This is a genomic window from Campylobacter sp. RM12654 (assembly GCF_020137585.1).
Classification (GTDB): domain Bacteria; phylum Campylobacterota; class Campylobacteria; order Campylobacterales; family Campylobacteraceae; genus Campylobacter_E.
The window spans coordinates 1-57,671 of the sequence record NZ_JACGAR010000001.1; the positions used below are offsets into that span (position 1 = coordinate 1).

Here is a 57,671-nt window from a genome sequence, read left to right on the forward strand (position 1 = left end):
TTCCACCATCTTGATTATCTAATTCAGGTTGTTTTCCACCATCTTGATTATCTAATTCAGGTTGTTTTTCACTATCTTGATTACTAGCTTTACTATCTTGACCATTTTCAGCAGTTGGAGTTCCGATTGAGTTTGAAGGTGATGAATTTGTACCTTGTAAGTTTGTTTCCTTTGAATTTACTAATTGTGTGTTTTGATTTGAAGTTTGTAGCTCATCAGCAATTAAGCCTTGAGAGAAAATTAATGCACTAGCTGCAAGAGATAACTTTAAAATACCCCCCCCCAGCAACAGGTTTGTTACGTTTTTTCATTGTGTCTCCTTTGAATAAATTTGCACGAGAACTATATATTTAATTTATTAAATAAAACTTAAACATATACAAATTATGATTTTTTAAATTATATTTTATTCATAAAATTTTTCTTAAAATCCCTAGTTACAATACTTTCTTAATATTTCAAAATATTAATAAAAATTAATTTATATATTAAAAGCTAAAGAAAATAAAAATTAACTTTATCTAAAAAGACAATAACACAAAAATACATATTTTAAATTCTAAATTAATTATAAAACACACAATTTATAAATATTTTTATACTAAATAATTTATTTAAAATATATTTTTAATTATATTTAACACGAAAAATTGTGCTAAATATAATTTATTTTGTATTATTTTTTCATCTCTATTGCGCGTTTTAGCATTTGATCGGCTGTTGTGATACTCTTAGCGTTTGCTTCATAAGCCTTTTGAAAAATAATCACTTGAGTAAGCTCCGTGCCTAAATCCACATTGCTTTGCTCTAAATAATTTGATTTGATTTTATATGAGTTTATTACATTACCATTTGCGTCGGTAAAAAATATAGGATTTCCACTATCAGGAGTAGTGCTGAACTCATTTTCTCCATTTTTATGTAAGCCTTGCTCATTTACGAAATTAAACACTGCAAACTTAGCTACAGCTTGAGATTTACCATTGGTAAAATTAGCTAATATATTGCCCCTTTCATCAATAGCGTAATCTTTTAAAACTCCTGCTGGATAGCCGTTTGCTTCTACATAACGCTCTATTTTTGCATTATCAATACAAGTTAATCCATCATATCCACCCTTACCATCAACTCTTGGGCTTCCTAGATTTAGATTTATTCCATCTATTTGATTTAATTCATTTGTATTTAATGAACCATCGGTATTAAAAATAATATTCCCACTAGCTTCACTAATAGTATTTCCTTGAGTATCTTTTAAAATAGCAGTAGCTTTAAAATTAAGCTTATCAATAGCTTGTATTTGCAAATCAATTTTTCTAATATTTCCATTCGCATCATAAGTTGCTATATCAAATTTATTATTAGCACCTACATTAATAGTCTTTACTTGCCTTGCACTAAAGCTATTTACATTCCCGCTAATTGTCTTTTCTAAATTCCCAAACTCATCAGCAAATGCTTCTATAGTATCGCTTCCATCTCCCCTATCAACTTCTAATAAAATTCTAGCATTAGGCTCAAGATTACTTGCTTTAAAAGTGCTTTTATTATTATCAATTTCTAATTCAATATTATCAAGATTTATATACTTATCTTCTTCGTGAAAAGCATTGCTAAGATTTGCTTTAATATTTACATTTGTAGTTGCTACTGCATTCATAAAAAGTGTTCTTGGCAATGTTATAGGAGTTTGTGCGTTTGGTGCGTTTAGTTTAATATCTAAATCATTATTAGATATTGTAAAACCAGCATTTGAACTAACTTTTCCAAACATTTCTTTAATATTTTCACTCATAGCACTCGCATTAAATCCAGCATTCATAGTCCCTAGCACAAATCTTCCAAAACTATCAACCAAATTAAAATCGCTATCAATATTAAAAGCCCCATTTCTAGTATAATAAGTATTACCATCGTAATCTTTTATGCCATAAAATCCCTTGCCTTCAAGTGCTACATCAAAGGTATTTTGACTAGAAACTAAAGCTCCTTGTTTTTGAGAAAAAGTTGAGCTTAAACCACTTGCAGCAAGTCCAACTTGATTTGCCCCAAAATTATTTAAGCCACCAACATCATTGCCTGTTTGATAAAATATGTCTTTAAATTCAGGCATAGCAGCCTTGTAGCCAACGGTGTTTATGTTTGAAATGTTATTAGCTAATAAATCCATTCCAAAACTATGAGTTTTTACTCCACTAACCCCGTTATAAAATGAACGCATCATAGTTTTTCATCCTGAAATTGTGCTATATCATCAAAGCTGATTTTAATACCAGAAGCGTTTAAATAAGCCTTACCATCTTCAAAAGTAACCCCATCAACCTTAAAATAACCACTAGGAATTTGAACTATATTTCCGTGTTCATCTTCATATTGAGCTACGAATTTAAAATCACCCTTCTCTCTAATAGTTCCATCTTCATATCTAGTATCCCAAATAAAATTATTATTACCTTTTTGAATAATGTCTTTATCAACTTTAATTGCGTCAATTTGCTCTTTATTTGAGTTAAATACACCTATTACTACATCATTTGGAGCACCATTTGGAAAGTATAAGTTAAACGGCAAATCAACGGCCTTACCATCGTGAGTAAAGGTATCTTTTTTAAGCACAGCCATTTTACCAACTGCATTAATCATACCAATTCCTACACTATTGCTAAGTAATTCCATTCTCTTAGCTAATTCATCCATAGTTTTATTAGTTTTTTCTTGAGTTTCAAGAGCTGCTAGTTGGCTTGTTTGAGTTAGCATTTTATCACTATCCATTGGACTTGTTGGGTCTTGATGCTTTAATTCTTCAAGCAATAATCTCATAAAAGCTTCTTGAGAAATCTTAGAATTTGGATTAGTCCCATCGGCTTCTTTTAAGGCTTTTGCATCTGCTTCTTGCTTTTTTACATCACTTGTATGAATGGTATTATCAAGGCTAAAGCCCTCTGATTTTTGCTTATCAGAAAGCGTATTAGCATTTTGTGCAGCGATACTTGTATTAACACTCATAGCAGTATTATTCATAGGTGAAATTGCCATTTTCTATCCTTGTTTAAAAATATTTTTACTTATATAGCAAAGTGTGTTCCATATTTAAATATTTTTTGGCAAAATGCGAAAAAAGGAGCAAAAATGTTAGGAAAAATCATAAAAGAGCACGAAGAAGAATTATTCTCATTATACAAATTAAACTCATCAAGCAATCACGATTTAGCAAGACTTATAAATAATGATTTAAAAGAACTTGGCTTAGAGATAAATGATATGAATTTCAATTCATATTTATTAAGAATTATTGAGCTAAATACTACAAATTATGAAAATACTTGCAAAAAAAATAATATAAACTTAGCAAAAGCAAAAGATTTAGCATATAAAAGAGTAAAAGAATTTTACGAGCAAAGACATATAAAAATCATTGAAAAATTAAGCCCTTGTTTAGATAAATTTTATGTAGATTTATTAAATCTAGTGCATAAAATCGGTCTTGTTTTTAATAGTATTCAGCCTAAATGGGATAAGGCAATTGAAAAAAATAATGAATTTTTTAAAAGTTTAGAAAATCCTTATGAGTTTATAAAAAATAATAGGCTTTATTATCTTGATGAAAATGATGAAATAGCTACTAGGATTTATGCAATAGCAATTAATTTGGATACTAAACCAGAGCTTTTACCATATTCTTTATATTTTGAAGAAGAATTTAAAAAGATTGATGAATACTTTAATGAGTTTTTTAAATTAAATCATAAAAATGAAGCATATATAAAATATCTTAAAGCCTTGCAAAATGCTTTAATGAGTAAAGAGCTTAGCCTAAAGCCTTGGCAAAATGCTGAAATAGCTTGGATGGGGGCAAAAGACTTCATTCAAGTTGGGCATTTTTTAGAATATTACGAAGACGCATTTACTCATTCAGTAGCACTTGAGTGGGATATTAGAATTGATGATAATTATGATTTTAATAGTGAAAGTTTTGTTAATAAGATGAAAAATAGCTTAAATAAAGCTTATAAAAACGCTAATATAACTAATCAAAACGCATTAAATCTAAGCTTAGCTAATTTAGACAAAATTGAGCTTCATATTAGCAAACCTATACTTTATTATGGAGCAGAATTAAATGGCTTATTTTCAGCTCAAGTTGTGCCAAATGATGAATTTGTATCGGCAAATTATGGCAAAAAAATATTTGCATTTTTAGATTTTGTCTATAAAAAAACAAAATCAAAACCAAGAACAATGCTAAATCAAAAAGTATTTGATAAAGCCTTTAACGACTACAATAAAAGCGTATTAAATGATGAGTTTTTATGGAAAAAGATTTATGAGATTAGCACCATTGGACACGAAGCAGGACATATTTTCTTTATAGGTAGCGATACAGAAAGCTTAATGAATACTAATGGGGTATTTAAAAATATTGAAGAATTTAAAGCAAGTGCTGGTGGGATATATGATTTTTGCAATCATTTTGATGAAAAATACAAAAAGGCCTTATTAGCAAATATAACAAGTAGAGCAGTATCTTTAATGGCTTATAAAAGCACTAAAGAAATAGAGCCTTATTATTGTGAAGGTTTGATATTTTTAGCGATATTGTTTAAAAGCAAGGTTTTAAGCTTTTCAAATGATACTTTATTAAGCGTTGATTTAGAAAAATTTGAAGATTTTCAAAAGGAATTTTTAAATGTATATAACGAACTTGCAAAAACTTATCTTAAAAAAGAAAATGCAAATAATTTTTTAAAAGATTATGCAGTGTTAAAGGATTTAGAATACATTAGCACAAATAAAGATTTAGTAAAACTTGGCGATGAATATAGAAAATTATATGATGAATTTGCCAATGTTTTAATCAAGGAGAACGAATGAGTAATACCCTAATAATAGTAGAATCACCAAGCAAAGCTAAAACAATTTCAAGATTTGTAGGTAGTGAATATAGCGTAATTGCATCTAAAGGTCATATTAGGGATTTGCCTAAAAATAAATTAGGAATTGATATAGAAGACGGACATTTTAAACCTAATTATGAAATCAGTAAAACTCACTCAAGCATAGTAAAAGAATTAAAAAGCCTTAGCAAAGGTGCTAAAGTCTTACTAGCAACCGATGAAGATAGAGAAGGAGAAGCAATTGCATATCATCTAGCAAATATCTTAGGCGGAGATGTTTTAGGCTATGATAGAATAGTTTTTCACGAAATCACAAAAGACGCTATTTTAAACGCTATTAAACACCCAAGAAAAATAGATTTAAATAGCGTAAATGCTCAACAAGCTAGGCGTATGCTAGATAGAATTGTGGGTTTTAAATTAAGTGGCTTATTATCAAGCAAGGTAGCAAGCAAGCTTAGTGCTGGTAGGGTTCAAAGTGCGGCTTTAAGATTAATTATCTTAAAAGAGCGAGAAATAAGAAATTTCGTAAGCATTGAGTATTATGAACTTGATACTAAGTTTAAAACAGATTTAGAAGTAGAATTAATAGAATTTGATAACAAGAAATTATCAAAAACAAGCATTACTGAAAAAGCCTTAGCCGAAGAAATCCTAAAACATATTAAAAGCTCGGATTTTATCGTAGATGAAATCAGTATAAAAGAGCGTAAAGATAGTCCAAAGCCACCTTTTATGACTTCTACTTTACAACAAGCTGCTAGTTCTAAATTAGGTTTTTCTCCTAAAAAAACTATGATGTTAGCACAGACTTTATATGAAGGCGTTCAAACTCACGCAGGATTTATGGGTGCAATTACTTATATGAGAACTGATAGCTTAAACTTAAGCGAAGAAGCAATAAAATCAGCAAGAGAACAAATCGCAAAAGACTATGGCAAAGAATATTTACCGACTAAAGCAAGAGTTTATGAGACTAAAAGCAAAGGCGCTCAAGAAGCTCACGAAGCTATTCGTGTAACTAATGTTAGCTTTACTCCTGAAATTGCTAAAGAGTATTTAAAGGCTGATGAATATAAATTGTATAAATTAATTTATGATAGATTTTTAATGACCCAAATGGCTGATGCGAAGATAGAAAACAATACAATTTATATCACAAGTAATAAGGCGAAGTTTAAACTAAGTGGAAGAAGAGTGCTATTTGATGGGCATTTAAGATTGAATGATGATGCTAGTGGAGATAAGATTTTACCTGCTTTAAATAAAGGCGATAAAATGACTTTACAAAGCTCAAAAATAAAGACCTTACACACAGAACCACCTGCAAGATACAACGAAGCAAGTCTTATTAAGCAACTTGAAGAATTAGGCATAGGTCGTCCTAGCACTTACGCACCTACAACAAGCCTTTTAATTGATAGAGATTATGTGAAGTTAGAGAAAAAACAACTAATCCCTACAGAAAAAGGCGAAAAAATCATAGAATTTTTAGAAGAACATTTTATGCAAATAGTAGATGCGAAATTTACTAGCAATATGGAAGAGCGTTTAGATGAGATTGCAACTCATGGGCGTGATTTAGATGAGGTTTTAAATGAATTTTATGAGCCATTCATTGCTAAAATCAACGATGGAAAAACAAGTATTCAAAGTCAAAAACAAGTAGAAAAACTAGGAGAAAATTGCCCTGATTGTGGTAAAGAATTGCTAATTCGTGAAGGCAAATTCGGTAAATTCGTAGCTTGTAGTGGTTATCCAAAATGCAAATATTCAAGGAATTTAAACGATACAAAAACCGAAAACAAAGAAGAAAAACCTAAAAAAGAATTAGTAAAACTAGATGTCCCTTGCCCTAAATGTGGTAGCGATTTGGTGCAAAGATTTTCTAAAAGGGGTGCATTTTATGGGTGCAGTTCTTATCCTAAATGTAATTTCATTAGCTCATACCCACTAGCTAAAGAAAAATGCGCTAATTGTGGCGGAATAATGATTATAAAAGAACTTAAAAAAGGCACATTTATAGAGTGCTTAGATTGTAAAACAAAAATAGAAAAATAATAAAAGAATTTGTAATTAATCCTAATTACAAATTCTATTTTAATTTACTTAAAAGCTCCATTGCTAGAATGTGCTTGCATATAGCGTAATATTCTATCCTTTTGCTCGTCAGTAATTTTTGCATTCATTTGCATTGCTCCTAAATAAGCGTCCCATTCATCAATTGCGTGTTCGCTTGGAGCGTGTGCTGCGTGACAACTCGTGCAAGAATCATAATAAAACACCTCAACACCTTCAAAAGCAGCGTCTTTATCAGTAGTTAAAGAGCTTGATTTTACCCAAAAGCTCATTTCAGGCTTAGCGTCTTTACTCTCTAAATAGACAAATTCCGCATTTTTATTAAATGCTAATTTATCTCCTACAACTTCTCCACTAATGCTAACCTTAGCTAAATCTCCCTTAGTTTCAATTAGCTTAACCATAGTTCCTTCATAAATCGTTCCGATTTGCTTTTGATTTTCATCTAGCATTGTCGCTTTTTCATCTAAGATAAATCTAATATCTTTAGCAAATTCTTGCTTTTTTGTCTCAACTTTTGCAGGAGTTGGTAAAAATATTTGCTGATAATCAGGCTTGTATGCAAAAGCACTTAAAGTAATTAATGATAATCCTATAATTTTTCTCATTTTACGCTCCTATAATTGTTGGTGGTGTTGTGTTTTTATATGGTTTAACAGCTTCATTTTTATCAAGTTTTCTAATCGCTACTAAGCAAGTATTTACGCTTGTTGCTTGTGCCATTTGAGAAGTTGGGCGAGATGAAGTAAGCACATTTACATGACCTTGATTACATCTTGCATTATCTTTATCATCTTCAGGGTCATACCAAGCACCCTCTTGAATAGCTACAACGCCACTTCTAATATCATCACTTACAAATGCACCAGCTAATAATCTACCACGATTATTATATACTTCTACCACTTCGCCGTGCTTAATACCAAGCTTTTTAGCATCTTCAGTATTAATTACTACAGGCTCACGACCTTGGATTTTGTAAAGCTCTCTTACCCAAGTATTATCAAGTTGAGAATGAATTCTATATCTTGGGTGTGGGCTTAATAAATGGAATGGATATTTTTTGCTTAATTCTTGATTTCCTAAATATTCAGCTGGTTCAAACCAAGTTATATGACCTTTAAAATCAGGTAAATTATAATCAGCAAATTTTTGTGAATAGATTTGGAATTTTCCACTTTCTGTTGCTAATTTATTATTCACTGGGTCTTTTCTAAAATCAGCGTGGCGAACAAATTCATAAGCTTCTTTTGGAATTTCAAAATGAAGTGAGCCTTTCTCCCAAAACTCATCAAATTCCATTTCATTTATACAATCACTCTTCTCATAAAAACTTCTTATCCATTCTAAATGGTCTTTCTTGCCACCGCTAAACTTAGCTAATTCTCTTTCGCCAAATCTTTTTGCTAATTCATAGAAAACATCGTAATCATTGCGGCTTTCATACACAGGCTCGATTACTTTTTTCATAGCATATACCCAATCTTGCGAATATGAACCACCAAAACTTATATCATCACGCTCAAGTGTTGTTGTAGCTGGGATTACTATATCAGCCATTTTTGCCATCGGCGTCCACCAAGGCTCATGAACAACTATTGTTTCAAGTTGTCTTAAAGCATGAATTAATTCATTAGTATTTGGATGATGACCTAAAACACTAGCACCTGCTACATAAAACATTTTAATCTCTGGATATGTAAAGGTTTTGCCTTTAAAATTAATAGTTTTATTTGGATTTAGGATAGCTTCGCTTACACGACTTGCAGGGATATTTATATTTACGCTATTTTTTCCTTGTGGTAATCCAACAGGAAGTAACGCTCCACTAAACGCTCCACCAGCCGAGCAATAATGCATAGAAAAGCCAAATCCACCACCAGGAAGTCCAACTTGACCAATCATACAAGCTAAAGTTATGATAGCCCAGTCAGCTTGTTCGCCGTGATGCGCTCTTTGATTTGCCCAGTTACCTGCTAAAAATGTTCTTTTACTAACGAATAAATCGCATAATTCTTTAATCTTAGTCGCATCAATTCCACAAATCTTAGCCGCCCATTCAGGAGTTTTTTCTACTCCATCAGTTTTACCTAGTAAATATGGTAAAAATTTATCAAATCCATCTGTGTATTTAGCTATAAATTCTTTATCGTATTTTCCACTTGTATATAAATAATGGCACATTCCAAGTATCATTGCAACATCGGTATTTGGGACGATTTTTATCCATTCAGCCTTTGTAATTTCTGCTGCTTTTGTATATTGTGGGTCAATGTTAATAAACTTTATATTACTAGCTGCGTATTTTTTAAGCCAACCATCATTCTCACGATTAGCTACCTTAAAATCTATTTGATTATCCTTGTAAATATCACAACCCCACATTACATAAACTTCGCAGTTTTTAATCATTTGCTCGTAATTTGTTTGCAAACTATAAACTTCTAAATCCCCTGCTATAGCGGTATTTACTTTACCCGCTGCTCCGTTACTATACTCTCCATCAGTGCCTATTGCTCCACCTAAAACGGTGTTAAAAAATCTACCTGCAACTGCGTTACAATTATGAAGTAAGCCAACATGACCCCATCCACCATAACTTGCGTTAAAGATATTTTCAGGTTTTGTAGCTTTAAGCTTTTTGTATAATAAATCAAGCACTACATCCCAACTAACACGAACGAAAGGCTCACGACCCCTTAAATCAGGGCGATTTTTACCTTCTAAAAAACTTTTTCTAACACTTGGATATTTTACCCTTGTATCTGAATATGTTCTATCTATGATAGCTTTAGTGATTACGCTTGGGTTTTTATCACTTTCGTGTGGGATAATATTGATTATTTTTCCTTCGCTATTTACTTCGGCTGTAAATGCACCAAAATGTGTAGCGTGTGGGATTTGCTTGATATCATAAAAGTTTGTATCAGCACTCAAAGGACAAGTAATCGCACTAGCTGTAATTGCTGAACCTTTAAGGAATGTTCTTCTTGAAATTGCCATAATTTCTCCTTTTTAAAATATAAAAGAACATTTTATATAGTAAGTATTATCATAAAGTTATAAGGTATTTTTAGTCTTCTTTGAATAATTAGAATTTGAAAATGAAATTCTTAAGAAAAATTATAAAATATATATTTTTATATTTACTAATAAAAATTAATTTATATTTAAGATTTTAAATATTTAATAATAAATATTAAATTTTTATAAATTAATATTTTATCTACTACAACAATATATAAAGCATTATAAATACAACTAAATTACTATTAGAAAACTTGTAATATTTAAGTATTTTATTGCGAAAAATTTAGCAAAAATTGTTGCAAAATTATCATTTTTTAAGCTTTGTTTTTTCAATTTATAAATATAATACCTTGATTTATATCAATTTTTTAGCATTAATAAAAATCAAGCAACTTTTTAAGGATTTCATATGAATAAGACCATAAGAATGTCATTACTAGCATTTACGATAATTAGTTCAGTTCAAGCAGCGACTGTTGATGGTAGTAAAGTTTTAACTATTGTCAATACTAATGATACATATACAAATTTAGGTCAAACAGATGTTTCAAGTATCAAATTTACTAACGGAGCAAGTGCTGAAAATACTAGTTTTACTATGAGTGGTGGTGGAGATTTTCACCCTTTAGATAGTTTTAATGGGACTTTTTTAAATTTCATAATTAATAGCCAAGGTGGTCAATATGCTAGTGGTAGAGAGCAAAGAAGCACCTTATGGATGGATAAAAAAAGCTCTATGACAATTAAGAATGATTTAACTGTTAATGGAGATTTAAATGACTCAGCAAATATGACAGATGATGAGCTTAAAAGCAAAGATGGAATTTATATAGAAAATGCTAATGCTTCATTGTTAGTAGAAGGTGATTTGATAGGCAATAAAACCTACTTAGTAAATGATAAAAATTCTAAATTTACTGTAAAAGGTAATACAAAACTAGAAAACACATTTTTACAAAATAAATCAGGTACAATGACATTAAATACCTTAGAAGGTAATGGCTCTTCTAATTCTAAGCTAGAAAATAAAGCCGGTAATCTAAACGCTGAAACTATTTCATCTACAACTATTAATAGCAAAGGCGGAACTCTAACTTCTAAAAATATCAATAACAACTCCATCATCAATAGCGAAACTGGTGGAACTATTAATGTTACAAATGAAATTAATGGCTCAACGATCAATGGAAATGGTGGGACTTTAACTGCGGGAAGTATTACCAATAATTCTACAATAACAAGCACAAGTGGAACTATTAATGTTACAAATGAAATTAATAATTCAGTAGTAAATGGCAAAGGTGGAACTATCACTGCTAATAATATAAAAAATAATTCAACTATAAATAGCGAAACTAATGGGACTATTAAAGTTACAAATGAAATTAATGGCTCAACAATCAATGGTAATGGTGGGAATTTAACTGCGGGAAATATCACAAATAAATCTACAATTAATAGTAAAGGTGTAAATATAACTGCTGATAATATTACTGCTAATTCAATTATAAATAGTGAAAGTGGTGGGAATTTAAGTGTTACAAATAATATTGACAATTCAACTATTAAAAATAATGGTGGGACTATTGATGTTAAAAATGATGTAATAGGTTCTACAATTGATGGAACTAGCGGGACTTTAAAGGTAACAAACAATATAGATAGCTCAACTATCAATAGTGATGGTGCTACAATCCAAGTTAAAAATGTTACAAATAACTCAATTATTAATAGTAATACAGATGGTAATTTAACTATATCAGGCGATGTTATAGGCTCAACTATTAATAGTAATAATGGCGGAAAATTAAGCGTTAATAATGTTAAAGATAACTCAACCATAAATAGCAAAGGTGGGACTTTAACTGCAAATGAAGTTAGTAATTCAACTATTACAAGTGATAGCGGGACTTTAAATATTAATGGCAATACAAGTGGTAATACTATTACTCATAATGGTGGGAGTGTAATATTAGGCGACGCAACTAATGCAACTACCGGCACTAATAATACGATTAATATCAATTCAGCTGGCTTTAATATAAATTCTAATTTATCAAATGGCACGATAAATACAAAAGGTAGTGGTGTTGCTAATTTCACAAAAGACAATACAACCGTAACAGGCACTAAAATCATAGGAGATAATCCTTCAAGCATTAATGTAATGATTGGTAAAGATAAAACTCTCACATTAAAAAATGCTAATGCTACCAATTCTTATTTTGCACAGACTAAAGGTAGTGCCACTGGTGGTCTTACAATAAGTGGTGGTAATTATGAGAATGTTGTTTTAGGACAAGGTGGTGGAGCAGCAACCATACAAAAACTTGAGATTAAAGACAATGCAACAACTAAAGGCGAATCAATAAATGCAAATAGTCTTACAATAAATAATAGTTCTGTAAGCACTACCGGAAATATTAGCACCAATACAAATGTTAAAATTGATGGTTCAAATGTTGATTTTAAACACATAGTTGTGGGTAAGCCAAATTCAACAATTGACATTACTAATTCAAATATTACTTCAAACAACACTACAGATGGTGGTATTTGGTCTACTCAAAGTGGAAATAAAATAAATGTAACTAATTCTAAGCTAGATTTAGTAACCTTAAAAAGTGGTAGTGATATAACAATTAAGGATAATAAAACAGATAAAGCCTTGATGTCAAAAACAAAAGTAATATCAACTCAAGGCAGTGTAACTTTAGATAATACAGATAGTAATGCAGAGATTACAGCAAACCAAAATGTAAATATCAACAAAAACTCAAATATCCAATCGGGTAAAATCATAGCTGAAAGCGGAAGCATTACGCTAGATAATTCAAACACAAGCGAAAACGCTACTTTAGAAAGTAAGTTTAATAATGTTACTTATAAAGGCAAGTCTAATATACAAGGCAATACCATAGCAGGAGCTGATATTATCATTGAAAATGGTGCAAATGTAAGCAAAGGAACTCACACAGCTACTAATATTAAATTAAATCAAAACGGAAATATAAGTGGCTCATCAGAGCTAAACGCTACAAATCAAGCTGATATTAGTGGCAATGTAAGTGGCGGTAAAATCACTGCAAATAACACTATAAACATTAATTCTGGTGGTAATGTAAGTAGCGGAGAATTAAATGCAAATGATATATATGTTAAATCAGGTAGCAATGTAAATGGTGGAGTATTTACTAGCACAAATTCTATTAATATTGGAGAATTAGGTAAAGACAAAACTAATGTTAGTGGTGGAGAATTTACAAGTAATTATTTTAAATCTACTAATGCAAGTGTTAGTGGTGCAAATATCAATACAGACGGAGCTTATTTTCAAAACTCAACTTATAATGGAAATAGTTTCAAATCAACTGGCGATGTAATTATAGATAACAACAGCGAAATTAATTCAGCTCTTGATATAGGTGGCAATGCAACAATATCTTATGGAAGTAAGCTTAATGCAGATATTACAAATGTTAAAGACATTACTATTAGCGACAAAGATACAATAATCAATGCCAATATAAATGCAAGTGGATTTGTAGATATGTCAAATGATGCTACCTTAAATGCAGATAAAACAATCAAAGCAAATAGTGCAAGAATAGGAAGTGGAAATATAAAAGGTATTTTAGATATAGATGATAGTGTGGATTTATTAAATGCAAATGTAGAAAAAACTGCAAAAATTACAGCTAATAATAAAATCCAAGCATATTGGGGGACTATAAACGGAGAATTAGAATCTAAAAATAGTGATATACTCTTAGGATATGGAGCTAAGTCAGATGAAAATGCTAAGTTTATAACAAATAGTGGAAGTGTTATTTTAAGTAATAAAATGTTAGATAGCAAATACCCTGCACCTGGCACTCAAGATACCAATATAAAAGGGACAATTAATGCTAATAAATTGCTTGTAAAAGATGGTGCTACATTAAATGCTAATTCTACAATAACTACTACAGCAGAATTTGAAAGCAAAGCTATTTTAGGAGAAAGTGGTGTTGTAAATGCTAATAGCGTTACTTTAAACGATAGTAGCACTAAAGCAAACTCACAAATTAATGCTAATGATATAAAAGTAAATAATGGCTCAACTATACAAGGTGGCTTAAAAGCTAAAGATATAACGATTGATAATTCAAAAACAGAAAATGCTACCATAAATGCTAATACAATAACCTTACAAAACAAAAGCGTAATCAACGAAGGCACAAAGCTTAGCACAAATACTAATGGTGGTAAAATCATAATAGATGGAAAAGATACAAAAGTATTAGCGTCAATTGAAGATACTGATAATTTAGAAGTAAGAAATCAAGCTACACTTAGTGGTAATGTAAATATCAAAAGCACTACTACTATAAAAGACGCTATTTTATCGGGAAATCTAACTTCTAATGAAGTTAATTTCATTAATTCTAAATTAGACAATTCAAAAGAAACTACAATCAAAGCTAATAAAACATTATTACAATTAGCTCAAGATATGCTTTTAGAAAAATTAAACATTCAAAATAAAGATGCTAATAAAAATAATGATGTTAGAATTGATGGGAATTTAAAAATTGCTAATTCTAAGATTAGTAATTCTAATATAAATGCAGCAAGTATAGATGATACATTAAATCTTAAAAATGTAGATTTAGCTAGTGCAAATATAGGTAATGATACTAGCAAACGCTTAAATGATTTAACTTTAGATGATGTTAAATTTACTGGAGATACTATCAGTGCTAAAAATACTAATATCTTAAATACAAAAGATACTAAAGGAATTAATGCTAATTTAATTAAAGCTGATGAGAAATTAAGCATTACAAATTCTAAAAATATAAAAACAAATACTCTAAATGCAAAAAATACTGATATAAGTTCATCTAGCGTAACTTTAACAAATGGTAATTCTAGTGATTTTTCAGCTACTAAACAATCAGTTGTAAATGTTTTAGGAGAATTATTTACAAATAAAGCCTTAATAGATTGTTCTACTACTAATAATGGTTTAATTAAAGGAACTAATTTAGTTACCGTGCAAAATGGCTCTATTGTTAATTCAAATATTAATAGTAGCGGTAGAGTAGATATAATAGGTGGTGGCTCTTGTGCTAATAACACAACTACTACAATTAATAAAGCAATAGAAACTAATGAATTAGTAGCTAGAAGAGGTGCATTGATTAATGCAGATAGTAATTTTAACAATGCCACAATTGATAATGCTACTATAAAAGGAGATTTAACTAGCAAAAATCCTAGTGGAACGCTACTAATTGCAAATGGGGCTGAAGTTTCTAGCGGAAATATTGATGTAGCAGGTAATATAATCTTAAGCAATGACGCTCAAAATCTAGGAGAGCATAATGGAATTAGTCCAGAACCACCTGCTGCTAATAAGAAAACTACCATTAACTCTACTATAAAAAATGCTAATGATATTACTTTAGGAAAAGATACAACGATAAATGCAGATATTAATAAAGCTAATAATATTACAGCTACAAATGCTACATTGAACTCAAGTAATGTAAATGCTAATAATCTTAATGCTAATAATTCTCAAATAGGTAAAGATGATAAGAGTTCTAATATTATCTTGCAAGGAATGGCAAATATAGCAAATAGCGTAATTGATGCGACAATTAATGCTATAAAAGATATTGTTGTAACTTCAGATGATAAGAATAATCCAAGCAAGATTAATTCTAAACTAACTTCAAAAGAAAATATCACAGTCAAAGGAAGCGAGCCTACACAAGTTAATGCTGATTTAAAAGCAGATAAAAATATCAATGTAACTAATGCAACTATAAAAAATAATACGAATTTAAATGCAAATAATGATATTAATTTAAACAACACTAAATCAAATAATATTAAAGCTACTTCAAATTCTGGGAATATTACTATTAGTGGTGGGGAGTTTAAAGGAAAAGACGCAATAATCACTGCAAATAATGGAAAAACCACATTAACTAATAATGCTAAAGTTTGCTCTAGCATTGATACTAAGGATTTGGATTTAAATAACAAAGCTAGTATTTGTAGCGATGATACAACTCCTGTTACAATCACTAGCACAGGCTTAAGCAATATTGATGGTAAAAATGGTGTTAATATAGGCAAAGATGTTACATTTAATGCAAATAATTTGGATATTAAAAATATTGATGATAAGTCTAAATTAGACGCTAAATTAAATGCTAATGGGGAATTTAAAGTAAGTAATTCAACTTTAAAAAATGATATAAGCGTTAAAGGAAATAAAGCTTGTTTTAAACCAGATAGCACGACAACTCTTAAAGGAAAAGTAGAAGTAGATTGCCTAGATTCTAATCAAACTACATTTGATGGCGAAGTTATAGCTAAGAATGTAAAAGATAATGGCTCACAATTTAACAATAAAACTACAATAGATGGTGGGACAAATAATTTAAATAATTCAACATTTAATGATGATTTAACACTAAAAGGCGAAGGCAATACTAAATTAAGCAATGCTTCTATGAAAGATTTAGTAAATGAAGCTATTAAAGTGGTATTAGATAATATTAAATCATTTAATAATATTACAAATCAAAAAGGCGGAGATTTAAGCATTAATAATACTGATAAAATCGCTGGAACAAGTATTAAAAATAATGGAAATAAATCTAAATTAGACTTTAATAATATAGGCGAATTAGCAACCAAAATTACAAATGATGATGGCGGTATTTTAAGTCTTACAAATGTTAAAAATGTAAGCGAAGATATTACAAATAATTCAGAATTGAATGTAAATAATTCTATTATTAATGCTGCTATTAAATATGACAATAATAAGTGCGGGACTTTAAACACTAGCAATGGAATTTATAATAACAATGTAGAACAATGCAATATAAATGCGAACTTAAATAATACCTTTAATAAAGATATTTTAGTGCATAATCATTCAGAGATTTCAGGTAATTTCACTGCAAACACATTTAAAACAAATACGCTAAATGCTGATAATGCCTTTATAGAAATTACAGGAACTAAACCTATATCAAGCATTGATGATTTGGCTACAAATACTTATGATAAGACAAGCGATTTAAAAAATAGCACTTATACAATCAAAAATTCAACAATAAGAGCTACTAATACAAATAGCAATGGCATAGGTGGAATTAGAGCTGATAATTTAATAGTGGATAATTCACACATTCAAGCACAAGTTGTAACTAATACTCTAAATGCTAATAATTCTAAGTTTTATATTTATGGTGGTGGAATTGATACTAGTTTAGAAGATAAATTCAGTGGTCCTATCATAGTAAATAAAGAAGCTTTAGGAGAAAATAATGAAATCGTTTTATACAATACGAACTTAAGTAAGTTAATAAATACAAGAGTTCCTATTGCTATTGTAAATGGTAAAAAAGAAGATAATGAAAAAGATAAAGCTTACTTTAAAGTAACTTATAAAACCGTTTTAGCTACTTATAATACTAAGGTTTTAAGCTTTGATGAAATAGGTAAAGATGGAGTATGGAGTTTAGGTTTAACAGATAAAGACCCAATAATTAATAAAGATAGCATTAGGTCTAATTTAGAAATAGATAAAGAAGCTTTAAAAGGTTTTGGTAAGGTTAGTGCTGATGATAAGGATTTATTGACTTTAGAATATCTTGACCCAGCTGTTACAAGTGCGATTAAAAACATAATGTATACACCATATTATGTTGCTAGATATTATATTGATGATAATGACTTAAGATTTAATTACTTAAGAAATGATGATAAAAATAAAGGTTTTTGGATAAATTCTGATTATGGTTATTTTGAAACAGATTCAAATAATTTAAAAGGTAGCAGAGTTAATGTCGGAGTAGATAATAAAGTATCTTTAAAAAATCTTGATGTAGCTTATGGTATAAAAGCTTCTAAAGCAAAACTAAAAGCTAATAAAGCATTAAGCACTGATGTTGGAATAACTGGCATTGGACTTTATGCTAGCACGAATTTTAATTCGGGATTTTTCGTTGATTATGACTTAGATTTACTAACTTTAAAGGGTAATTATAAGAGTGATTTAGCGATGATAAATACTACAAGATATGATAATTTATGGCAAGCAAAAGTTAAAGTAGGACAAAGATTTGGCTCTGATTATTATGTAGAACCTAATGTTAAATTAATAGCTACTCGCTATCCAAAAGTAAATATTGATGGAGCAGTATTAGGAATTCAAACAGAACAAGCAGCTCAATATACTGCAAAAGCAGGTATTAAAGCTGGTGCTAAAATCAATGATAAAGTAGGTTTAAATACTGAATTTGCTTATATTAAAGACTTAAACGAAAGTCCAAGTAATAGTGCTAATGATGGTATGACTTATTATTTTGAAAGGGTTCAAGATAGAGGATTTGAAATCAAATTCGGAGCTGATTATAAACCTAGTGCTAATACTAACATTAATTTAGATTTTGCTAAGAGCATTACAAATCACTTTAATAATAACTACAATATAAACTTAGGATTTTCTTATAATTTCTAATCTAAAATCAAGCAAGGCTTTTTTAAGTCTTGTTTGATTTATCTTCAATCAACAATGCTTTTAATATTTTTAACTTATAAAAATTTTTATCTTTTCTAAATTCTATAAATAAAAAAGGATTTTTAAAAGATTAGCAAGACTTTTAATTGTATTTGATTTATCTTCAATCAATAATATTTTTAATATTTTTAACTTATAAAGATTTTTAACTTGTATTTTAATGTTTTATTTGAGTATTTTAAGTTTGCTTATAAAGATTTTTATCTTTTCTAAATTCTATAAATAAAAAAGAATTTTTAAAAGATTAGCAAGACTTTTAAGCCTTGCTAATAAGATTTATACATTAAATCTAAAGTGCATTATATCGCCGTCAATTACTTCGTAATCTTTACCTTCTAAGCGTAATTTACCTGCTTCTTTAGCTTTTGCTTCGCCACCACAATTTACGAAATCATCATAGCTAATTACTTCAGCCTTGATAAAGCCTTTTTCAAAATCATTATGAATTACACTTGCAGCCTTAGGAGCTTTATAACCTTTATGAATAGTCCAAGACCTAACTTCTTTAACCCCGCAAGTAAAATAAGAAATCAAATTAAGCTTAGCAAAACTTGTCCTAATAATAGCTGCTAAACCGCTTTCATTTACGCCTAATTCTTTTAAAAACTCATTAGCTTCAGCTTCGTCCATTCCAACCAAATCTTCTTCAAGCTTAGCACATAACTTTAAAACGCTATGATTTGATTTGGCTGCATATTCACGCACCTTTTTTACATAATCATTATCATCTAATAATTCATCTTCGCTTACATTAACGCCATAAATTACTTCTTTAGCACTAAGTAATCTTAATTCTTTATTTAAAGTTATAAAAGCTTCGCTATCACGATTTGCATATTCACTAGCTAATCTGCCATCTTCTAGGTGTTTTAATAAATCCTGTGCTAATTCAAGGCATTCTTTAGCACCTTTAAGATTTGCTCTTGCTTCTTTGCTAAGTCTATCAAGCTTTTTATTAAGTTGTTCAATATCAGCTAAGATTAATTCAAGATTTATGATTTCTATATCTCTTAACGGGTCAACCCCACCTTCAACATGAGTGATATTCTCATCATCAAAACATCTTACTATATGTAAAATCAAATCAGTTTCACGAATATTTGCTAAGAATTTATTCCCTAAACCTTCGCCTTTGCTAGCACCCTTTACAAGACCTGCAATATCTACAAATTCTATCATTGAGTGCATTATTCTTTCAGGATTTACTATATTTGCTAAGACTTTTAATCTCTCATCAGGCACTTCAACGATAGCTTTATTTGGCTCAATAGTGCAAAATGGATAATTTGCTGCTTGAGCGTTTGCTGCCTTTGTTAAAGCATTAAAAGTCGTGCTTTTACCAACATTAGGAAGTCCAACAATACCTACGCTAAGGCTCATTTTGCACTCCTTGCCATTCTAAGTAAGTTTATAATATTCATTCTAACTCCAGCTGCACTTGCTCCATAAGCATTCTCGCCCCATACTTTTTCTACATAAGCAGGTCCAGCAATGTCTAAATGCAACCATTTGTCTTTATATTCTTTTCTAATAAACTCGCCTAAGAACATTCCTGCACTAATAGCTCCACCATATCTTGAGCTACCTGTATTGCTAACATCAGCTATTTTACTTTTGATAAGCTCTTTAATGTGTGGATTAAAGTGTAAAACGCAAGTATATTCGCCACTTCTTTTTGAATTGTTATAAAACTCGTTTTGCAAGTCTTCATTATATCCCATAATACCACTTGTATATTCGCTAAGCCCAACCACACAAGCACCTGTTAAAGTAGCTAAATCTATTAATAAATCAGGCTTTAAATCTTGAGCAAAACTCAAGCAATCTGCTAAAACCAATCTTCCTTCAGCATCAGTATTTCTTACTTCTATACTTACACCTTCTCTTGAAATCAATACATCATCAGGCATATATGATTTTTCGCTTATGCAGTTTTGTGCTGCACCTATAATTCCGTGTATTTCATAAGGTAGTTTTAACATACTAGCTGCTTTTAAAATACCTAAAACAGCAGCCGCACCACTCTTATCAGCTTTCATAGTTAGCATATAATCAGCCGGTTTAAGACTTAGCCCACCTGTATCATATACAAGTCCTTTTCCTACATAAACTATTTTTTTAATAGCGTTTTGTGGTTTGTAAGCTAAGTGGATTAATTTTGCAGGATAACTACTTGCACGATTTACTGCTAAAAATGCGTTCATTCCTTCTTTTTGCAAATAATCATCGCTATAAACATTGCATTCTAAATCAAATTCTTTAGCTAATTTTAAAGCGTCTTTTTCAAAACTAAGTTGATTATAAGTGCTTGGAATTTCATTTACTATATTTTTTACATCTTCACAAGCATTTGCTAATACTTTACCTAGTTCAACGCCTTGTTGAATATCATCGTTTTGTTGTGTTTCAAGGCTTATTAATTCTATTTTAGAATTCTTAGGCTCTTTATGATATTTGTTAAACTCATATAAAGATGAAATAACAGCATAAATATGAGCATAAGCACTATAAAACTCACAACCAAGATTAATAAATTCAAGGCTAATGCTTTTTATATTTAAGCTCTTAATGCTCTTAATCGCACTACCTAAACTAGCTATAAAACTAGCATAAGTTAATTCATCGTTTAAGCCAACATAAAGCGTTCTTTTAGCTAGGTTGCAAATCGCTCCAACTCCTTTATAATCATTTATTTCAAAAAATTCTTTATCATCAAATCTACTTAAATCTTTGTTTTGTATCAAACAAACTTTAAAATCAGTATTTTTTTCATTAAATACTACTTTCATTTTTTTTACCTTTCTTACTTAATAATTTATTTTCTAAACTTTTAAAAGCATATAAAATTAAGCATAAAAATCCTACAACTAAAATTCCTGCCAAATACCAATGGTCTTTCGCCCAATTAATAATCTCCCATATATGCTCGCCAAAAATATACACTATAAAAATAGTAATAGCAGCCCATACTTGAGCTGAAATAAAATTAATTATTGCAAATTTCTTTGCACTATAATTAGTAAGCCCTATACTCATAGGAATAACGGTTCTAAAACCATACATATAGCGTTGAATAAATATTATAGGCCAGCCGTATTTTTGAAGTAAAATCTGTGCTACTGCAAATTTTCGCCTTTGTGTTTTTAGCTTTTTTCTAATATAGCTTTTTGAGTATCTTCCTATATAAAAATATATCTGATCGCCCAAAAATCCCCCACAACCTGCTATAAATGTGATAAGTCCTATATGAATATGTTCTCCGTGAGCTGCAAGTCCTGCTAGTATTAATGCAGTTTCGCCTTCTAACGTGCACCATAAAAATATAATAATACTAGCAATTACGATTTTATCTCTAAATAAGGAAGTTAAAACCCCCTCAGGGTCAGCAAAAAAGGAATTTATAAAATTAATTATCATATCCATTGCTAATCCTTTAAAATGCAATAAATATCATCACAATGCTCTTTTAAAGCTTTATATCCACCGATATTTATATCTATTAAAAAACAACTCTTAATCTCTTTAGCACCTGCTAATTTTAATAATTTCATACAAGCAATGCTAGTGCCACCCGTTGCTAATAAATCATCCATAAAAAGAACTTTTACATCTTTTTTTCCTAAAAATGCGTCCTTTTTCATCTCTATTTTATCTTTGCCGTATTCTAAATCATATTCAATACTTAATAGCTCTCCTGGGAGTTTGTTTTTCTTTCTAATTGGAACAAAAGGGATATTTAAAATAGCTCCTAATGCAGCTGCAAAAATAAAGCCACGACTTTCAGCTCCTACTAAAAAATCAAATTCTTCATCTTTATATTTATCTTTTAAGTGATTTATTAAAACTTGCCAACCTTCTTTATCTGCTAAAAGCGTGGTAATATCTGCAAATACAATTCCTTCTTTTGGGTAGTTTGGGTATCTTTTTATCTTCTCATTTAATAATTTTTCTATATTCATATTAATCCTTATAATAAGCTTTCAATTTTTGCTTCTAATTCTTTGATTTTTGTATTTAATTTATTATTTTCTAAGCGATATTGAGAATTTCTTGTCCTAAGGCTTGTTAATTCACTTTTTACCTTATCTAATTCTTCATTTAATACATCTATATTTCCTAAAGAGCGTTGAAGTTGTGTTTGTAGCTTTCTCATAACTACTTCTGTATCATCAAAATTAGTTTTTAAAAACTCTTTTGAGGCTCTTTCTTTATTAAGCAATGATTTATAATAATAAGTCATCACTAAAAAATAAATACATATACAAACTAAAGCAGTAATAACCATCCATATAAATAACATTTATTGCCCTAATTTTTTTACTCTATTTTCGTGTCTTCCGCCAAGAAATGGGGTATTTATAAAGGTTATTATTAAATTTTTTGCAAGTTCAAAATCAACAAATCTAGCGCCTAAAGATATAACATTAGCGTCATTATGTTCTCTTGCTAATCTTGCATAATCTTCGCAATGACAAAGTGCTGCACGAATATGCTTATGACGATTTGCCGCTATGCTAATTCCTATACCACTTCCGCAAATAATAACACCTATTGCATTTGTATCGTTTTTAAGCTCATTTGCTAATTTATTAGCATAATCAGGATAATCCACACTATCATCACTATCACAACCAAGATTTATACATTCGTATTCTTTACTAAAGTATTCAATCAAACTAAACTTTAACTTAGTTGCTGCGTGGTCGTTTGCAAAATAAATTCTCATATTTTTCCTTAATATAAAATAATTTTAGTTTAATATTTAAGAGTTAATTAATAATACGCTCTTGCTTCTCGTTTTAAATCTCTTTCTTTGATTGCTTGACGCTTGTCGTGAAGATTTTTTCCTTTTGCTAAAGCTAGAGTTCCTTTCAAAATCCCACGCTTAAAATAACAATTTAGTATTACTAAAGTAAATCCATCTGTGCTGATTTTACCTATTAATTTATCAATTTCTGCACGATGAAGCAATAATTTCCTAGCTCTTCTATCTTCGTGAGTGAAGTATTTATTCGCCGTATTCATATGACCTATGTGGCTATCAAGTAGCCAAGCTTCACCTTTGATTATCCTTACAAAAGAATCTTTTAAATTGATTTTGCCGTGTCTTACAGCTACAACTTCGCTACCTAATAAGGCAAAACCACATTCATAAGTATCAATTATGCTATATTCAAATCTTGCTTTTTTATTCTCTGCAACGCTTTTCATTATTATCCTTAAAATGAGTATATAAGACCGATTTTAGCGTAATTTTGATTAGCAATTAAACTTAAACGATAATTTTTATAATCAAAATAAGTATTAAGATTTATATGTTTTTTATCAGCACTAATTTTTATACCAAAATTATCAAAATCCTTTAAAAAACCTATGTTTAAGCCGTAATTATTAGCCCCTATAAAAAAACCTTCATAATAATACCCTAAGAAAAAATTAGCAAATACCCTAGCCTTTTTATATCTAATTCCTAATTCAAATTCATAGCTAATCTTTTCATATTCGCTAATTTTTATAGGGCTTATATAATTTTTATTAAAGTTTAATATATTTAAACTATGAGATAATTTATCATTTAGACTAAGAATACTTATCTCAAAATCAAGGCTATTTTTTTTATCATATTCATAAAACAATCCTACTTTATGAAAGTTCTTTTTATAATCAGTATTAAGCGATACAAAACGAATTGGAATTAGGCTTGATTTAAGATTAACACCATAGTTTTTGGCATACATACTTAAAGCCGATGAGCAATTTTTATGCAAAAATGTATAAGTATCATAAATCTCATCTTCGTAAAATAAAGCTGATAGATTGGCTTCTTGGCTATCATCTAAATTAAGCGGATAGCATTTTACTTGTCTTTCATCATCTTCATAAAACTTAATTAATTTATCCTTAGGCAAAATTTGCATAATGCCTTCTACTCCAAAAAGTGCTGATAAATTATCTTTAATATTTAAATTACTATTTAGATTAAAACTAACCGCTTTATTGTTATAAGCTAAAAATATATGCCCAAACATAGTATCAAGTCGCTTGTAGCTATCACTTACATAACAAACACTAATATCACTTGCTCTTAAAAAAATACTAATAATTAATAAAAATACAAATTTCATCTTATTATTTTACTTTTTTTGTTAGCATAAAAGGTAAAAAAAGGAGAAAAAATGGAAATAATTGAACTATTCAAAAATGTCAAATATCCTAATTTTCAAAAGGATATTGTAAGTTTTGGTTTTGTAAAAAGGTGCGAATTAGCAGGAGATATTATCCTAATGGATATTGAAATTCCAGCTGCAAGTGTAGAAATAGCAAATGCTATTAGAAATGAATGTGAAGCAATAGCTAGAAATAATCATTATAAACTTGAGCTTAAAATCATTCAACCAAAATTAGAAGAGCCAGAAGTAAAAAGACCAAAAATCAAAAATCTAGCTCCACAAATTAAGCATTTTGTGATGATTAGTAGTGGAAAAGGTGGAGTTGGCAAAAGCACAACTACTCTAAATCTAGCATTATCACTTGCAAAACTTGGTAAAAAAGTAGGAGTGCTAGATGCTGATATATATGGTCCTAATATGCCAAGAATGCTTGGTGCTGAAAACGAAAAACCTGTAGTAGTAGGCAATAAAATCCGTCCTGTTAAAGCTTATGGAATTGAGTTTATGAGTATGGGAATTTTAATTGAAGAAGGACAAGGATTAATGTGGAGAGGCTCTATGGTTATGAAAGCGATTGAGCAGCTTTTATGCGATGTGTTATGGAGTGAGCTTGATGTATTATTACTTGATATGCCTCCAGGAACAGGTGATGCACAAATTACTCTAGCTCAAAGCGTGCCTGTTAGTGCGGGAGTTTGCGTTAGCACCCCACAAGCAGTAAGTCTTGATGATAGTAAAAGAGCTTTAGATATGTTTAATAAATTAAATATACCTGTAGCTGGTGTAATTGAGAATATGAGTGGTTTTATTTGTCCTAATTGCGATGTTGAGCATGAGATTTTTGGTAAAGGTGGAGCGCTTAATTTAGCTCATGAATATGATTGCTCTGTTTTAGCTTGTATTCCTATTGATTTATCAATTAGAACGGGTGGAGATAGTGGTAAGCCTATTTCTATGTGTGAGCCAAATTCAATAGTAGCAAAAAGATATGAAGAAGCTGCATTTAAATTAATTGAGTTTTTAAACACTACTAAAGCTGATAATTCTAGTATTCAACCAACGACAAACACTCCAGCTTGTCATTAATAAAAAGAAGGGTTTTTAAACCCTTCTTAAAATTACTTAGCATTTGTAAATTCTAAACTGAACTTACCACCATGTAAATCACTTGTATTATTAAGATTAATTACTTCTTTAATGTATTGCTTTTTAGCATTATCAGGTGTTAGTGTGATAGTTACTTCGCCTGTTTTTGGATTTTTAGAAAAGCTTGAGCCATATTCAGCATTAAATGATAATTCATTAATAATAGCACCAGCGTCTTTATAATATAAAGAACTCTTTAAAGGTATTTTTGTTCTTTCGTTTTTCTTATTTAAATAATAAAGCTCTAAATCTGTTGTAGGATTTAAAGTAATTTTGTCAGTATTTGTTACTTTATTATCTTTATAAGTAACATTAGTAAAGATAAATGAGTATTCATTAGCTAAATTAGTGCTAGCTCCATCTAAAGAAACTTTTGATGATTTTAATAATGAAAACTCAGCAACACTTGGCTTAGCTAAACTTGCATTAGTATCTATTGTTTTATTATCTGGAGTTTTTTTGTATTTAGTGTAAGCTAATTCTAAATCTACAGATATTTTATCTTTTGGTGCAGCAAATCCAGCTATAACAGCATTAATGTTATTTGTCTTTGTATCATTATATAAATCTTCTAATTTTTTATCAAAATCTTTATTTAACTTATCTTTTGTAATGATAACTCTATCTACTAGAATTTGATTTGCACCATTAATTGTGGTATTAAAGCTTTTATCCGTATAATTTTCATCAATATTTACTAAATATCTATCTTTAGCTTGTTTATCAGTATTATCAAAATTTAATTCATACTCAAGATTATGGTCTTTGCTAAATTTATGATATACATAATTTAAGCTATTTGTATCCTTAGCACCTAAATTATTAAATACATAATAAATCTTTAAGCTATTATTATCGCCTACTTCACTCTTAAAGAATGTTTTTTCATCTGTAAAGGCATTGTTTATTATAGGAGTTCTTAAAACATATTCCTTAGTGCTAGCAAAATTAATACTTATAGCACTTTTACTATCAATTAAACAACCTACTTTTCCATATTCATCTACTTTATTATTGACAGCATTTGCATTACATAAACCTTTAATACTATCTGGTTTTGTGAATTTACCTTCATATAATTTAAGTTTTGCATCAGTTGATAATGGGAAATTTACAACTGCGTCATTGATTTTATAGGTATTATTATTGTCTTTTACAAACGCAACTTCATTGCTATCAGATATAGTATTTTTATTAGTTGCATTTAAACTAAAATCATAATTTTTACCTTGACTATCTTCTACACTTAAAGTAGTTTTTGTTAAAGCAAATTCTTCATTTGTTACTATTAGCTTATCATCAGCATCTTTTAATCCTGCATTAAATACTGCTACTTTTCCACCCGCAAGAGCATTTTCTCCAGCTGTAAATGTAGTGCTTGTAGTGTATTCAACTAAAGCAGGTCTTAAACTAAAATCATTAGTGCAATTTCTAGCTTTAACAGGCACTTCAATTAGGCTTTTAGCGTCTTTATTGTTATTATTTTTATTGATTTCTTCTTGAACTTGAGATTTAGAATATATTGTATAGCATACTTTATATCTACCTACTTTTAAATCATCAATTCTAACAACGCCATTATAAAACGGATAAGCACCACTAAATCCTGTTTGAGTAAATATTGGATTACCTACTAAATAATCATTTTCGTGACTAATATTAACTTTACTTGTTCCATTATCATAATAAGTAAGGTCAGCTGATTTAATTATTTTATTAGTATTTGCATCTATTACATCAAAAGTTACAAAATTATCAATATTATTTAATTTATTTGATGATTTTGCACTTTGAATACCTAAATAAACAGGTTTTCCAGCTATTCTAGTATTTGCAGTCGTAGGATTAAAACCTGTGCTAGTGCTGTTTAATACAGGCATTTTATCAGGGTCTTGTTTATTCCAAATAGAACCAAAATCTACATTACTAGCATTAAAATTAATATCACTAATAATTACATAGAACTTACCTGATGATTTAGCATTAATAATAGTATTTGAATTGGTTTCAAAAAATGGTCTATCATCAGCATAAAAACCTCTATCAAGTGTAAGTTCTAATAGTATTGATTCACCAGATTTATACTTAATTGCATCTAATAACCCTTCATCAACTCTTAATGCCATAACATCAGTTGTGTATTCACTTGAAAAATAGCCATTCTTTTCACTATCTTCGCTAATTACTCTAAAGCCACCATCAGTTTTGCTTAATTTATAAGTTTTGTATTTAAAATCTTTAAATTTAAATTTCATATTAGAGCAGTTTTTACCACTACTTATATCGCATTCTTGTTTATTTTCAAAGCCTAATCTATTAAAGTCTAAATCAACGCCTTCGTATGTAAATGATAATTGAGCATTATTATTTACTCCGTATTTAAGCTCTGTTACAACATAAAATTCTTTATCATTAAAGCTACTTGGTAAATTTTCAACTTTTGCTTTTCTAGGAACTAAATTTTTATCAATTTCAGTAGTTTTAGCTCCATCAGCGTCAGGATAAAAATGTAAATAATATCTAGCACCAATTTTGCCATTTGAAGAATTGCCGTATTGTTTTTCGTCTTTACCTCTAAAACTAGTAGGTCTAGTATTTAAAGTAAAACTATGTTTTTCACCAGATACAGAACTTGTATATACCCCACTTTTTCTATCTATTGAGTAATTAGCAATTGCATATTCTTCATCAATTTTTTTTATATAATTTTGTAAAAATATATTGTTAGGACTATTCCATAAAAATTTATTAGCATCCATTGCCATAAATTTTTGATAATTATTAGAATTGCGACTTGCATAATATTGTAAATTAACAAAATAACACTTACCTATTTTATTTACACTACCAAACTTGCCACCATAATAAGTCTTATCACTCATTCCTGAGTTGAAAAATTCAAAAGCACTACTTGCATTATTAAATTCGTTTGGACCATAAGTAGCTAAATTCTTTACAGTTAAAGCTTCTCCAAATTTTATATCCTTTTTATTTCTATAATAGACATCGTATTTATAATTTGCCCAAATATTTCTGTCTTTTTCATATTCTTTTATAACTCTATCATCTTGATTAAATTGACTATCTGGCTTTGTACTTTCTGAAACACCATAATAAATTATTTTACCATTTTCATTTTTTACTCCACCCCATTCTCCAGCATAAGCTGTAGTAAAGTGATCTCCGTATTGTGACAATCTAACATTAAGCCCTAAATCTTTTAGGTAATTAAAAAATCTAACATATCTAGTATGATCATTTAAATCTTCCCATTTATAAGACTTCTCACAACCTTTATTATTTTTAAATTTCTCCTTATTGTAAGGATCTACTTCATTACACCAAGAACCTCTACCAGATAAATCACCGATTAAAGATTCTCCTACTAAAAAATTCCAAGCAACATACATATCTCTTCTTTTGGTATCATTTGAATATCTCATTTTATTATTTTGAATACCTATATAATTATTTGCAAAAGCTGTAAAATCTTTAGAAAGATTATTTAAATTTAAATTATCACTTATATAAAAACTAAACGGATTATATTCGTTTTGATTTTTAGCGATTACTAATAATCTACCAGTAGTATTTACTCCAAAATCTTTATATGATTCTTGATAATTTCCTAAACTATATTGATATATAGTAGTATCATAATCATAACGTGGATTTACATTGCTTGAACTCGCATATAAATTTACATTATTTTTTGTAATATTGATGTATTTTACAAAACTATCAGCACTAGGCTTAATTCCATTACCTAAATTTGAATTATCACTTTCTATACACCATACATTATCTCTAAAATTAGCATTATCTGCATTAGGATTTCCACTGCCATCTCTATATTTATATACTTGCATTAATTGGGTGCAATCATTATAATTTGCCAAATCACTAGTTCCTCTACCATGAAAACAACCAATTACAGCATTATCTCTTCCGTATAATTGATAATAATCAGTAATTAATTCTATTTTAGAATTTCTAGCTCCTGCAGAGTTATCTAAATTGCCAAAATATAGCCCTTTAATAGCTTCACTTGTACTTACTTCACTTCCGTGCAATACACTTATCGCACATAGGGATAGAAATATCGTTTTTTTCATATTTTCTCCTAAAATAAAAAAAGTATATTTATTTTACATAAAACTTATCAATTAATGCTATAAATTATAAAAATATTTCAATTTAAGGAAAAATAATGTTTAAAGACTATTTATGCTTAGGTGTGATAGGAAATGTCCCTAATCATTTAAATCAAGCTAACGAAGCTAAAGATTTTACTGAATTACACACAAGTGATTTTGCACCTAAAGGTGTGTTTCCATTCTACTCTAAAGATAGTGATAAAGAATATTTAAAGAGATTTTGTATTAGTGAAAATGAGCTTATTTTAGATGGAGATTTTGTTCAAATTGAGCCTGAATTATGTGTAATTTTTAAAGCTTTTTATGAAAATGATAAACTAAGTGATTTAAAACCACAATTTTATGCAGCGTTTAATGACGCTAGTAAAAGAGTAAATGAAAATAAAATATCTTCTAAAAAGAACTTCTCAACTGCTAGTAAAGGTATTGGGAATTTAGTTCCTTTAAATAATCTTGATGAATTAAATGATTATAAAATCCACTGCTATTTAAAAAGAGATAATGAGATAATAAAATACGCAAACGAAGATTATATAAAAAATTATTTTTATTATTCAAATACATTAATCACTTGGCTAATTGATACTATAAATAATCAAATAGACATAGCAACCCTTGAAGATATAAGACCTTTAATAGCTAGTAAGCCTGCAAATTTATTGATATGTTTAGGTGCTTTATCTTATACTCCTTTTGGAGAAAAACACTATTTAAAAAATAATGATGAAATCTTTGTAGCTATTTCTAAAAATGATGAATTTATAAATGTTAAAGATGGCTCTTGTCTTCATCAAATAGTAAAAAGCAATAATTCTAGTAAATAATTTACTAGAATTTATCTTCTAACTTATCGTAACTTTCTTTTAATTGCAACATTATTAAACATTTTTCAAGGTCTTTAAAATGCATTGTATCATCTAAGAGCAAAAAGCATTTTTTTAATAATTCTTTATGTTCTTCATAATCATCGCTTACTAATTTTGTAGCTATACTAAAAGCATTTATTAAACTATTTTTAGTGTTAATTTCTAATAAAATATAAGCAAAATCAATATATCTTAAATCATTATAAGAAATCTTATTTGAGCTTTTTAGGCAAAAAATCTCTTCGTTTATTATGCTAAATCCTTCAATATTTACTATACTAATTTGCTTTTCTTTGCACTCATTACAAATTATTTCAAATATCTTTTGCTTTTGCATTAAATATTCTTTAAATATTCTTTAATTCTAGCCTTGCACTCATTTGCTAAGCTTTTTGGCTCAAGAATTTTAATATGTGGAATCCACTTAAAAACCAGCCTAATAATCTCATCTTCATAGCTTGTTTCTGTTTCTATTATGATTTTATCTAAATGGCTTGAGATTATTCTTTGATTTTTTAATATTGCTCTTTTTAAAAAATATTCTTTAGCAACACAATCTAATTCTAAAATAACATTTGTAATATTATTTGATATAAAACTACTTGAATTATTGTTAATCAGCTCTTGTGTGCTTTCATTTGGGATAAATTCTTCTTGTGTGATTAATAAATTTTTGATTTTATATAAAGTAAAGCTTTTAAGTTCAGCTTCTTCACAAGCTAATAAATACCAAATATCTTGATGATTTACTAATTTATAAGGCATTAGAATTCTTTCTTTTGCATTATAAGTTATTTTAATTTTTACCTTATTTAAAATCGCATTAGTTAAGCTCTCATAAACACTACTAATATCATCAATTTCGTTATTTTTAATATTAGTAATTGGTAGTTCTTTTTGAGTAAAAAGATTGTTTAAAAACTCATCGCTAAGCCTTGTTGGAAGCATAGTAATATCAAATATTTTTATAAGTTTTCTAATCTCTTCGTGATTGCTTTTGATATAAGCTTTATCTAAACTATAATCCCCATTTCTTCTAGCAATTATTGGTAATTTTGATAATCTTTCATTAATATCACGCTGAATAGTCTTAGCATTTACTCCAAATTCTTCAGCTAAATCGTGCTTATTTAATATCTCTTCATTATAAAGTCTTACTAATATTTGAGCTATTCTATATGATGGTTTTTGCATTTTCATCCTCGTTGTTTCTTAATTGCCCGCACGCTGCACTAATATCAAGCCCTTTGCTTTGTCTAATGGTAGCGTTTTGTCCGTGTGCTTGTAAATAATCTCTAAAAGCAATTACTTTTTCTTCACTTGGGCGTTTATAGATACTGCCTTCGTGTGGGTTAAAATAAATTAAATTTATCTTAGCTTTTATTCCATGTAGTAATTTTACTAAAGCCTTTGCGTGGCTTAAATCATCATTAATCCCACCTAAACATAAATATTCAAATAGCACTCTTTTTCTAGCATCTATTGGGAAATTCCTTACCGCATTTAAAACACTTTCAATATTATAAGCCTTATTAATAGGCATTAATTCATCTCTTAAAGTATCATTTACAGCGTGAAGCGAAATTGCAAGTAATACACCTAAATTCATCTTGCCTAATTCTTCAATTTGCTTTGCAAGACCACTTGTTGAGATTGTTTGACGGCGTGGTGATATTGCTAGAGTATCATTATGAGAAAAGATTTTAATAGCCTTGCTAACTGCTTTTAAATTATCAAGTGGCTCTCCCATACCCATAAAAACTATATTAATACCTTGCTCATAAGGAATTTTTGCGTATTTTTTGATAAATAATACTTGAGCTACTATTTCAGCTGTGCTAAGATTTCTAATAAGCCCACTTTTACCCGTTAAACAAAAGGCACAACCACTTTTGCAACCTACTTGGCTACTTATACAAATAGTGTATTTTGCACTTTTTTTCACACCATTTTCTATTCTTTCTTTTTTCATAGGTAGCAAAACGCTTTCTATTGTGTGATTATCGTGCAAGGAAAATAAGAATTTAATACTCCCATCAATGCTTGTTTGAGCTATTTTTAAGCTAAGTGGCATAATGTTAAATTCATTTTTTAATTGCTCTCTTAGAGCTTTTGATAAACTTGTAGCTTCGCTAAAATCATTTATATATTTTTGATATACAAATTTTGCTAATTCATTATTTAGATATTTTGGACTAAGGTTATATTCTTCTGGTAAAAAATCTAATAATTCTTTCATAAAAGTCCTTTGTTTTCTAAGTAATTTTCTAGTATTTCATTAGCTTTTGCTATGTTTTTTATATATTCTTCGTGTGCGAATTCATCACAATAATTAGTCGCTACTAAAATTGCACTAGCTGGAATTTTATAATAATTAGCAGTCGCAAAAAAACTAAAACACTCCATATTTTCGCCTAATATCCCGTATTTTTCATTCATTTTCTTAGCGTATTCGTAATTTTTACAAATATAATTAGAAGAATTTAAATTAGAAACTTCATTAGTTTTCATAGGGGTATAAACTAAATCATCTAACATAGCTAATTCAATATTTACAGCACTTTTAAACTCATTTACGCTAAAAAGCTCAATTTCTTTAGTATAAAGCCCCATTGAACCTATAAAAATCAATCTTTTTGGCTGCTTTTTAAGTATTAATTCGCTAAGTTTTATAGAACAATTACTACCTAATCCAATAGGCTCTGCGTAATCATAAATCTCACTTATTCCTGCACTAACTATCATTTATTGCCTTTAATTTTATTTATAATACTTTTTGCATCAAGCCCTAAGCTTTGCATAACTTCATTTGTATTTCCGTGAGTTATAAACTCATCTTCGTATTCATAAGATATTAATTTAATGTCTAAATCATATTCTTTTAAAAAGCTAGAAATTATAGAATTTAATCCGCCTATTTTTGCACTTTCGCTAAAAATATGCCATTCTTTTGAACTCTTAGCAAGATTTAATAAAAACTCTTTATCAAGTGGTTTAGCAAATACTAAATCAATTACATTTGCACTGATTTCTTCACTAACCGCTAAAGCTTTTGCAACGCCTTCTCCAAAACCTAAAAAGCTTATATTAGAATTTACATTTTTAATAAAATGAGTTTTTAAACTTGGCTCATAGCTCTCATCTAAAGCAAAACTTCCCCTAGGATAGCGAATAGCAATTAGCCCAACTTTACTTGTAGCGTATTCAAGCAATAATTTAAAACTTTTAGCATTCGTTGGAGCACAAATTTTAAAATTAGGTATGCAAGATATATATGAAATATCAAAAGCTCCTTGATGAGTTTTGCCATCATTTCCTACAATCCCTGCACGATCAAGTGCAAAAACCATATTAAGATTAAGTATTGCACAATCGTGAATTAAACTATCATAAGCTCTTTGCAAAAAAGTTGAATAAATAGCTACAACAGGCATAAAACCACATTTACTCATAGCTGCCATTGAAGTTACTGCGTGAGCTTCTGCTATTCCTACATCATAAAATCTATTAGGATATTTTGCTATTAATTTATCAATTCCAGTGCCACTTGGCATAGCTGCACTAAGACCTACTATTTTTTCATTTTTACTTGCTAGTTCATCTAAAATATCACTAAAAATTGCCGTTGCACTAGGTTTTTTTGAACTACTTAAACTCTTACCTGTTTTTATATCAAAAGCTCCAACTCCGTGCCAACTACCCTCATCATTTAAAGAATACTCATAACCATAGCCTTTGATTGTTTGAATATGCAATAATACAGGCTTTTTAAGACTTTTTGCTAGATTTAATGCAGTTATTAAATCAGCAATATTATGCCCATCAATTGGGCCAATATATTCAAGCCCTAATTCTTCAAAAAACATTCCAGCAGGAGTGATTAATTTAAATCCATCTTCAAATCTTTTTGCAGTATATCTAGCACCTTCAGGCAAGTATTCAAGCATTGCTTCAACGCCTTTTTTAAATTTTTGATAAATTGGACTTGATAAACTTTTTGATAAAAATCTTGAAACCGCACCAATAGGCTTACTAATACTCATTTTATTATCATTTAAGATAATAATACTTGGATATTTTCTATCTCCTAATTCATTTAAAGCCTCATAAGCTAATCCACAGCCCATCGCCCCATCACCAATAATAGCAATTGGAATTGCATCTTTTTTATTAAGACTAAAAGCCTTTGCAACCCCCGTTGCAAGAGATATTGAAGTAGATGAATGCCCTGCTATAAAAAAATCATACTCGCTCTCATTTGGCTCGGTATAACCACTAATTCCATTAAATTGTCTTAGATTTTCTAAATTCCTATTTGTTAATATTTTATGTGCGTAGCATTGATGAGATACATCAAAAATTAAAGGATTTTCCTTTATATCAAATAAATGATGAAGAACAACGCTTAGTTCAACCACGCCTAAATTAGACGATAAATGACCGCCGTTTTTGCTAACTTGCTCAATGATTGTAGCTCTTATATCACTACATAATTCTTTTAATTCGTTTTCATTAAGGCTTTTGATATTTTCAATTTTACGCTTCATCTAATATCATACTCCTTGCTTGTGCTAATCTTTCTTTTAAGTTAATTTGAGTATTTAATGTATCTGAATTAATAATCAAACAACCCTTATTAATAGCATCATCAGCTAAGATTTCAATCCTATTTGAACTTAATTCTTTATTTAAATAATCAAAATCCTTAGGATTTACGCTGATTTTAATCTTAATACTTTTATCAATTCCTTGCATTATCGTATTTGCATAAGCTAGAGCAATTTTTGCTGAACTTGTTTCTAGCTCTTTATTTACTACTTCTTTAGCTATTAAATAAGCAGCTTCGTTTAAATCGCTTTTTGTTTTTTCACAAAAATCACTTAATTCTTGGCATTTATTTTCAAGCTTTTTAATACTATTTGATACATTTATACTAAGCTCGTTTATTTTATCTTCATTTTGAGATTTACCTGCGTTTAAACCTTCTTCATAAGCGTTTTTTTTAGCTATTTCAATCTCATTTAAAAGTCTTTTTTCAAATTCTTCTTCTTGTTTTTCAAGTTTCATTTGAAGTTTTACTACATTATCGCTTAAAGTTTCCATTTTTTTAAGCATTTCTTCATTGATTGGATTTGGTGGCGGTGGTGGTGGCGGAGTAATTTCTTTAATTATTACAGGCTCTTCTTTTATTTCTTGTGGAGTTTCAATAACTTCACTAAGCTGCTCTTCACTTGTATCGGTATCAAACGAGCTTAGAATTTTAAATTTATAATTTTGAATATGATGCTCTTTGGCTTTATTATCAATAATAGTTTTCATCATTCTATCATCTCATCACTTTCGCCTAATTGTATTACTCCACTTTCATTAAGCTTTTGAACAACTTCAACGATTTTTCTTTGTGCTTCTTCTACATCTTTTACCCTAACAGCACCTAAAAATCCCATTTCTTCATTAAAACTCTCTGCTGCTCTTTGGCTCATATTAGATAAAAACATACCTTTTAAATCTTCCGTGCTTCCTTTTAAAGCTATCATTAAATCTTTTTTATCAGCAACTTTTAATATCTCTCTAATTGCTGTTGTGCCTAATTTAGTAATATCATCAAAAGTAAACATCATATCTTTAATAGTAGTTGCAAGTTTTTCATCAGTTTGCTCTAAATATGCAATAGTTGATTTGCTTGATTTTTGACCTAGACGATTAAGCACTTCAGCAACTGCTCTAGTCCCTCCAACTTCAACTTTATAAGATGTAAGAGATTGTAATTTACTCTCTAAAACGGTTGAAACTCTTTTAATAATACTTGGGCTAATATCACCTAAAGTAGCAATTCTATGGATTACTTCACTTCTTAAATTATCTTCAAAAAACTCTAAAGTCTCAGCTGCTCTAGTAGGCTCCATATGTGCAATAATTAAAGCTATTGTTTGTGGATATTCATTTACGATAAAGTCAGCTAATTGTTGAGGTTTAATATTGCTAAGATAAGAAAATGCTTGATTTCCATCTAAAGTTTTTGCTAATTTTGATAAGATTTTTTCAGCTTCTTCAATCCCATAAGTATTGTATAAAATCTCTTTAGCAAATTCCAAACCACCATTTTTAATATACTGATTTGACTTAAGTAAAGCGTGAAATTCTTCTAATACAGCAGTAGCTACTGCTCTATCGACTTGCTTTGCACTTGCAATATATTTTGTGATTTCAATTACCATATCTGTATCAAGATTTGAAAATATTAGTGTGCTTGGCTCTTCTCCCATTAGAACCAAAAATATTGCAATTTTTTCTAAAATACTTAAATCATTATATAAGCTTTTTTGTTCGTTGCTTAAATTTGCCATTACATTTCCTTTTGAGATTGATTAAATTCAGCATCGTTTTTTAATAAACTTTTAAATAGCATAGCAACCTCATCACTTTTTTCTGTGCTAATAGTTTTTAATTTTTCAAGTAAAATATCATATTGTAATTCATCTTCACTAAATCCAGCGTCAATTCCAAGTTGTTCTTCAACTCTTTTCTTAGCTTGTTGGTATTTTTCTATCGCATCTTCTTCATCATCAGCACCTTCTTCACGCCTAATTTCTTCTAATTCTTCAGGTGTAAATACCTTATCCTCAAGCATTTTCTTAATAAACGGAGATATAACCTTTTTATAAAATATAAACATTAACACCATAGCAAAAATATATTTTGCAGGTGGAATAAACGGCATTATATAGCTTTCTAAGAAATTAGTAATTTTAATTGATGGTGGAACTGGAGCTTTAATATTATTAAATCTAATATTATCAACACTAACACTATCTCCTCTAGTATCATTAAATCCTATTGCGTTTTTTACCAAACCTTGTAATTTTTTAAGCTCATCATCGCTAATTGCTACATATTTTACTTCGCCATTTTCATCAATTTCGTATTTTCCATCTACTACTACTGCTGCACTAATTCTATTTAAGGTTGCAAATTGACCTTTGATGGTTGTAATTTTTTTAGATATTTCATAATTAATTGTGCTTTGATTTTTGCTATAACTTTCTTTATTTTCTCCATCTTCAATGCCTTGAACAGGTCCAATATTTGATATTGCTCCTGGCACTCCGCCTACTTCTTTACCTTTTTTGCCTTCTTTTTTCTCTTCTAAACTTTGCTCACTTCTAGCGACTGAATTTGGGTCAAACACTTCACTTTGACTATTTGCCTTATCAAAATTAAAATCAGCATTAACTCTAGCAACAACTCTATCCCAACCACCAAGAACAGGTGCTAAAACATTTATAATCTTTTGCTCTAATGAATTTTCATATTCTTTTTTATAATTTATTTGTGCGTTTAATTCATCTACATCAAGCCCTACTTCATCAGCACCTAAATTAACTCCATTTTGGTCAATTATTTTAACATTCTCAACACTTAAACCAGCTACTGATGATGCTATTAAATTTTTAATCCCTAAAACTTGTTTTTGACCTAATTTCATACCCATTTTAATATTTAAAACTACTGAAGCTGTTGGTGGCTCTTTTTCTTTTACAAACAAAGATTCTTTACCAAAAGCAATATGAACTGCAGCTTTATTAATAGGATTTAGGCTCTCAATTGTTCTTGCTAATTCGCCTTCTAAAGCTCTTTTAAACTTGATTTTTTGTTCTTCATCAGTAGCTCCAAATTCTTGTTTATCAAAAATCTCAAAACCTACTTTATTATCCTTTAAAATTCCAGCACTTGCCACTTCTAAACGCTGCTTATAAACATCAGCACTTGGAACTAAAATGGTGCTTTCATCTTTTAAAATATAATTTATCTGATTTTTTTCTAATATTGACACAACTGCAGCTGAATTTTTAGTATCTAATTCATCAAATAAAACAGAATATCCAGAGTAGTTTTTATTATTACCAGAATTATATACGAGTAAAAAAACTATAAAAGCAACGGTTGCAATAATGGCTGCTAATATAGTTAGTTTTTGTTTTTTTTCTAAACCCGAATAGAACTTGCCTATTCCTTGTAAAAATTGCTTAATCATTTATCATTCTTTAAATATGAGCCAAGCCATTTTATATTTGTTTTATTTTTTAAGATTTTTTGCACATTCAAATCATCAATATGTCCGTCAAAATCAATAAAAAAACTATATTCAAATTCTTTTTTCTTTAAAGGTCTTGATTCAATTTTAGTTAAGTTGATATTTGCTTCTTTAAACTCATTAAGCAAATCAACTAAAGCACCTGCTTTATGTGCTGTATTTGCTAGAATTGATGTTTTAGAATTGCTTGATTTTTCGCAAGAATGTTTGCTAAGCACTAAAAATCTAGTTTTATTTGCCTTATTATCTTCAATACACTCAAACATTAAAGGCAAATCGCTTAATTTTGCTGCAATTTTTGAGCAAATTGCAGCTGAGTTTGGCGTATCTTTTGCTAATTTTGCAGCAGCGGCTGTGCTTTTTGTAGGGACAAACTCAATGTCTAAAATATTATGAGCTTCTAAGAATTTTTTGCACTGATTATAGCCTTGTGGATGAGAAAAAATCACTTTAATATCTCTTATATCATCAGTTGTGCTTGCGAATGAATGATGAATATCTAAATAATTTTCAGCAAAAATCAAAATATCATCGTATTTTGCAAGACAATCAAGAGTAGCTCCAACTCCACCTTCTGTATTGTTTTCTATAGGAACTACTGCATAAGATACTTCATCGTTATTTAAACTAACAAAAACATCTTCAATAGTAGCAATCTCAATATATTCACTAAGCGCTCCAAACCATAATCTTGCTGCTTGATGAGTATAAGTGCCAATTGGACCTAAAAACGCAACTCTTTGTGGTAATTCAAGATTTCTTGAAATTGCAAAAATCTCTTGATAAATTGCTTTAATTGCGTCTTTTTCTAATAAGCCTTTGCTATTTTCGCTTAGTCTATTTATTATCTCGTTTTCTCTTACAGGACGATAAATTGGACTACCTTCATTATGCTTTAAAATACCAACTTGCTTTACAAATTCCATTCTTTGATTTAATAATTTAATTATTTCATCATCAATTTTATTTATATTTTGTCTAATTTCTTCTAAATTCATAATATACTCACAAACAAGATAATTCATTAGCTATTAATTCATCAAAACTTTGAGCTTTATTTATTAATTTTAACTCATTGTTATATAAAGAATATTCAGCAACCTTTGTTCTTGAATTATAATTTGAGCTCATTACAAATCCGTAAGCTCCTGAACTTTTAATAACTACTAAATCATTTGCCATTAAAGGTGGTAAAACTATATCTTTTGCTAAGAAATCTCCACTTTCACAAACTCCACCAACTAAATCAGCCTTACTACTTTCGTTTAGCTTATTTACACTAGGAAAGCTTAAAATCTCGTGATATGCTTCGTATAAACTTGGGCGAATTAGTTCACACATAGAAGCATCGCATATTACAAATCTTTTTCCTTCGTTAATTTTTTCATATAAAACCTTGCTTACTAAATAACCTGCATTTCCTACAATATAACGACCTGGCTCACAGCAAATTGTCAAATCTTGTGCTTTTGCAATATTTTTAATCATATGTGCAAACTCATCTAAATTAGGCTCGATTTCATCATTTTTGTATTTAATACCAACTCCGCCACCAATATCAAAAAACTTAATATTTAGCCCTGCGGTATTTAGCTCTTTTATAAATTTTTCTACCAAAATAGCAGCTTGGATAATACTACTTAATTCTAAGATATTTGAACCTATATGAAAATGAACTCCTACTGGATTTAAATAATCTGATTTATGTGCTTTTAAAAACATAGCCCTAGCATTATCTAGGCTAACTCCGAATTTGTTTTCTTTAAGACCTGTTGAAATATAAGGATGAGTTTTTGCATCTATATTAGGATTTACACGAATACTTATATTTACTACTTGGTTTTTACTCTTTGCAATACTTTCTAAAAGCTCTAATTCAGCACTACTTTCTACATTTATATAAAGTATTTTTTGCTCTATTGCAAATTCTAATTCACTTGCACTTTTACCAACCCCACTAAAAATTATTTTATAAGGTTTAGCACCTACTTTTAAAGCTCTTCTAATCTCATTAGCACTAACACAATCAAATCCACTATCTAAATTCGCTAAAAACTTTAATAAAGATAAATTTGAATTAGCCTTAACCGCGTAAAAAATATTATTTTTAGCTCCACTAAATGCTTTTTTAATACTATTAAATCTATTTTCAATCTCGTTAAAATCATACAAATAAAAAGGTGTATTAATACCATTTGCAAGTTTTAAAAAGTCCATTTTTTGCTCCTTTTATAATCACTTATTTTTATTAAACTTCATTAATGAATATACAATAATTATACTTATTGGCAAAAGAATAGCTAGTTCAGGATTTATACTACCATTACTAGCAAATCTTAATAGCAAAAATAAAACTCCATAAACTAATAAAGATAAACTTGTATATGTTAAAGCATAGATATTTAAATCATTATATCTTGGCATAATAGGAATATTGTAAAAAATTATAAGCATAAAAAATGGAGCATATAATAAAAATATACTTTGCTTATAAATACTAGCTCTTGCTATGTTTTTATTAGCTTCAAAATTATTAAGATAAAAAAATGCGTCCTTTAAAGAGCTATCATCAGTGCCTAAATTATCAAGCAAACTTGGGTTAAAATCTTTTAAAATCATTTCTTTTTCTAAATTTTGATTAATTATAAAGGTATCATCAAAATTATTTCCTAATTTAAATTCCATAACTTTTGCGTCTTCTAAAACCCAATTATTATCAATAAAATTTGCTCTTTTTGCTAAGATGATTTTAGATATTTCATTATTTGTTTTTTTGATAATTTTAATATCACTCATTGTAGATTTATCATAACTTTTTATATAGATATAATCATCTTGATATTTAAAAAACAAATCCATTTGTTCTTTGCTTAAATATCCGTATTTTAAAATATTACTTTTATAGTTTTCTGCATAAGCAATATTTGTATAGTTTAAAAAAATTGCGATAAAACTTATTATTAAACTTATAAACATTATAGGTTTAACACTTGCGTTTTTGCTAAGCCCTAAAGAATAAAACGCTATAAATTCATTTTTTTTAATAAGAGATATTTTTGTAAAAATCATAGCAAGTATTAAAGCTATTGGCAATATATAATAAAAAGCTGTAAGCATTGTATATACAATATATAATAAGAATATATTGGTATTTAAATGCAGCTTTTTATAATTAATTAAAATATCTATAAATAAATAAAATCCTACAAAAGCAATAATAAAAATTAAACAATTTTTAAGATAAAGGCTAGCAAGATACCTAAAATAAAGTTTATTCAATTACTTCATCCTTCTTCTTGCAAGTCCTAAATTCTCATATAAATCTATTTCTCTTTTGTAACTTGGATATTTTTTCCCTAATTCGTGATTTAAAAAAGCAATTAATTTTGCTTCAGCACATTTGTTAGCACAAACAACACTAATAAATCCTAATTTTTTTTTAGCATCTTCACTTAAAGTTGTAAGACTTGCTCTATTTTCAAGACTTTGACTTTGTAAAAACGCTAAAACTACTTTATTTAAAGCAGCTGGAGTTTTTGCACTCTTTGCTGCTTTTATCAAATCATCTAAAGCATTTACTTTCTTGACTACTTCTTGCTTTTCTTGTGTAAGAATTTGATTTTCTTTATTTTTTGAGCTCTTAATTATAAAATAAAAAACTAGAGCAATAATTACTAAAAAAGCTACTACACCGACAATTATAAATACATTATCTCTCATAAAAGTTCTGCTTCCTTTTTATTTTTACTTGCAACAATCGCTAATAACGCCATAACTCCTACGCTAATGTAAGCATAAATAGGCACGCTAGCAGCTTCTCCTGCAGCATATGAGTGCATACCTGTTAAAAAGTAATTCACTCCAAAATAAGTCATAATAATACTCAAATATGCAAACATAGAGCATACTGCAAATGTAAATTGATTATTTATTCCTTTAATCATTCTAATATGTAAAACTGCAGCATAAACCAAAATAGATACTAAAGCCCAAGTTTCTTTACTATCCCAGCCCCAATATCTTCCCCAAGATTCATTAGCCCAAACACCACCTAAGAAATTGCCTAAAGTAAGCAATGATAAGCCTAAAATCATAGCCATTTCGTTAATCATTGTAGCTTCTTTTATATTTGATTTTATTCTTTCATTTAGCTTTTTATTTTTTCCTAACATAATAAATAAAACTAATACAAAAATTCCAAGTAAAGCACATAGACCTAAAAATCCATAACTAGCAGTTATGATACTAACATGAATTGTTAGCCAATAACTTTGTAAAACAGGTGCGAGATTGCCTATTTGTGGGTCAATTGAACTAAGATGAGCTACCATTAAAACAATAGCTGCAAGAATTGATGTAAGTGATAATGAAATAGGACTTTTTTTAGAAAATACAATACCACTTAAGCTTAATGCCCAAGAAATATACAATAAACTTTCATAAGAATTTGACCAAGGTGCATGACCACTTAAATATCCCCTAATAGCAAGTGCAATTGTATGAACTATGAAAACTAAAATATTTAGATAATAAACTATTTTAAAGGCAGTTTTTAGACTTGTTTTACCACTAATCATTCTTGAAAATACTAAAATTAATAGCACTAAACCACCTAATAAATAAACAGGGCTTAATTTTGTAAAAATACCTACCTTATCAAAAGCAATTTCTAATTTAAATTTTGCTTCATCAATATTAGTTCCTTGACTTGCCTTAATCTCATTTAAAATCTTTGAGCTTAAAGCATAATTATTGTCTTTATTTGCATTTATTAATGATAAAAAATAAGCTTTTAAATCAGGTTTGCTAGTTTCTAAGACATTTAAAGCTTTACCATCTTCAAAACTAGCTCTTACATAACCACCTAAAGAAGCGTAATATAAAAGATTTAAACGCTCATCAACTTTTAATAATTCTTTTTCATAAGTTCCACGCTTGTTTGGATTGGTTCTTAAAGCTTTATCTACTTCATCTTTTAAAGCATATACATTATTTGGAAAAAAATCATAAAAACTAGCATATTTACCCTTGCCAAGATTTAAAAAATCTCTTATTTCTTGATTGCTTAGATAAATAAATTTTTCTTTAGAAAAGTCTTTAAAATCACTCATAATCCATATTAAAAGCTCTGTTGCATCTTTGCCTTGATAAGTGCTTGTTTTATGAATTTTATTTACTAAATCAAGTGCTAATGAGCCAAATGGAGCTATTCTTCCATTGTCTTTTTGAACTGGTAAAACGCTTAATTCTTTTACATGCTCTTCTAGGCTAACTGGGGCTAGATTTTTATTAGCATTATCTATAGCTTCATTAATGTCATCAGAATGTAAAAGCGGAGTTAAAGCACTAAGTAAAAGCACTAATGAACTCATTTTTGCTAAGCGTTTTGTTAAAATCATAAAGCGTGAGTTTTTGTAAATCAAGTTTAAAAATAATCCTATACCTAATAATAAATATCCAATATAAGTTGGTATTTTGCCTGGGTCTTGATTTACACTTAAAATAGTTCCTAGCTCATCTTTATCGTATGAGCTTTGATAAAATCTATAACCTTTATGGTCTAATACATTATTCATATAAATCTTATAATCCTTACTTTCATCATCATTTATTCTAATATAACTTGCATAAGATTTCGGAGAATTTGAAGCCATATAACGCTCTAATTCAAATTTGTTTAAAGTAAAGCTAAATGGTAATTCAAGTAATTTAGCAGTATAAGATATGCTAAAAGTTTGATTTGCTAGAGTAATTTTTTGCCCTTCTCCTTCAAATAAATATGCGTATAAACTATCATTATCATAAGTTACTTTTACTAAATAAGCATTTGGATACTCGCTATCTTTGCTATCTTCGTAGTATTTAACGCCGTTTTTGTAAAATTTATCAAATCCAATTTTGTAATTTTCAAATGAAATTACCATTCCATCATCAAGGCTAAATTCATTATCAGCTAATAATTTTATATTTTTCTTATTTTTAACATCAAATATTTCTAAATCAAAATTCGCTTTAATTTTGTTTTCGTTAAATTCTAAAAGCTTAGCATTCATTGAAATAGCTTTTTTATTTGCTATTACAACTTCTCCTAATACAACAAATCTACCTTCATCAAGAGCTAATGCACTTGAGCCTTGCTCTCCTGAAACATTTAATAACACAAAAGGTTTTCCGCCTATTTCTTCTTTATAAGCTGGTTTTGCGTGTAAAATAACTTTTTCTAATTTTAAATTAGCTATTTTGCCATCTAAATCTAAGTTAATATCTACATCATTATGACCTATTACACTTATATATTTAAACTCATCGCTTGAATAGTATTTATTATCTTTCATAGCAGAAATACTAAAAAATGCTTCTCTTGAGCTTACTATATTTGAAGTTTCATTTTCTCTTATATGAATATATCCTTCAAATCCATAATACCTAGTAAGTGCCGAGCCAAGTAGCATAAATAAAAAACTAAGATGGAATATAAAAAGCGGTAATTTTTCATACATTTTATATCTAAATATTGCAAAAAATAAATTAATTCCTAGCAATACCTGAATAGCAGCAAACCACCAGCTAGCATATATTAAAGCCCAAGCTGTAGGAGTTCCATATTTGCTTTCTATAAAAGTTGCTAAACCACTAGCAAAAGCAAACAACAAAAACAAAATTATGCTTAATTTCATACTTGATATCATCTTATACATTGTTATTCCTTGTGATTGTTAAAGATAAATTTTAACTAAAAAAAATTAGCTAAATTTAAACAAAAGCAATAAATAATAATTTTTATTATTTAGATTAAATTATTATCTATTACTTTTTAAAGAAATAGGAATTTAAAATTCCTATTTCAAAATATTATTTAATTTCTCCCATATGTGGCTTTAACATAAACTCAGGGCTTAAAATCTTATCAAGCTTTTCTTTATCCATTAATTTACGCTCTAAAACTAAATCATAAACTCTTGCACCCGTTTGCAATGCAACTTTTGCAATACTTGCACTATTTTCATAACCTATATAAGGATTTAGTGCGGTTACAATTCCTATACTATTCATCACAAAATCTTCGCATATTTGTTTATTTGCTGTGATACCATCTACACATTTATCAGCTAAAGTCTTCATAGAACGCTCAAGCATACAAATACTATTTAATAAACTATATGCTGCAAGTGGTTCAAATACATTTAATTGTAATTGTCCGCCCTCGCAAGCTAAAGTAACGCTAACATCAGCACCAATTACATAATAACACACTTGATTTACTACTTCAGGGATAACTGGATTTACCTTACCTGGCATAATTGATGAGCCTGGTTGCATTTTTGGTAAGTTAATTTCATTTAAGCCACATTTTGGACCACTAGAAAGCAATCTTAAATCATTGCAAACTTTACTTAATTTTGTTGCAACTCTTTTTAAAACTCCACTAATTTGAACAAAAGCTCCTGTATCTTGTGTAGCTTCTATTAAATCATCTGCTATTACAAAATTTGCACCTGTTATGTATTGAAGGTGTTTTGCAACGATTGGTGGATAATCAGGATGAGAATTAATTCCTGTTCCAATAGCAGTTGCACCCAAGTTAATTTCTAAAATTAAGCTTCTTGCTTCGCTAACTCTTTGTATATCTTCGCCAAGCATTACAGCAAAAGTTTTAAATTCTCTTCCTAAAGTCATCGGAACTGCGTCTTGAAGTTGGGTTCTTCCCATTTTTATAATATCTTTAAACTCAATTGCTTTTCTTTCATAAGCTGCTTTTAAATAATTCATAGCTTTCATTAAATCACTTAAATAATCATATAAAGCAACTCTTAAAGATGTTGGATAAGCATCATTTGTGCTTTGAGATAAATTCACATGGTCATTTGGATGACAATACTCATACTCACCTTTTTTATGCCCTAATTTTTCTAAAGCAATATTTGCTATAACTTCATTTGCATTCATATTTGTAGAAGTTCCTGCACCACCTTGTATCATATCTACAACAAATTGGTCTTTATATTTTCCAGCTATTAATTCATCACAAGCAAAACAAATAGCGTTTTTAATCTCTTCATTAATTAAGCCTAATTCATAATTAGCTAAAGCTGCTGCTTTTTTTACTTTCGCAAAAGATATAATTAGTCTTGGAAAGTCCTTTAAACGCTTTCCTGAAATGTCAAAATTTTGCACTGCTCTTAAGGTCTGAACTCCATAATAAATATCATCAGCAATTTCAAGTTCGCCTAAAAAATCGTGTTCTAATCTCATTTAATCTCCTTTAAAAAATTTCGGTTAGGATAGCATTTTTTAATCAATAAAAAGGACAATTATGTTTGAATGGATTTTCACTTCAGAAGGCATATTATCTTTCGTAACTTTAGTATTACTTGAGATAGTTTTAGGAATAGATAATATTATTTTTCTTACTATTTTAGTAAGTAAATTACCAAAACACCTTCAAAATAAAGGCCGTATTTTAGGACTTGGTTTTGCTATGCTAACTCGTATAGCACTTTTATTTAGTATCTTTTGGCTTGTTAAACTTACAAAACCTTTATTTAATATCTTAGGTCAAGATTTTAGCGGTAGAGATATTGTCTTAATTGGTGGTGGAATATTTTTAATAATTAAATCAATTAAAGAACTAATATCAATGCAAAAAAACGAGCATAGTGATAATAGTAATTTTAAGGCTAGCTCAAATTTCTTTGTTGTAATAATTGAAATTGCTTTAATTGATATAATTTTTTCTTTAGATAGTGTAATTACTGCAGTAGGAATTGCTGATGAGCTTAGTATTATGATATTAGCTGTAATAATTGCTATGATGTTTATGATGATTGCTAGTAAATGGATTGGAGATTTAGTAGAAAAATTCCAAGAATTAAAAACTCTAGCTTTAACATTTTTAGTCTTAGTTGGTGGCGTTTTAATAGTTGAAGGTTTAAATATTCATATAAATAAAGCATATATTTATACTGCTTTAGCATTTAGTATAGTAAATACAACCCTAAATATCTTGCAAAAAAAGGCTAAAGATGAAAAATAATTTTACTGAATTTGTTTTAAAGCATTTTGGAATATTTTTATATTTTACACTAAGCAATATTTTTTGCTTAGTATTGTTTTCTAATAAGATTATAAATCAAGGCATTATTCAAGATTTAAAATATATAAAATCTACTTCAGTTACGCTAATTTTTATAATCTTATTTGTATATTTTCTAATCTATATTCTAAAATCTAAAATCCCTTATGGGGGGGGGTATTTTAAGATTTTTAATAATTTATAATTTCTTTGTAATCTTTATTCAATCTTTTTTAGTAATTAATTTTAATAATTTTTTAAATCCAAGTTTCTTAGAAGCATTTTTAAATACAAATATGGCTGAAAGTATTGAGTTTATATCAATATATATTAATTTTAAATTCTTTGGAATTTTAATTTTTATGATTGTGGCTTTATTTTTATTAAAAATTAAAATAAATATAAAGATAAATAACAAATTAAACATAGCTTTTATTATTTTAATCTTCGTAGTGTGCTTTGGGAATGATTTAAGAAGAGCTATTAAATATGATTTTAGTAGATATATAAATATTCCTTTTATTAAATTTAATAAAGAATTAATTTATACAGATGATATTTTGATTAATTCTAAAATAATGCAAGAGAGTTATTTAAAAATTGCTAATAATCACGAAAAATTAAAAGCTAATGAAAACATAAAAAATATAGTTTTAATAATAGGAGAAAGCTCAAGAAGAAGTGCTTATCAAGACTACGGGCAAGAATTAAACACCACACCTAATCTAATAAATATAAAAAATAAAATAATTTATTCTGATGTTATTGCCCCTTATGCTTCTACAAATCCAGTAATGAGTGTATTGCTTAATTTTGCTAATTTAGATAATTTAAGTGAAAGAAAATTTTATGAGAATTTAGATATTATTAATTTATTCAAATTAGCAAATTACAAAACCTTTTGGATATCTAATCAAGACTATATTAGCGAATGGGGAAATAATGCCGCTAGTGTTGGTATTATGAGTGATTTTTCTTATTTTACAAATAAATATATGAGCTCTAGCGATACTTTAAGTTATGCAAAATATGATGGGGTTTTATTGCCTATTATTAAAAACCTAAAATTAAATGATAATAATTTCATAGTAATTCATCTTTTAGGAAATCACGGAAATTATAAAAAACGCTATCCTAAAGAATTTGCAAAATTTAATGAAAGCGATATTAAAACTAATATAAGCGATAAAAAAAGCATAGCAGAATATTATAATTCCATACTTTATACTGATTATATAATCCAAAATATTTATGATATATTTAAAAATGATGATAGTTTAATAATTTATTTAAGCGACCATGCTGAAAGCTTATATGATGATAAAAGCAAATCTGTTTTAGGGCATATTTTAGATAAAATTACTGCTGAAATACCTTTTATAATTCTTTATTCAAATTCTTTTGAAGAAAATCATAAAAAACTATTAAAAGATTTAAATAAAGCTAAAGATTTGCCTTTTATGAGCGATGATTTAATACATTTAATTTGTGATATAGCAGGAATTTATCCTATTGAATATAAAAGTTATTTAAGCCCACTTAGAAGTGATTATAAAAAAGACAAAATTAGATTGTTTGGTAACGAATTAAAGTATAATAAATTTTAAACTTGATTAACTTAATAAAGTTATTATTAAATAATAAAAATTATTAATTAGGAGATAAAATGTTAGATTTAGCTATTATTGGTGGTGGCCCTGCTGGTCTTAGTGCGGGATTATATGCAACTCGTGGTGGGCTTAAAAATGTTGTAATGTATGAAAAATTTATGCCAGGCGGACAAATTACAAGCTCAAGTGAGATGGAGAATTACCCAGGCGTTGCAACCGTAATGGATGGAATTAGCTTTATGGCACCTTGGAGTGAGCAAAGCACTAGATTTGGTCTAAAAATTGAGCAAAAAGAAGTAATTAGAGTTGAAAAAAATGGCGAGAATTTTAAAATAATTTTCTCTGATAATTCAAGCGAAGATGCTAAAGCTGTTATAGTTTGCACAGGAGCAGCTCCTAAAAAAGCTGGTTTTATAGGCGAAAATGAATTTTTTGGTCGTGGAGTAAGCACATGTGCAACTTGTGATGGTGCATTTTATAGAAAAAAAGAAGTTGCAGTTTTAGGTGGTGGAGATACTGCACTTGAAGAAGCACTTTATCTAGCTAATCTATGCTCTAAAGTATATTTAATCCACAGAAGAGAAGGTTTTCGTGCAGCTCCATCAACCGTTGAAAGAGCTAAGAAAAATGAAAAAATTGAGTTCATTTTAAATGCTAAAGTAGAAGAAGTTGTAGGAGATAATGCTGGAGTTACAGGCGTTAAAATAGTATTTAATGATGGTAGCAAAAAAGATTTAGCAGTTCCAGGGATATTTACTTTCGTAGGACTTGATGTAAGAAATGAAGTATTAAAACAAACTGATGGCTCATTTTTATGCGAAATGATAGGAGATGCTGTTAAGGTTGATTTAAAAATGAGAACGAGTGTTGAAGGCTTGTTTGCTGCAGGAGATTTAAGAGTAGATGCTCCAAGACAAGTTGTTTGTGCTGCAGCTGATGGTGCTAATGCTGCTTTAGGCGTAATTTCATATTTAGAGAGCAAACATTGATAACTAAAATCAAATTAGCATTAGTTAATGAAGATTTTTACGAATTAGAAAGTTTAGCCAATGAGCTAGAAGAAAAAATTAATAGCAATTGGCTAGATACTCTAAGTAAAGATGAATTAGTAGAATTACAAGCTTTGCATACTCAATTAATTGATACTTTATTAAAATTAAAGCATAAAGATTTAGAAAGATTAAAAAAGCTTAAAAAATCTTTAAGCTATATAAAATAGGAATTTTAAATTCCTATTCTTACCATCTAGTTACGCCACCAATAGCCATTACACTAGCACCTACAATAAAAAGGCTAATTAATTTTATAACTAATAATAAAGCAATAATAAATCCAATAGCTATTAAGATATTTATGGGTTTTCTAGGTTTGCTAATAGGCGTTAGCTCGTATTTAGTGAAAAATTCTTTTAATAAAAAATATCTATAAGTTGCACTTGTTAAAACGCTGATAATTACATAAATTAAAACATAACTAATATAAGAAAAATCAAAAGAATTTGATAAGCCCTTTGGTTTAAAACAAAAATAACCAAAAAAAGATAAAACCACAATTGCCCCATAAACAATTCCTGCATAAATCCACATAGAACGCAACGCATAGCTAAAATAACTAAACAACAATGTAGGAAGACATATATCTTTTAGTCTAAAAGAATATCTTGCTATATTTGATTCGCCATTATTTGTATAGTATTTTGCTGCATTGCTTAACTCATCAACTATTGCAGCATTTGGCAATTCTCCTACAAATTCACTCAACTTTACTCTTAATTCTTCTTCGTTTTTGATTAATTCTTGACCTTTGTTAGAAATTAAAAAATCTGTTTTCATAAAATCATCCTATTATTTGTAATATTTTTGTGTAATTGTCTTTTTGAACTGCTTTATATACAAAATATATATCAACTAATACATAAATATATAAAGCCCATAAAATAAAAACTCCGATAAATATAAGTGTTGAAGCTAAGCCTATTAAAAATAGACTTATTTTTAAAAATCCTAACAGCATATTTCCTTGATAAAATCTATCAACACCCCAAACTCCGAAGAAAAATCCTAAAACTGCTGCTAAAATTGGGCTTTTTAACGGGATTAGTGGAAGGTTTTTATATTTTTCTTCGCTTAAATTATCAAGTTTATCATTTAGCATAAACTTTTGCTCACTTGAAATTTTATTATCAAGCAACATTAAAATGGAACTCTTATCCATAATTACTCCTTTTTTAAAATGAAGTAATTATTCTACACCCCCCCCCTATTAACAAAGGGTAAATTAATAAAAAATAATTTAAGATTTTAATTTTTAATTTCTTGTGAGTTCTCTTTAGCACTTACCATATAAACATATCTATAAGGACTAAGAGTTTTTGTATCTTCTAAAATAGCTCTTTTATACCCAGCTTCATCTATGATTTTTACTACTTTTCCAACATAAATACCCTCTGGAAAAATCAAATCCTTTCCACTCGTATAAACCAAATCTCCTATATTTAATTCTTTATAATCAGTAACGAAATTAACATAAATTGAATTTTTACTACCTTGTAAAATAGCAGGAGTTTTATTTTCCCCAACAACCACAGAAAAAACACATTTTTCATCATTTAAACTAAGTGCATAAGCTCTATTATTATTTGAATACATAATCCCCACTGCATTATTATCATATATCAAACCATAAGTAATATCAGGCTTTATACCATCATAACTCATCCAAAATTTAGTTAAACTTCCAATTTTTTCATAAGATAATACCCTAGTTAAGGCTAATTCAAATTCATATTTTTTAAGATTATGGGCTTTTGCAAGATTGTTATATTCTATAACTAAATTATCATATAAGAATTTGTATTGTTTTAGCTTTTTATTTTCTGTGCTTAATTCATCTATCTGATTTACTTGATTAAAATATTTAGTAATATTTTGTTTGGTGTAATCATAAGCATTATAAAGCTTATTTAAAACAAAATCATTAACCCCTAAAACAGCGTTTTTAACATCTGCTACAAAATAATAAGAAGATGTAAGCAAAACGCATATTAGGAGTAATAATTTAAATTTATTCATCATTTACTATTTGTCTTAGTAAAGAAATCTCTTCAAGTATTTTTCCAGTTCCCCTTGCTACTGCGTGAAGTGGCTCATCAGCAACATAGACAGGTAATTTCACAATATCGCTTAAATATTTATCAATTCCACGGATTAATGCTCCACCACCAGTTAGCACTATACCATTTTCTACAATATCGCCTGCAAGTTCTGGTTTTGTATTTTCTAATACGAACTTAAGCGCATCAGCAATTTCTTTTAAAGGCTCTTTTATAGCTTCACGAATATCTTCGCTACTTAGCTCAACCTTACTTAAAAGCCCTTTTACTTGGTCTTTTCCTTTAACAACTATAGTTAATTCTTCAGGTAATTGAATAGCTGAACCAACTTGGATTTTAATATCTTCGCTAGTTCTTTCGCCTATTATTAGATTGTATTTTTCTTTTACATAATTTACAATTGAGCTATCTAACTTATCTCCTGCTGTTCTAATACTTTTTGCAGTATGAAGACCACCTAGAGTAATAACTCCTATTTCAGTAGTTCCACCACCAATATCAACTACTAATGAGCCGACAGGTTCTTGCACGGGAAGATTTGCACCAATTGCTGCAGCCATTGGCTCTTCAACCAAATACACTTCTCTTGCACCAGCACTCAAAGCACTTTCGCGAACTGCTTTTCTTTCAACTTGAGTTAGACCATAAGGAACTGATATTAATATTCTAGGGCGTAAAAAACTCTTTCTTTTATGTGTTTTTTCAATAAAATATCTAATCATTTTTTCAGTCATATCAAAATCAGCTATAACCCCATCTCTCATAGGGCGAATTGCTTGAATATCACTAGGAGTTTTGCCTAGCATTTCTTTAGCTTCTTTACCAACTGCTAAAATTTTGCTCTTTCCATATTTTGTATGTTGAACTGCTACAACACTTGGCTCATCAATTACTACACCCTTATCTTTTACCAATACAAGAGTATTTGCTGTGCCTAAATCAATACCCATATCACTTGAAAATAACCCTATTAAATGGTCTAGTATCATTTATTATCCTTAATTTTTAAAAAAATAGCATCGCCTTCGCCATTAACAAAATCTTTATTTATAACGATTTCATAACCTTCATATTTATCTAAATCAAACATTAAATCAAGTAATAATTGTTCTAATATCCCACGAAGACCTCTTGCTCCTGTTTTTCTATCAAGAGCTTTTTTAGCAATAGCTAAAAGTGCATCTTTATCAAATTCTAATTTAACACCATCAAATTCAAAAATCTTTTGATATTGCTTAATTATTGAATTTTTTGGCTCAATTAAAATTCTTACCATATCTTCTTCGCTAATTTCATTAAGACTTGCAATTGCGTGTAATCTTCCAACTAATTCAGGAATTAGACCAAATTTAATCAAATCATCAGGCTCAATATGTGAATACAATTCATCTTCACTAAGTTTAACGCTAGTAGTATCAAAACCCATTACATTCTCGCCTTGCTTTTGCTTTAAAATCTCTTCAATTCCATCAAAAGCACCACCACAAATAAATAAAATATTTGAAGTATCAACTTGAATAAATTCTTGATTTGGGTGTTTTCTACCGCCTTGTGGTGGGACATTTACAACGCTACCTTCTATTATCTTAAGCAATGCTTGCTGAACGCCTTCTCCACTTACATCTCTTGTAATTGAGCGGTTTTCTCCCTTTCTTGCGATTTTATCAATTTCATCAATGAAAATTATCCCACATTCTGCACGCTCAACATTATAATCAGCTGCTTGTAAAAGTCTTGTTAAGATATTTTCAACATCTTCTCCTACATATCCAGCTTCAGTTAAACTCGTAGCATCGCAAATTGCTATAGGAATATCAAGTGCTTTTGCCATAGTTTGAGCTAAAAGTGTCTTACCACTTCCTGTAGGTCCTACTAATAAAACATTTGATTTTGCTAATTCCACATCACTCTCATCAGCATTACTCATAAGCCTTTTATAATGATTATGAACGCTTACGCTTAAAACCTTTTTTGCTCTATCCTGACCTATTACATAATTATCCAAATGAGATTTTAAAGCTTTTGAACTTATATCTTTTAAACTATCAGCTACCTCATCTACTGCTAATTCTTTATTTTTAGCATCATACATTTTAAATATAACACCAGCACAAGTAGGACAAATTGTATTATTTTTACCATTTGAAAGTAGGTCAAACGGATAAGATTTGCCACAAAAACTACAAATATTATTGCTCATTATCATTTCCTTTCACTGGAATTCCACGCTTTGTATTTAAAATAAACGAGCATAATTTAACAACTTCGGCAGAATTTGAACTCTCATATAAAGCTTTTGCTCTATCGCTAATTAGCCCTGTTTTACTTCTAAAAATCCTACTAAATGCTTCACTTAATTCATTTATTTTATCTTTTTCTAAATGCCTTCTAAGCCCTACTAAATTAAGACTTCTAACATAAGCACGATTGCCTTCGGCTAGACAAAAATGTGGTAAATCTTGAGATAATGCTGAAGCACCTCCAAGCATACAATAATCGCCTATTTTAACCCATTGATGAACCGGAGTAAGTCCGCCAATCACACTAAATGAGCCAACTTCAACATGCCCTGCTAAGGTTACATTGTTTGCTAAAATTATATTATCAGCTAAGGTGCAATCGTGTGCAATATGGACATAAGCCATTATGAAATTATTATTTCCAACTCTTGTGTATCCATCGCCTTTTTGTGTACCACAATTTATAGTGCAAAACTCACGAATAGTTGTGTTATCACCTATTATTAAAGCTGAAAAATCATCGTTTTTATAAGAAATATCTTGTGGAATATCACCTAAAATAGCATAAGAAAAAATCTTGCAATTATTTCCTATTTTTGTATTTCCTAAAATTCTTGCACCACTTTTAATAATGCAATTATCACCAATTTCTACATTACTTCCTATATATGCAAAAGGCTCAATGCTAACATTTTTGCCTATTTTTGCACCATTTTCTATTATTGCTAAATCTGAAATCATTTATCTACTATCATCGCTTTTAAAATTGCTTGAGTGCATAATGTATCATCTACATAAGCCTCGCCACTAAACACCCACATTGCTCCACGATTTTTAACAACGCTCATTTTATATACTAATTTATCGCCTGGTCTTACTGGTGATTTGAATTTTACTTCTTCCATTCCTGTAAAATATACTACCTTGCTTTTAGGATCAACACTATCTTTCATACTCTGAAAAGCTAAAATTCCACCCGTTTGAGCCATTCCTTCTAATATTAAAACTCCTGGATAAATCGGATGACCTGGAAAGTGTCCTGCAAATACTTGATCACTTATACTAACATTTTTATAACCTAATACATAACCTTCATCAAGATTGATTTCTGTGATTTTATCAACTAACAAAAATGGTGGTCTATGTGGTAAAATTTCTTGAATTTGCATTACATCTAACATTATTATTCCTTTACTATGCTTAAAGGGATTTATTTTAATTTCAGCAATTAAACAAAGTGTAATAATTATAAGCTTTATCGTTGGTAAAGTATAATTTATAAAATTCCAATGCTTTTAAAATAAAAACTATCTTAAAAGCATTAAAAATTAAAATAAAAAGTCTAAATTAAGCCCTTTTAATTCAAAGTCTTTATGAAAATCATTTGGCATAGGAGTTTTTATATCATAATCAAATATTTTTGTCCTAGCACAATGAAGCATCAGCCTTGAGCTAATTATTTTACTATATTTAACATCGCCTAAAATTCCTAGCCCAACGCTATTTAAATGAACTCTTATTTGATGGGTTCTACCTGTTGCAATTTGCACTTTTAATAAGGTTTTTTTGCCTTCTATAATTAAAGGCTCTATTTTAGTATAAGCGTATTTTGCGTTTTCGCTATTACTAATCTTACTAAATGCACTTTTGCCTTTTATAGTTAAAATCGGCTCATCAATCTCCATTCCTTCGCTTACGATTTTATTAGTAATTGCTAGGTAGAGTTTTTGCACTTTTTCTTTTTTATATTCATTTTTTGCAGCCTTTAAAAACTCTTCATTTTTAGCAAATAATACAATGCCACTTGTATCCTTATCAAGTCTATTTAAAAGAGTGTAATTATTTTTAATATGTTCGCTCGCAATACCAATTGGCTTATTAATAGCTAATAAATTATCATCTTCAAACAATACGCTAAGCTCTGGTTTTGCAAGTTTAAAAATAGTATTAACAGGCATAAGACCCCTTGCAATCTCTAATCTTTTGCCCCCGTGCATTACTAAACCTAAATCTATTAATTCTTTAGCAGCTGAATTTGAAATTCCTTCTTGAATTGCTAATAATTTATATGCTTTATCTTGTTTCATTTATTTTCCTATCTAATATTTCGCATAATGCGTTGAAAGTATATTCGTTTTTGATTTTAGCATTTTTAACATTTGTAAAATCAATATCATCACTAATTTTTATATTTTCTATACATTTTAGGCTTGAATATTGAGAAAATACATTAGTTCCTGAAGTGATTTTGCAGCCAAAAAACGCAGCTTCGGCGAAATTATGTCCGCCTATTTTAGTATAAGAACCACCCAAAATCACATAATCACTAATTGAGTAAAAATTAATTAATTCTCCTAAAGTATCTAGCAAAAATACTTCACTTTTTAAATATCCATCACAATCATTGCTATATTTTACAATGTTAAAGCCTTTATTATAAAGCAATTTTTCAACCTTATGAAATCTTTCAGGGTGTCTTGGTGCTATTATTAGACATTTATCTTTTAAGAAATTTTTATCTAGCTTATTTAGAATTATTTCTTCTTCATTTTCGTGAGTACTTGCAATTAAAATTATTTCTTTATTTTTGCTTAATTGCTTAGTA

At 28.9% G+C, this 57,671-nt stretch carries 46 protein-coding genes and 1 pseudogene (1 of these 47 running past the window's edge); 10 read left to right on the forward strand and 37 right to left on the reverse strand.

All coding sequences use genetic code 11. From position 1 onward, the window contains the following. The 3 genes from AVBRAN12654_RS00005 to AVBRAN12654_RS00015 all read right to left on the reverse strand — a co-directional run. Nucleotides 1-289: hypothetical protein (locus AVBRAN12654_RS00005; protein WP_336613712.1), on the reverse strand; the 289-nt coding region annotated here is incomplete at its 3' end. A 387-nt stretch (nt 290-676) separates the two neighbouring features. After that, entirely contained in the window at nt 677-2,224 is a 1,548-nt protein-coding gene (locus tag AVBRAN12654_RS00010) for a flagellar hook-basal body complex protein (RefSeq protein ID WP_214115776.1), read from the reverse strand. Further along, on the reverse strand, nt 2,221-3,036 hold the full coding sequence (locus tag AVBRAN12654_RS00015) for a flagellar hook capping FlgD N-terminal domain-containing protein (RefSeq protein ID WP_214149753.1): 816 nt from the start codon (nt 3,034-3,036) through the stop codon (nt 2,221-2,223). Before AVBRAN12654_RS00015 ends, AVBRAN12654_RS00010 begins: the two co-directional genes overlap by 4 nt. Before the next feature lie 93 nt (nt 3,037-3,129). On the opposite strand from AVBRAN12654_RS00015, the gene ciaB reads away from it, so the two are divergent. Next, a complete protein-coding gene (ciaB, locus tag AVBRAN12654_RS00020) occupies nt 3,130-4,872 on the forward strand; it encodes an invasion protein CiaB (RefSeq protein WP_336613713.1) in 1,743 nt (580 codons plus the stop codon). Further along, nucleotides 4,869-6,956 (forward strand): type I DNA topoisomerase, encoded by a 2,088-nt coding sequence (gene topA, locus AVBRAN12654_RS00025; protein WP_336613714.1) that lies wholly within the window; start codon nt 4,869-4,871, stop codon nt 6,954-6,956. Before ciaB ends, topA begins: the two co-directional genes overlap by 4 nt. A 44-nt stretch (nt 6,957-7,000) precedes the next feature. Here topA and AVBRAN12654_RS00030 read toward each other — a convergent pair whose 3' ends face one another. Together AVBRAN12654_RS00030 and AVBRAN12654_RS00035 are read right to left on the reverse strand one after the other, a co-directional pair. Beyond that, on the reverse strand, nt 7,001-7,582 hold the full coding sequence (locus AVBRAN12654_RS00030; RefSeq protein ID WP_336606792.1) for a hypothetical protein: 582 nt from the start codon (nt 7,580-7,582) through the stop codon (nt 7,001-7,003). 1 nt (nt 7,583) lies between these two features. After that, complete coding sequence (locus tag AVBRAN12654_RS00035) at nt 7,584-9,977, reverse strand: molybdopterin-dependent oxidoreductase (protein WP_336613715.1); 2,394 nt, start codon at nt 9,975-9,977, stop codon at nt 7,584-7,586. A 436-nt stretch (nt 9,978-10,413) separates the two neighbouring features. Between AVBRAN12654_RS00035 and AVBRAN12654_RS00040 the strand changes: the two genes are divergently transcribed. Then, complete coding sequence (locus tag AVBRAN12654_RS00040) at nt 10,414-18,537, forward strand: hypothetical protein (protein ID WP_336613716.1); 8,124 nt, start codon at nt 10,414-10,416, stop codon at nt 18,535-18,537. A gap of 336 nt (nt 18,538-18,873) precedes the next feature. On the opposite strand, the gene ychF is transcribed toward AVBRAN12654_RS00040, so the two are convergent. From ychF to AVBRAN12654_RS00080, 8 genes are read right to left on the reverse strand one after another with little or no spacing between them, the layout of a single operon-like run. Beyond that, on the reverse strand, nt 18,874-19,977 hold the full coding sequence (gene ychF / locus AVBRAN12654_RS00045; RefSeq protein WP_336607805.1) for a redox-regulated ATPase YchF: 1,104 nt from the start codon (nt 19,975-19,977) through the stop codon (nt 18,874-18,876). Further along, the gene (locus tag AVBRAN12654_RS00050) at nt 19,974-21,386 is read right to left on the reverse strand and encodes a leucyl aminopeptidase (protein WP_336613717.1); all 1,413 of its coding nucleotides are present in this window, start codon (nt 21,384-21,386) and stop codon (nt 19,974-19,976) included. Before AVBRAN12654_RS00050 ends, ychF begins: the two co-directional genes overlap by 4 nt. After that, a complete protein-coding gene (locus tag AVBRAN12654_RS00055; RefSeq protein ID WP_250325095.1) occupies nt 21,370-22,020 on the reverse strand; it encodes a DedA family protein in 651 nt (216 codons plus the stop codon). The genes AVBRAN12654_RS00050 and AVBRAN12654_RS00055 overlap by 17 nt, the downstream gene beginning before the upstream one ends. Before the next feature lie 2 nt (nt 22,021-22,022). Further along, on the reverse strand, nt 22,023-22,571 hold the full coding sequence (apt, locus tag AVBRAN12654_RS00060) for an adenine phosphoribosyltransferase (protein WP_442862231.1): 549 nt from the start codon (nt 22,569-22,571) through the stop codon (nt 22,023-22,025). Beyond that, nucleotides 22,565-22,897 (reverse strand): hypothetical protein, encoded by a 333-nt coding sequence (locus AVBRAN12654_RS00065; protein WP_214115786.1) that lies wholly within the window; start codon nt 22,895-22,897, stop codon nt 22,565-22,567. Before AVBRAN12654_RS00065 ends, apt begins: the two co-directional genes overlap by 7 nt. Then, nucleotides 22,898-23,338, reverse strand: a complete 441-nt coding sequence (locus AVBRAN12654_RS00070; RefSeq protein WP_336606870.1) for an RpiB/LacA/LacB family sugar-phosphate isomerase — start codon at nt 23,336-23,338, stop codon at nt 22,898-22,900. A gap of 32 nt (nt 23,339-23,370) precedes the next feature. After that, on the reverse strand, nt 23,371-23,808 hold the full coding sequence (smpB, locus tag AVBRAN12654_RS00075) for an SsrA-binding protein SmpB (protein WP_214115787.1): 438 nt from the start codon (nt 23,806-23,808) through the stop codon (nt 23,371-23,373). Between the two features lie 8 nt (nt 23,809-23,816). After that, nucleotides 23,817-24,722, reverse strand: coding sequence for a lipoprotein N-acyltransferase Lnb domain-containing protein (locus AVBRAN12654_RS00080; protein WP_336613718.1), 906 nt, complete (start codon nt 24,720-24,722; stop codon nt 23,817-23,819). Nucleotides 24,723-24,773: 51 nt separating this feature from the next. Between AVBRAN12654_RS00080 and AVBRAN12654_RS00085 the strand changes: the two genes are divergently transcribed. Next, nucleotides 24,774-25,853 (forward strand): Mrp/NBP35 family ATP-binding protein, encoded by a 1,080-nt coding sequence (locus AVBRAN12654_RS00085; RefSeq protein ID WP_214119878.1) that lies wholly within the window; start codon nt 24,774-24,776, stop codon nt 25,851-25,853. A 32-nt stretch (nt 25,854-25,885) separates the two neighbouring features. Here the strand turns inward: AVBRAN12654_RS00085 and AVBRAN12654_RS00090 are convergent, their stop codons facing one another. Beyond that, a complete protein-coding gene (locus AVBRAN12654_RS00090; RefSeq protein ID WP_336613719.1) occupies nt 25,886-30,028 on the reverse strand; it encodes a hypothetical protein in 4,143 nt (1,380 codons plus the stop codon). 95 nt (nt 30,029-30,123) lie between these two features. Between AVBRAN12654_RS00090 and AVBRAN12654_RS00095 the strand changes: the two genes are divergently transcribed. Next, a complete protein-coding gene (locus AVBRAN12654_RS00095; RefSeq protein ID WP_214115791.1) occupies nt 30,124-30,894 on the forward strand; it encodes a DUF5718 family protein in 771 nt (256 codons plus the stop codon). Nucleotides 30,895-30,898: 4 nt separating this feature from the next. On the opposite strand, the gene AVBRAN12654_RS00100 is transcribed toward AVBRAN12654_RS00095, so the two are convergent. The 14 genes and pseudogenes from AVBRAN12654_RS00100 to aspA form a co-directional block, all read right to left on the reverse strand. Then, nucleotides 30,899-31,273 carry a hypothetical protein gene (locus AVBRAN12654_RS00100; protein WP_336613720.1) on the reverse strand — a complete coding sequence of 125 codons (375 nt, stop codon included), beginning with the start codon at nt 31,271-31,273 and terminating at the stop codon, nt 30,899-30,901. After that, the gene (locus tag AVBRAN12654_RS00105) at nt 31,273-32,130 is read right to left on the reverse strand and encodes a helix-turn-helix transcriptional regulator (RefSeq protein ID WP_214115793.1); all 858 of its coding nucleotides are present in this window, start codon (nt 32,128-32,130) and stop codon (nt 31,273-31,275) included. The genes AVBRAN12654_RS00100 and AVBRAN12654_RS00105 overlap by 1 nt, the downstream gene beginning before the upstream one ends. After that, nucleotides 32,111-33,175 carry a 23S rRNA (adenine(2503)-C(2))-methyltransferase RlmN gene (gene rlmN / locus AVBRAN12654_RS00110; RefSeq protein ID WP_214115794.1) on the reverse strand — a complete coding sequence of 355 codons (1,065 nt, stop codon included), beginning with the start codon at nt 33,173-33,175 and terminating at the stop codon, nt 32,111-32,113. Before rlmN ends, AVBRAN12654_RS00105 begins: the two co-directional genes overlap by 20 nt. Further along, nucleotides 33,172-33,681 carry a phosphorylase family protein gene (locus AVBRAN12654_RS00115; protein WP_214119880.1) on the reverse strand — a complete coding sequence of 170 codons (510 nt, stop codon included), beginning with the start codon at nt 33,679-33,681 and terminating at the stop codon, nt 33,172-33,174. Before AVBRAN12654_RS00115 ends, rlmN begins: the two co-directional genes overlap by 4 nt. After that, on the reverse strand, nt 33,678-35,483 hold the full coding sequence (dxs, locus tag AVBRAN12654_RS00120; protein WP_336613721.1) for a 1-deoxy-D-xylulose-5-phosphate synthase: 1,806 nt from the start codon (nt 35,481-35,483) through the stop codon (nt 33,678-33,680). Before dxs ends, AVBRAN12654_RS00115 begins: the two co-directional genes overlap by 4 nt. After that, complete coding sequence (locus AVBRAN12654_RS00125) at nt 35,473-36,258, reverse strand: FliH/SctL family protein (protein ID WP_214115797.1); 786 nt, start codon at nt 36,256-36,258, stop codon at nt 35,473-35,475. The genes dxs and AVBRAN12654_RS00125 overlap by 11 nt, the downstream gene beginning before the upstream one ends. Beyond that, nucleotides 36,255-37,283 carry a flagellar motor switch protein FliG gene (fliG, locus tag AVBRAN12654_RS00130; protein ID WP_214115798.1) on the reverse strand — a complete coding sequence of 343 codons (1,029 nt, stop codon included), beginning with the start codon at nt 37,281-37,283 and terminating at the stop codon, nt 36,255-36,257. Before fliG ends, AVBRAN12654_RS00125 begins: the two co-directional genes overlap by 4 nt. Then, complete coding sequence (gene fliF / locus AVBRAN12654_RS00135; RefSeq protein WP_214115799.1) at nt 37,283-38,971, reverse strand: flagellar basal-body MS-ring/collar protein FliF; 1,689 nt, start codon at nt 38,969-38,971, stop codon at nt 37,283-37,285. Before fliF ends, fliG begins: the two co-directional genes overlap by 1 nt. Continuing rightward, nucleotides 38,968-40,032, reverse strand: coding sequence for a prephenate dehydratase (gene pheA, locus AVBRAN12654_RS00140; protein WP_214116008.1), 1,065 nt, complete (start codon nt 40,030-40,032; stop codon nt 38,968-38,970). Before pheA ends, fliF begins: the two co-directional genes overlap by 4 nt. Nucleotides 40,033-40,036: 4 nt before the next feature. After that, on the reverse strand, nt 40,037-41,248 hold the full coding sequence (lysA, locus tag AVBRAN12654_RS00145) for a diaminopimelate decarboxylase (RefSeq protein WP_214115800.1): 1,212 nt from the start codon (nt 41,246-41,248) through the stop codon (nt 40,037-40,039). 18 nt (nt 41,249-41,266) lie between these two features. Then, a complete protein-coding gene (locus AVBRAN12654_RS00150; protein ID WP_336613722.1) occupies nt 41,267-42,310 on the reverse strand; it encodes an LptF/LptG family permease in 1,044 nt (347 codons plus the stop codon). Further along, nucleotides 42,311-42,751: a hypothetical protein gene (locus AVBRAN12654_RS00155; protein ID WP_214115802.1), complete on the reverse strand. Its 441-nt coding sequence runs from the start codon at nt 42,749-42,751 to the stop codon at nt 42,311-42,313. Further along, a pseudogene (gene ccsA, locus AVBRAN12654_RS00160) lies at nt 42,748-44,796 on the reverse strand (cytochrome c biogenesis protein CcsA); the annotation flags it as partial. The pseudogene ccsA and the gene AVBRAN12654_RS00155, both read right to left, overlap by 4 nt. A 1,087-nt stretch (nt 44,797-45,883) precedes the next feature. Then, complete coding sequence (gene aspA, locus AVBRAN12654_RS00165) at nt 45,884-47,284, reverse strand: aspartate ammonia-lyase (RefSeq protein WP_336609594.1); 1,401 nt, start codon at nt 47,282-47,284, stop codon at nt 45,884-45,886. A 61-nt stretch (nt 47,285-47,345) separates the two neighbouring features. On the opposite strand from aspA, the gene AVBRAN12654_RS00170 reads away from it, so the two are divergent. Genes AVBRAN12654_RS00170 through AVBRAN12654_RS00190 form a run of 5 tightly spaced genes read left to right on the forward strand, consistent with a single transcriptional unit; the run spans nt 47,346 to nt 50,933 of the window. After that, nucleotides 47,346-48,065, forward strand: coding sequence for a TerC family protein (locus AVBRAN12654_RS00170; protein ID WP_214115805.1), 720 nt, complete (start codon nt 47,346-47,348; stop codon nt 48,063-48,065). Next, on the forward strand, nt 48,055-48,309 hold the full coding sequence (locus tag AVBRAN12654_RS00175) for a hypothetical protein (RefSeq protein WP_214115806.1): 255 nt from the start codon (nt 48,055-48,057) through the stop codon (nt 48,307-48,309). Before AVBRAN12654_RS00170 ends, AVBRAN12654_RS00175 begins: the two co-directional genes overlap by 11 nt. Then, nucleotides 48,272-49,711, forward strand: coding sequence for a phosphoethanolamine transferase (locus AVBRAN12654_RS00180; RefSeq protein ID WP_336613723.1), 1,440 nt, complete (start codon nt 48,272-48,274; stop codon nt 49,709-49,711). Before AVBRAN12654_RS00175 ends, AVBRAN12654_RS00180 begins: the two co-directional genes overlap by 38 nt. A gap of 59 nt (nt 49,712-49,770) precedes the next feature. Further along, a complete protein-coding gene (gene trxB / locus AVBRAN12654_RS00185; RefSeq protein ID WP_336609595.1) occupies nt 49,771-50,703 on the forward strand; it encodes a thioredoxin-disulfide reductase in 933 nt (310 codons plus the stop codon). Next, the gene (locus AVBRAN12654_RS00190) at nt 50,700-50,933 is read left to right on the forward strand and encodes a hypothetical protein (RefSeq protein WP_336613724.1); all 234 of its coding nucleotides are present in this window, start codon (nt 50,700-50,702) and stop codon (nt 50,931-50,933) included. The genes trxB and AVBRAN12654_RS00190 overlap by 4 nt, the downstream gene beginning before the upstream one ends. A gap of 19 nt (nt 50,934-50,952) precedes the next feature. Here AVBRAN12654_RS00190 and AVBRAN12654_RS00195 read toward each other — a convergent pair whose 3' ends face one another. The 9 genes from AVBRAN12654_RS00195 to AVBRAN12654_RS00235 form a co-directional block, all read right to left on the reverse strand. Next, on the reverse strand, nt 50,953-51,546 hold the full coding sequence (locus tag AVBRAN12654_RS00195) for a hypothetical protein (protein ID WP_214150289.1): 594 nt from the start codon (nt 51,544-51,546) through the stop codon (nt 50,953-50,955). A 4-nt stretch (nt 51,547-51,550) separates the two neighbouring features. Next, a complete protein-coding gene (locus AVBRAN12654_RS00200) occupies nt 51,551-51,928 on the reverse strand; it encodes a TM2 domain-containing protein (protein ID WP_336613725.1) in 378 nt (125 codons plus the stop codon). Between the two features lie 86 nt (nt 51,929-52,014). Continuing rightward, nucleotides 52,015-52,785, reverse strand: coding sequence for a rod shape-determining protein MreC (gene mreC, locus AVBRAN12654_RS00205; protein WP_214120317.1), 771 nt, complete (start codon nt 52,783-52,785; stop codon nt 52,015-52,017). Continuing rightward, complete coding sequence (locus AVBRAN12654_RS00210) at nt 52,778-53,815, reverse strand: rod shape-determining protein (protein WP_214115826.1); 1,038 nt, start codon at nt 53,813-53,815, stop codon at nt 52,778-52,780. Before AVBRAN12654_RS00210 ends, mreC begins: the two co-directional genes overlap by 8 nt. Next, the gene (clpX, locus tag AVBRAN12654_RS00215; RefSeq protein ID WP_214115827.1) at nt 53,812-55,026 is read right to left on the reverse strand and encodes an ATP-dependent Clp protease ATP-binding subunit ClpX; all 1,215 of its coding nucleotides are present in this window, start codon (nt 55,024-55,026) and stop codon (nt 53,812-53,814) included. Before clpX ends, AVBRAN12654_RS00210 begins: the two co-directional genes overlap by 4 nt. Further along, nucleotides 55,016-55,807, reverse strand: a complete 792-nt coding sequence (gene lpxA, locus AVBRAN12654_RS00220; RefSeq protein WP_336613726.1) for an acyl-ACP--UDP-N-acetylglucosamine O-acyltransferase — start codon at nt 55,805-55,807, stop codon at nt 55,016-55,018. Before lpxA ends, clpX begins: the two co-directional genes overlap by 11 nt. Continuing rightward, nucleotides 55,804-56,247: a 3-hydroxyacyl-ACP dehydratase FabZ gene (gene fabZ, locus AVBRAN12654_RS00225; RefSeq protein WP_214115829.1), complete on the reverse strand. Its 444-nt coding sequence runs from the start codon at nt 56,245-56,247 to the stop codon at nt 55,804-55,806. Before fabZ ends, lpxA begins: the two co-directional genes overlap by 4 nt. 147 nt (nt 56,248-56,394) lie before the next feature. After that, entirely contained in the window at nt 56,395-57,153 is a 759-nt protein-coding gene (locus tag AVBRAN12654_RS00230) for a pseudouridine synthase family protein (RefSeq protein WP_214115830.1), read from the reverse strand. Beyond that, on the reverse strand, nt 57,140-57,671 hold the 3' end of the coding sequence (locus AVBRAN12654_RS00235) for a glycosyltransferase N-terminal domain-containing protein (RefSeq protein WP_336609419.1). 599 nt of this gene lie beyond the right edge of the window; only the last 532 of its 1,131 coding nucleotides appear in the window; its start codon lies off the right edge, out of view; the stop codon is at nt 57,140-57,142. The genes AVBRAN12654_RS00230 and AVBRAN12654_RS00235 overlap by 14 nt, the downstream gene beginning before the upstream one ends.

Bases quoted from the DNA above. Each gene is read 5' to 3' on its own strand.
- AVBRAN12654_RS00010 (WP_214115776.1), bottom strand. From the start codon at position 2,224: ATGATGCGTTCATTTTATAACGGGGTTAGTGGAGTAAAAACTCATAGT.
- AVBRAN12654_RS00015 (WP_214149753.1), bottom strand. From the start codon at position 3,036: ATGGCAATTTCACCTATGAATAATACTGCTATGAGTGTTAATACAAGT.
- ciaB (WP_336613713.1), top strand. From the start codon at position 3,130: ATGTTAGGAAAAATCATAAAAGAGCACGAAGAAGAATTATTCTCATTA.
- topA (WP_336613714.1), top strand. From the start codon at position 4,869: ATGAGTAATACCCTAATAATAGTAGAATCACCAAGCAAAGCTAAAACA.
- AVBRAN12654_RS00030 (WP_336606792.1), bottom strand. From the start codon at position 7,582: ATGAGAAAAATTATAGGATTATCATTAATTACTTTAAGTGCTTTTGCA.
- AVBRAN12654_RS00035 (WP_336613715.1), bottom strand. From the start codon at position 9,977: ATGGCAATTTCAAGAAGAACATTCCTTAAAGGTTCAGCAATTACAGCT.
- AVBRAN12654_RS00040 (WP_336613716.1), top strand. From the start codon at position 10,414: ATGAATAAGACCATAAGAATGTCATTACTAGCATTTACGATAATTAGT.
- ychF (WP_336607805.1), bottom strand. From the start codon at position 19,977: ATGAGCCTTAGCGTAGGTATTGTTGGACTTCCTAATGTTGGTAAAAGC.
- AVBRAN12654_RS00050 (WP_336613717.1), bottom strand. From the start codon at position 21,386: ATGAAAGTAGTATTTAATGAAAAAAATACTGATTTTAAAGTTTGTTTG.
- AVBRAN12654_RS00055 (WP_250325095.1), bottom strand. From the start codon at position 22,020: ATGGATATGATAATTAATTTTATAAATTCCTTTTTTGCTGACCCTGAG.
- AVBRAN12654_RS00065 (WP_214115786.1), bottom strand. From the start codon at position 22,897: ATGTTATTTATATGGATGGTTATTACTGCTTTAGTTTGTATATGTATT.
- smpB (WP_214115787.1), bottom strand. From the start codon at position 23,808: ATGAAAAGCGTTGCAGAGAATAAAAAAGCAAGATTTGAATATAGCATA.
- AVBRAN12654_RS00080 (WP_336613718.1), bottom strand. From the start codon at position 24,722: ATGAAATTTGTATTTTTATTAATTATTAGTATTTTTTTAAGAGCAAGT.
- AVBRAN12654_RS00085 (WP_214119878.1), top strand. From the start codon at position 24,774: ATGGAAATAATTGAACTATTCAAAAATGTCAAATATCCTAATTTTCAA.
- AVBRAN12654_RS00090 (WP_336613719.1), bottom strand. From the start codon at position 30,028: ATGAAAAAAACGATATTTCTATCCCTATGTGCGATAAGTGTATTGCAC.
- AVBRAN12654_RS00095 (WP_214115791.1), top strand. From the start codon at position 30,124: ATGTTTAAAGACTATTTATGCTTAGGTGTGATAGGAAATGTCCCTAAT.
- AVBRAN12654_RS00100 (WP_336613720.1), bottom strand. From the start codon at position 31,273: ATGCAAAAGCAAAAGATATTTGAAATAATTTGTAATGAGTGCAAAGAA.
- AVBRAN12654_RS00105 (WP_214115793.1), bottom strand. From the start codon at position 32,130: ATGCAAAAACCATCATATAGAATAGCTCAAATATTAGTAAGACTTTAT.
- rlmN (WP_214115794.1), bottom strand. From the start codon at position 33,175: ATGAAAGAATTATTAGATTTTTTACCAGAAGAATATAACCTTAGTCCA.
- AVBRAN12654_RS00115 (WP_214119880.1), bottom strand. From the start codon at position 33,681: ATGATAGTTAGTGCAGGAATAAGTGAGATTTATGATTACGCAGAGCCT.
- dxs (WP_336613721.1), bottom strand. From the start codon at position 35,483: ATGAAGCGTAAAATTGAAAATATCAAAAGCCTTAATGAAAACGAATTA.
- AVBRAN12654_RS00125 (WP_214115797.1), bottom strand. From the start codon at position 36,258: ATGATGAAAACTATTATTGATAATAAAGCCAAAGAGCATCATATTCAA.
- fliG (WP_214115798.1), bottom strand. From the start codon at position 37,283: ATGGCAAATTTAAGCAACGAACAAAAAAGCTTATATAATGATTTAAGT.
- fliF (WP_214115799.1), bottom strand. From the start codon at position 38,971: ATGATTAAGCAATTTTTACAAGGAATAGGCAAGTTCTATTCGGGTTTA.
- lysA (WP_214115800.1), bottom strand. From the start codon at position 41,248: ATGGACTTTTTAAAACTTGCAAATGGTATTAATACACCTTTTTATTTG.
- AVBRAN12654_RS00155 (WP_214115802.1), bottom strand. From the start codon at position 42,751: ATGAGAGATAATGTATTTATAATTGTCGGTGTAGTAGCTTTTTTAGTA.
- aspA (WP_336609594.1), bottom strand. From the start codon at position 47,284: ATGAGATTAGAACACGATTTTTTAGGCGAACTTGAAATTGCTGATGAT.
- AVBRAN12654_RS00170 (WP_214115805.1), top strand. From the start codon at position 47,346: ATGTTTGAATGGATTTTCACTTCAGAAGGCATATTATCTTTCGTAACT.
- AVBRAN12654_RS00175 (WP_214115806.1), top strand. From the start codon at position 48,055: ATGAAAAATAATTTTACTGAATTTGTTTTAAAGCATTTTGGAATATTT.
- AVBRAN12654_RS00180 (WP_336613723.1), top strand. From the start codon at position 48,272: ATGGGGGGGGGTATTTTAAGATTTTTAATAATTTATAATTTCTTTGTA.
- trxB (WP_336609595.1), top strand. From the start codon at position 49,771: ATGTTAGATTTAGCTATTATTGGTGGTGGCCCTGCTGGTCTTAGTGCG.
- AVBRAN12654_RS00195 (WP_214150289.1), bottom strand. From the start codon at position 51,546: ATGAAAACAGATTTTTTAATTTCTAACAAAGGTCAAGAATTAATCAAA.
- AVBRAN12654_RS00200 (WP_336613725.1), bottom strand. From the start codon at position 51,928: ATGGATAAGAGTTCCATTTTAATGTTGCTTGATAATAAAATTTCAAGT.
- mreC (WP_214120317.1), bottom strand. From the start codon at position 52,785: ATGAATAAATTTAAATTATTACTCCTAATATGCGTTTTGCTTACATCT.
- AVBRAN12654_RS00210 (WP_214115826.1), bottom strand. From the start codon at position 53,815: ATGATACTAGACCATTTAATAGGGTTATTTTCAAGTGATATGGGTATT.
- clpX (WP_214115827.1), bottom strand. From the start codon at position 55,026: ATGAGCAATAATATTTGTAGTTTTTGTGGCAAATCTTATCCGTTTGAC.
- lpxA (WP_336613726.1), bottom strand. From the start codon at position 55,807: ATGATTTCAGATTTAGCAATAATAGAAAATGGTGCAAAAATAGGCAAA.
- fabZ (WP_214115829.1), bottom strand. From the start codon at position 56,247: ATGTTAGATGTAATGCAAATTCAAGAAATTTTACCACATAGACCACCA.
- AVBRAN12654_RS00230 (WP_214115830.1), bottom strand. From the start codon at position 57,153: ATGAAACAAGATAAAGCATATAAATTATTAGCAATTCAAGAAGGAATT.